42 protein-coding genes and 1 pseudogene (1 of these 43 running past the window's edge) are annotated in these 57,671 nt (G+C 57.9%); 18 read left to right on the top strand and 25 right to left on the bottom strand.

The features are described from left to right. The 3 genes and pseudogenes from AMM41_RS13065 to mnmG all read right to left on the bottom strand — a co-directional run. Window positions 1–393 (bottom strand): annotated as a pseudogene (locus tag AMM41_RS13065) (hypothetical protein); the annotation flags it as partial. Between the two features lie 877 nt (window positions 394–1,270). Beyond that, the gene (gene rsmG, locus AMM41_RS13070) at window positions 1,271–1,924 is read right to left on the bottom strand and encodes a 16S rRNA (guanine(527)-N(7))-methyltransferase RsmG (protein ID WP_089959180.1); all 654 of its coding nucleotides are present in this window, start codon (window positions 1,922–1,924) and stop codon (window positions 1,271–1,273) included. Further along, window positions 1,921–3,891: a tRNA uridine-5-carboxymethylaminomethyl(34) synthesis enzyme MnmG gene (gene mnmG, locus AMM41_RS13075; RefSeq protein ID WP_089959534.1), complete on the bottom strand. Its 1,971-nt coding sequence runs from the start codon at window positions 3,889–3,891 to the stop codon at window positions 1,921–1,923. The genes rsmG and mnmG overlap by 4 nt, the downstream gene beginning before the upstream one ends. A 291-nt stretch (window positions 3,892–4,182) precedes the next feature. Here mnmG and AMM41_RS13080 point away from each other — a divergent pair, with 291 nt between their 5' ends. After that, window positions 4,183–5,493: a Glu/Leu/Phe/Val family dehydrogenase gene (locus AMM41_RS13080; protein ID WP_089959183.1), complete on the top strand. Its 1,311-nt coding sequence runs from the start codon at window positions 4,183–4,185 to the stop codon at window positions 5,491–5,493. A gap of 59 nt (window positions 5,494–5,552) precedes the next feature. On the opposite strand, the gene AMM41_RS13085 is transcribed toward AMM41_RS13080, so the two are convergent. Then, window positions 5,553–6,020, bottom strand: a complete 468-nt coding sequence (locus AMM41_RS13085; protein ID WP_089959187.1) for an Lrp/AsnC family transcriptional regulator — start codon at window positions 6,018–6,020, stop codon at window positions 5,553–5,555. Window positions 6,021–6,139: 119 nt separating this feature from the next. On the opposite strand from AMM41_RS13085, the gene AMM41_RS13090 reads away from it, so the two are divergent. After that, the gene (locus AMM41_RS13090) at window positions 6,140–9,676 is read left to right on the top strand and encodes an indolepyruvate ferredoxin oxidoreductase family protein (protein WP_089959189.1); all 3,537 of its coding nucleotides are present in this window, start codon (window positions 6,140–6,142) and stop codon (window positions 9,674–9,676) included. A 35-nt stretch (window positions 9,677–9,711) separates the two neighbouring features. Here AMM41_RS13090 and minE read toward each other — a convergent pair whose 3' ends face one another. The 8 genes from minE to AMM41_RS13130 all read right to left on the bottom strand — a co-directional run bounded on the left by minE (window position 9,712) and on the right by AMM41_RS13130 (window position 14,042). Continuing rightward, window positions 9,712–9,972 (bottom strand): cell division topological specificity factor MinE, encoded by a 261-nt coding sequence (gene minE, locus AMM41_RS13095; RefSeq protein ID WP_089959192.1) that lies wholly within the window; start codon window positions 9,970–9,972, stop codon window positions 9,712–9,714. 3 nt (window positions 9,973–9,975) lie between these two features. Beyond that, window positions 9,976–10,791: a septum site-determining protein MinD gene (minD, locus tag AMM41_RS13100; RefSeq protein ID WP_089959197.1), complete on the bottom strand. Its 816-nt coding sequence runs from the start codon at window positions 10,789–10,791 to the stop codon at window positions 9,976–9,978. A gap of 29 nt (window positions 10,792–10,820) precedes the next feature. Further along, window positions 10,821–11,585, bottom strand: coding sequence for a septum site-determining protein MinC (gene minC / locus AMM41_RS13105; protein WP_089959202.1), 765 nt, complete (start codon window positions 11,583–11,585; stop codon window positions 10,821–10,823). A gap of 274 nt (window positions 11,586–11,859) precedes the next feature. Beyond that, window positions 11,860–12,069: a DUF2788 domain-containing protein gene (locus AMM41_RS13110; RefSeq protein WP_194944781.1), complete on the bottom strand. Its 210-nt coding sequence runs from the start codon at window positions 12,067–12,069 to the stop codon at window positions 11,860–11,862. After that, window positions 12,069–12,923: a DUF2189 domain-containing protein gene (locus AMM41_RS13115; protein ID WP_089959206.1), complete on the bottom strand. Its 855-nt coding sequence runs from the start codon at window positions 12,921–12,923 to the stop codon at window positions 12,069–12,071. Before AMM41_RS13115 ends, AMM41_RS13110 begins: the two co-directional genes overlap by 1 nt. A gap of 112 nt (window positions 12,924–13,035) precedes the next feature. Then, window positions 13,036–13,569, bottom strand: a complete 534-nt coding sequence (locus AMM41_RS13120; RefSeq protein ID WP_089959211.1) for a Spy/CpxP family protein refolding chaperone — start codon at window positions 13,567–13,569, stop codon at window positions 13,036–13,038. Between the two features lie 54 nt (window positions 13,570–13,623). Then, entirely contained in the window at window positions 13,624–13,818 is a 195-nt protein-coding gene (locus AMM41_RS13125; RefSeq protein ID WP_089959214.1) for a YgaP family membrane protein, read from the bottom strand. 26 nt (window positions 13,819–13,844) lie between these two features. Beyond that, window positions 13,845–14,042 (bottom strand): heavy-metal-associated domain-containing protein, encoded by a 198-nt coding sequence (locus AMM41_RS13130; protein WP_089959221.1) that lies wholly within the window; start codon window positions 14,040–14,042, stop codon window positions 13,845–13,847. A 63-nt stretch (window positions 14,043–14,105) separates the two neighbouring features. Here AMM41_RS13130 and AMM41_RS13135 point away from each other — a divergent pair, with 63 nt between their 5' ends. Further along, window positions 14,106–16,325 carry a heavy metal translocating P-type ATPase gene (locus tag AMM41_RS13135; protein WP_089959224.1) on the top strand — a complete coding sequence of 740 codons (2,220 nt, stop codon included), beginning with the start codon at window positions 14,106–14,108 and terminating at the stop codon, window positions 16,323–16,325. Here AMM41_RS13135 and AMM41_RS13140 read toward each other — a convergent pair. The 8 genes from AMM41_RS13140 to AMM41_RS13175 all read right to left on the bottom strand — a co-directional run bounded on the left by AMM41_RS13140 (window position 16,297) and on the right by AMM41_RS13175 (window position 27,771). Continuing rightward, window positions 16,297–17,208 carry a DUF535 family protein gene (locus tag AMM41_RS13140; RefSeq protein ID WP_089959227.1) on the bottom strand — a complete coding sequence of 304 codons (912 nt, stop codon included), beginning with the start codon at window positions 17,206–17,208 and terminating at the stop codon, window positions 16,297–16,299. The two genes, AMM41_RS13135 and AMM41_RS13140, sit on opposite strands and share 29 nt — an antisense overlap. Window positions 17,209–17,816: 608 nt before the next feature. Continuing rightward, the gene (locus AMM41_RS13145) at window positions 17,817–18,602 is read right to left on the bottom strand and encodes a class II aldolase/adducin family protein (RefSeq protein ID WP_089959231.1); all 786 of its coding nucleotides are present in this window, start codon (window positions 18,600–18,602) and stop codon (window positions 17,817–17,819) included. Between the two features lie 160 nt (window positions 18,603–18,762). After that, complete coding sequence (locus AMM41_RS13150) at window positions 18,763–19,026, bottom strand: YkgJ family cysteine cluster protein (protein WP_089959237.1); 264 nt, start codon at window positions 19,024–19,026, stop codon at window positions 18,763–18,765. Window positions 19,027–19,051: 25 nt separating this feature from the next. Beyond that, window positions 19,052–20,272, bottom strand: coding sequence for a murein transglycosylase A (locus AMM41_RS13155; RefSeq protein ID WP_089959241.1), 1,221 nt, complete (start codon window positions 20,270–20,272; stop codon window positions 19,052–19,054). A 92-nt stretch (window positions 20,273–20,364) separates the two neighbouring features. Further along, on the bottom strand, window positions 20,365–20,802 hold the full coding sequence (locus AMM41_RS13160; protein WP_228769269.1) for a C40 family peptidase: 438 nt from the start codon (window positions 20,800–20,802) through the stop codon (window positions 20,365–20,367). A gap of 95 nt (window positions 20,803–20,897) precedes the next feature. Next, window positions 20,898–21,560 (bottom strand): response regulator transcription factor, encoded by a 663-nt coding sequence (locus AMM41_RS13165; protein ID WP_089959251.1) that lies wholly within the window; start codon window positions 21,558–21,560, stop codon window positions 20,898–20,900. Then, on the bottom strand, window positions 21,557–23,596 hold the full coding sequence (locus AMM41_RS13170; RefSeq protein WP_228769278.1) for a sensor histidine kinase: 2,040 nt from the start codon (window positions 23,594–23,596) through the stop codon (window positions 21,557–21,559). The genes AMM41_RS13165 and AMM41_RS13170 overlap by 4 nt, the downstream gene beginning before the upstream one ends. Before the next feature lie 65 nt (window positions 23,597–23,661). Beyond that, window positions 23,662–27,771, bottom strand: a complete 4,110-nt coding sequence (locus tag AMM41_RS13175) for a YhdP family protein (protein ID WP_228769270.1) — start codon at window positions 27,769–27,771, stop codon at window positions 23,662–23,664. Between the two features lie 49 nt (window positions 27,772–27,820). On the opposite strand from AMM41_RS13175, the gene glnE reads away from it, so the two are divergent. The 8 genes from glnE to AMM41_RS13215 all read left to right on the top strand — a co-directional run bounded on the left by glnE (window position 27,821) and on the right by AMM41_RS13215 (window position 46,363). Beyond that, entirely contained in the window at window positions 27,821–30,559 is a 2,739-nt protein-coding gene (gene glnE / locus AMM41_RS13180) for a bifunctional [glutamate--ammonia ligase]-adenylyl-L-tyrosine phosphorylase/[glutamate--ammonia-ligase] adenylyltransferase (protein ID WP_089959259.1), read from the top strand. 153 nt (window positions 30,560–30,712) lie between these two features. Next, window positions 30,713–33,490 (top strand): TonB-dependent receptor domain-containing protein, encoded by a 2,778-nt coding sequence (locus AMM41_RS13185; protein ID WP_089959263.1) that lies wholly within the window; start codon window positions 30,713–30,715, stop codon window positions 33,488–33,490. Between the two features lie 245 nt (window positions 33,491–33,735). Then, window positions 33,736–36,405, top strand: a complete 2,670-nt coding sequence (locus AMM41_RS13190; RefSeq protein WP_194944783.1) for a TonB-dependent receptor domain-containing protein — start codon at window positions 33,736–33,738, stop codon at window positions 36,403–36,405. Between the two features lie 168 nt (window positions 36,406–36,573). After that, window positions 36,574–39,345: a TonB-dependent receptor domain-containing protein gene (locus AMM41_RS13195; protein ID WP_089959270.1), complete on the top strand. Its 2,772-nt coding sequence runs from the start codon at window positions 36,574–36,576 to the stop codon at window positions 39,343–39,345. Between the two features lie 154 nt (window positions 39,346–39,499). Further along, a complete protein-coding gene (locus AMM41_RS13200; protein ID WP_089959274.1) occupies window positions 39,500–40,621 on the top strand; it encodes an efflux RND transporter periplasmic adaptor subunit in 1,122 nt (373 codons plus the stop codon). A 9-nt stretch (window positions 40,622–40,630) separates the two neighbouring features. Beyond that, on the top strand, window positions 40,631–43,729 hold the full coding sequence (locus AMM41_RS13205; protein WP_089959277.1) for an efflux RND transporter permease subunit: 3,099 nt from the start codon (window positions 40,631–40,633) through the stop codon (window positions 43,727–43,729). A 29-nt stretch (window positions 43,730–43,758) separates the two neighbouring features. After that, complete coding sequence (locus AMM41_RS13210; RefSeq protein WP_089959281.1) at window positions 43,759–45,357, top strand: phosphoethanolamine transferase; 1,599 nt, start codon at window positions 43,759–43,761, stop codon at window positions 45,355–45,357. Between the two features lie 304 nt (window positions 45,358–45,661). Beyond that, on the top strand, window positions 45,662–46,363 hold the full coding sequence (locus tag AMM41_RS13215; protein WP_089959285.1) for an SDR family oxidoreductase: 702 nt from the start codon (window positions 45,662–45,664) through the stop codon (window positions 46,361–46,363). A gap of 31 nt (window positions 46,364–46,394) precedes the next feature. On the opposite strand, the gene AMM41_RS13220 is transcribed toward AMM41_RS13215, so the two are convergent. Beyond that, complete coding sequence (locus tag AMM41_RS13220) at window positions 46,395–47,177, bottom strand: DUF6671 family protein (protein WP_228769271.1); 783 nt, start codon at window positions 47,175–47,177, stop codon at window positions 46,395–46,397. A 71-nt stretch (window positions 47,178–47,248) separates the two neighbouring features. Next, window positions 47,249–48,256, bottom strand: a complete 1,008-nt coding sequence (locus AMM41_RS13225) for a sodium-dependent bicarbonate transport family permease (protein WP_089959289.1) — start codon at window positions 48,254–48,256, stop codon at window positions 47,249–47,251. Between the two features lie 84 nt (window positions 48,257–48,340). Between AMM41_RS13225 and AMM41_RS13230 the strand changes: the two genes are divergently transcribed. Continuing rightward, window positions 48,341–49,237, top strand: coding sequence for a LysR family transcriptional regulator (locus AMM41_RS13230; protein WP_089959292.1), 897 nt, complete (start codon window positions 48,341–48,343; stop codon window positions 49,235–49,237). Between the two features lie 207 nt (window positions 49,238–49,444). Here the strand turns inward: AMM41_RS13230 and AMM41_RS13235 are convergent, their stop codons facing one another. The 3 genes from AMM41_RS13235 to AMM41_RS13245 all read right to left on the bottom strand — a co-directional run bounded on the left by AMM41_RS13235 (window position 49,445) and on the right by AMM41_RS13245 (window position 52,420). Continuing rightward, window positions 49,445–50,548, bottom strand: coding sequence for a glycosyltransferase family protein (locus AMM41_RS13235; RefSeq protein ID WP_089959296.1), 1,104 nt, complete (start codon window positions 50,546–50,548; stop codon window positions 49,445–49,447). A gap of 121 nt (window positions 50,549–50,669) precedes the next feature. Then, window positions 50,670–52,208, bottom strand: coding sequence for a cryptochrome/photolyase family protein (locus AMM41_RS13240; RefSeq protein ID WP_089959300.1), 1,539 nt, complete (start codon window positions 52,206–52,208; stop codon window positions 50,670–50,672). A gap of 41 nt (window positions 52,209–52,249) precedes the next feature. Next, complete coding sequence (locus tag AMM41_RS13245; RefSeq protein ID WP_089959303.1) at window positions 52,250–52,420, bottom strand: DUF2256 domain-containing protein; 171 nt, start codon at window positions 52,418–52,420, stop codon at window positions 52,250–52,252. Between the two features lie 87 nt (window positions 52,421–52,507). On the opposite strand from AMM41_RS13245, the gene AMM41_RS13250 reads away from it, so the two are divergent. The 6 genes in view from AMM41_RS13250 to AMM41_RS13275 are tightly spaced (at most 41 nt apart) and all read left to right on the top strand, a layout consistent with a single transcriptional unit that may run on beyond the window. Next, window positions 52,508–53,113 (top strand): glutathione peroxidase, encoded by a 606-nt coding sequence (locus AMM41_RS13250; protein WP_146186253.1) that lies wholly within the window; start codon window positions 52,508–52,510, stop codon window positions 53,111–53,113. Window positions 53,114–53,133: 20 nt separating this feature from the next. Then, window positions 53,134–54,453, top strand: coding sequence for an NAD(P)/FAD-dependent oxidoreductase (locus tag AMM41_RS13255; RefSeq protein ID WP_089959549.1), 1,320 nt, complete (start codon window positions 53,134–53,136; stop codon window positions 54,451–54,453). Further along, a complete protein-coding gene (locus AMM41_RS13260; protein WP_089959310.1) occupies window positions 54,450–55,241 on the top strand; it encodes a DUF1365 domain-containing protein in 792 nt (263 codons plus the stop codon). The genes AMM41_RS13255 and AMM41_RS13260 overlap by 4 nt, the downstream gene beginning before the upstream one ends. Before the next feature lie 29 nt (window positions 55,242–55,270). Beyond that, the gene (locus AMM41_RS13265) at window positions 55,271–56,512 is read left to right on the top strand and encodes an SAM-dependent methyltransferase (RefSeq protein ID WP_228769272.1); all 1,242 of its coding nucleotides are present in this window, start codon (window positions 55,271–55,273) and stop codon (window positions 56,510–56,512) included. A 41-nt stretch (window positions 56,513–56,553) separates the two neighbouring features. Beyond that, a complete protein-coding gene (locus AMM41_RS13270) occupies window positions 56,554–57,132 on the top strand; it encodes a chalcone isomerase family protein (protein ID WP_228769273.1) in 579 nt (192 codons plus the stop codon). Continuing rightward, window positions 57,129–57,671 carry the beginning of an MFS transporter gene (locus AMM41_RS13275; RefSeq protein ID WP_089959320.1) on the top strand. Its footprint extends 777 nt past the window's final position, so the window shows 543 of its 1,320 coding nt (coding positions 1–543); it begins with the start codon at window positions 57,129–57,131; the stop codon falls past the right edge of the window. The genes AMM41_RS13270 and AMM41_RS13275 overlap by 4 nt, the downstream gene beginning before the upstream one ends.

The raw sequence follows: 57,671 nt of genomic DNA on the forward strand, positions 1-57,671 counted from the left end.
CGTCGGGATGCCCAAGGGCCGCGTTTTACCGCCCGCTTTGGGTATCTCTACCCGCCGCACCGCTTGGGGCCTGTACTCTCCTTGCTCCAGTTGTCGGCACAGCTCACTCAGGTACCGCGCTTCATGCGCCGCAAATCCTTCTATGCTTTGCCAATCTATCCCCGCTGACCCTTTGTTCCCTTGGACTTGTTGCCAAGCCGCTTGCAAGGTGCTCAGCCGGTAAACCTTGTCGATCAAACTGAACCACTTGTTTCCTTTGACGCCGTTGCCCAGCGCCGCCAACATACGATCCGTCCAGACTTCACGGTCCACCCATGCCCATTGGGCAGGGTCTGACTCGGCTTGTTTAGCCCTAAGAGGCACTGCCACCGTTTCGCTTTCGCTCTCGTTCATCTCTGTCCTTTTCGTATCCACTTTCCTGCCACCCTTGGCTCGTGCGGCTTTCCTACTCCGCATTTCTCAGGCTGCCGTCTGCTCGGTTTAGGCTCAAGGGGCGCACCCCGGTCATTGCAAACTCTCGTTTGCCCACACCGTTTCCGGTGCAGTTTGGCCCTGTCTGCTCTGGCAGCCCATCGCTACTACGATGGCTCTGACTGCTGCAGCCCGTCACCTCGGGCCACAGCTCTCCCCGCTTATCTCACGCACACTTCCTGACGTTGCGCCTCCAACCACATGGGTGGCCCGCATGTCGTTTTATCCACCAAAACAACGCATGCGATGTGTTTCAGGCTTCGCCTTCTCCCAGCCAGCTCGCCGCCACTCCCTGCCGAATCGAGTTCGCTTTACTGCGCACCGCCAGTTCGCCTCCGGTTGCTCTCCACCCCGCTTCGCAGCGACGCAGTTACCTTCGACTACGGGGCCTTGGCTTACCCCGACATGGACTCTCACCATGCTGTGTACGCGCCTTCACGGGCGCACTAGGAGCGACGCCCTCGTCGCGATAGAGCCTCGCAGACCACCACCTATCGCCCCGGGGGCGGGGCTCCCTCATTTTGTAGGAGCGACGCCCTCGTCGCGATGAAAGCCTCACAGACCATCACCCATCGCCCCGAGGGCGGGGCTCCCACAGGGAGCGCTGCGCCAAAAATAGCCGCGCAAATCAAACTCCACAGGGCCGGGTCAATCGCTGAACACCTTCTGAAGTGATCGCGGCACCATGACCGATGACCACACCTACAGACTTTTCAACCGTGATTGACGCAGGGCCCTGTCCCAGCCATCCCAAAATTCAGGGCTCAACGCACATCATGTTGAAAGACACCGCCAAGCCTCAATGGGCAGATGCTTCAGGCTTCATCCAGATCATGCAGCGCTCAACGTCCAAACCTGGCACCTTCAAGGGTTCCACGTGAAACACGCCCACATCACTGGGCAAAGCATCGATCTCATCTTGGGGATGCTTTCCCTTCATGGCCATCCACACACCACGCTCGTCCAAAGCAGAGCGAGACCAGGTGACGAAGTCAGGCAATGACGCAAAAGCACGCGAACAGATGACCTGATAGGGGTCCGTCAACGATTCCACCCGTGCATGCAATCCGCGCAAATTGGGCAGCTTCAGGTTCACGGCCACTTGCTGCACAAACGCGGCTTTTTTGGCTACCGTGTCCACACAGCTCACATTCAACTCGGGCATGCACACAGCCAGCACCACCCCGGGCAAACCACCCCCTGAACCCACATCGAGCACACGCAGGGCCTTGCCTTGGGTGTGCCGCGTCAAAGGCCCCACAGCTGTCAGACTGTCCAACAGATGGTGAGTGAGCATGTCGGCCGGGTCACGCAGTGCTGTCAAGTTATAGACTTTGTTCCACTTTTGGATCAGCGCCACATAGTCCAACAAAGACCGAATTTGCCCATCCAACAACTCCAAACCCAAGGCTTCGACACCCGAGCGCAAGCCTTGTTCCAAATTCACACTCATGCGATGACACTCTCTGGATCGGTTTTCATGAAGCCTTTGAATCCACCCTTCTTCAGGTGAATCAGCAACAGCGACACACTGGCCGGCGTGATGCCCGATATGCGCGAAGCCTGGCCCAGTGTTTCGGGCCGATGTTTGGCCAACTTCTGACGAGCTTCGATCGACAGTGCCGAGACCTTCATGTAGTCCAGACTCTCGGGCAGGCGCAGGTGTTCGTAAAACGCAGCCCGCTCCACCTCCCCTTTTTGGCGGTCAATGTAGCCAGAATACTTGGCGGCGATCTCGACCTGCTCGATCACCGAGGGGCTCAGGTCACCCAGCGTTTCACGTGAAACATCGGCGCTGGCCATGCGCCCACCGTCCAAAGACATCAACGCCGGATAGCTCACATTCGGTCTGCGCAGCAAGTCGAACAGGTTGTGCTCGTGCTCAATGGCTTTGCCCATCACCCGCTCAGACTCGGCCGCTGGCAAGTTGCGCGGGTTCACCCAGGTGGATTTCAGTCGCTCTGTTTCACGTGAAACAGCATCGCGTTTGCGGCTGAAGGCGTCCCAACGGGCGTCATCCACCAGACCCATTTGACGGCCCACTTCGGTCAGGCGAGCATCGGCATTGTCTTCGCGCAACTGCAGGCGGAACTCCGCCCGGCTGGTGAACATGCGGTAAGGCTCTGTCACGCCCTGGGTCACCAGGTCGTCCACCAGCACACCCAAATAGGCTTGGTCTCGTGCAGGCGTCCAGGCGGCTTCGCCACGGCATTGCAGCGCGGCATTGATGCCCGCAAACAAACCCTGGGCCGCAGCTTCTTCGTAACCGGTGGTGCCGTTGATCTGCCCCGCAAAGAACAGGCCGTTGATCTGGCGCGTCTCAAAGCTGTTCTTCAGGGCGCGTGGGTCAAAGTAGTCGTATTCGATGGCGTAGCCAGGGCGCAGGATGTGGCAGTTTTCCAAGCCCTTCATCGAGCGCACCAGGTCGTACTGGATGTCAAACGGCAGACTGGTCGAGATGCCATTGGGGTAATACTCGTGGGTGGTCAGGCCTTCGGGCTCCAGAAAAATCTGGTGGCTGTCCTTGTCGGCAAAGCGGTTGATCTTGTCTTCCACGCTGGGGCAGTAACGCGGGCCGACGCCCTCGATCTTGCCGGTGAACATGGGGCTGCGGTCAAAACCCGAGCGGATGATGTCGTGTGTGCGCTCGTTGGTGTGGGTGATCCAGCACGGCACTTGCTGCGGGTGCATGCCTGCATTGCCCATGAAACTGAATACCGGCACCCCACCCTCGGGGTTCATGCCGCCAGGCACGCCGTCACCGGGCTGCTCGGTGCATTGGCTGAAGTCGATGGTGCGGCCGTCCAAGCGGGGTGGTGTGCCCGTCTTCAGACGTCCTTGCGGCAGCTTCAACTCTTTCAGGCGTGCAGACAAGCTGACAGCGGGCGGATCACCGGCCCTGCCCGCCGAATAGTTCTGCAAACCCACATGGATCTTGCCGTCCAAAAACGTGCCCGCCGTCAGCACCACCGTGCGCGAACGGAAACGGATACCGACTTGCGTCACGGCACCCACCACCCGGTCACCCTCCACCATCAGGTCGTCCACGGCTTGCTGGAACAGCCACAGATTGGGCTGGTTTTCCAACATGCGGCGAATGGCGGCTTTGTACAAAATGCGGTCGGCCTGCGCGCGGGTGGCCCGCACGGCCGGGCCTTTGGAGCTGTTGAGGATGCGGAACTGGATACCGCCCTCGTCGGTGGCCAGCGCCATGGCCCCGCCCAAGGCGTCCACCTCTTTGACCAGGTGGCCCTTGCCAATGCCACCAATGGACGGGTTGCAGCTCATCTGCCCCAGCGTCTCGATGTTGTGGCTGAGCAAGAGTGTTTTGCTGCCCATGCGGGCGGCCGCAAGCGCGGCTTCGGTTCCGGCATGGCCACCGCCGACCACGATCACATCGAATTCTTGAGGGTAAAGCATGAAAAATCCGCCTTGAATGAAGGCCAAAAAAGGGCGCCGCCTGCGCCGTGGGCCGCCCTGCCACGGGGTCGGCTGAAGCTGCTTATTTTACAGGCAGGTGTCTTTGGCGGGGTGTTTGTTCGCACAGCCATAAACGGGGTTCAAGCACGGCCTCAAGCAGGAGACTGACGCCTCCAAGTTGATGCCTTCTGTGCATGAACCGACAGCCAAACAGCCTTGGACGGCGCAACATGGGCGGCTCCACAATGCGCAACACCGACAACCCGTCAGTTTCACGAAAGGCATCAAAACATGGCCAACACGCCCGCAAGCAACACAGCCACAAGCTCTCATGCATTGCCCTCTTATTTAAACCCTGAGCACCTGGGCGCTTGGGGCATTTACCTGCAGCAAGTCGACCGCGTCACGCCCTATTTGGGCAGCTTGTCACGCTGGGTCGAAACCCTCAAGCGACCCAAACGCGCCCTGATCGTGGACGTGCCGATTGAACTGGACAACGGCACCATGGCCCACTTTGAAGGTTACCGTGTGCAACACAACACCAGCCGCGGCCCGGGCAAAGGCGGTGTGCGTTTTCACCAAGACGTGACCTTGTCTGAAGTCATGGCCTTGTCGGCCTGGATGTCGGTCAAAAACGCCGCCGTCAACCTGCCGTTTGGCGGGGCCAAGGGCGGCATCCGGGTCGACCCCAAAACCCTGTCACGCGGCGAGCTGGAGCGACTGACCCGCCGCTACACCAGCGAGATCGGCATCCTCATCGGTCCCACCAAAGACATCCCCGCGCCTGATGTGAACACCAACGAGCAGATTATGGCCTGGATGATGGACACCTATTCCATGAACGAAGGCACCACCACCTCAGGCGTGGTGACCGGCAAACCCATTGCCTTGGGCGGTTCTTTGGGCCGGCGCGAAGCCACCGGGCGCGGCGTGTACACCGTGGGCCAAGAGGCTGCGCAACACATCGGGCTGGACATTACAAAAGCCCGCATCGCCGTGCAAGGCTTTGGCAATGTGGGCGGCATCGCGGCCAAACTGTTTGCCCAGACCGGGGCCACAGTGGTCGCGGTTCAGGACCACGGCGGCACCGTCTACAAGGCTGCAGGTCTGGACGTGCCCGCCCTGCTGCGCCATGTCAGCGAGCATGGCAGCGTCGAGGGTTTTGAAGATGCCGACAGCTTGCCCGATGCGCAGTTCTGGGGCGTGGCTTGTGACATCCTGATGCCCGCCGCGCTCGAGCAACAAATCACCGCCGCCAATGCCCACCTCATCCAGGCCCGCATGGTGATCGAAGGTGCCAACGGCCCCACCACACCCGAGGCCGACGACATCCTGCACGAACGGGGCATCTTGGTTGTGCCGGACGTGATCGCCAACGCCGGGGGCGTCACGGTCAGTTACTTTGAATGGGTGCAGGATTTTTCCAGCTTCTTCTGGAGCGAAGACGAAATCAACGCCCGCCTGGTGCGCATCCTGCGCGAAGCCTTTGCCGCCATCTGGCAAGTGGCCAACGAACACCGGGTGAGTCTGCGCACCGCCACCTTCATCGTGGCGTGCACACGCATCTTGCAAGCGCGTGAGCTGCGGGGTTTGTACCCCTGAGAAGCCGTGGCTGATCTCAGGCCCAGGCTCGCTTGGGCGCTGCTGACCACGCCACTGCCTCAGGTCTTCAAAGGCAAGGCCCCAGCGGCCTTGACCTCGCCCAGCGAAAAACTGGTGTGCAGGTCTTTCACATTGGGCAGGTTGATCAACACATCACGGGCAAACTGGCTGAAGCTGTTCAGGTCCTTGCTGACCACCTGCAGCTCAAAGGTGCCGGTGCCGCTGATGTAGTGACACGACACCACTTCGGGGATTTTGAGGATGGCTTCCTCCAGTTGGCGTGTGATGTCACCACGGTTGCGCTCGGCGTCCAGCCGCACAAAGGCCAACACGTCCAGGCCCACCTTCTGGCGGTCAATGTCAGCCCGGTAGCCTTTGATGACGCCAGACTCTTCGAGCGCCCGCACCCGCCGCCAGCAAGGCGCGGCCGATAAACCGACCCGCTGCGCCAACTCCGCATTGGTCAGGCGGCCATTGGTTTGCAGTTCATTCAATATCGCCCAGTCGAATTTGTCCAGTGTTTCCAAAATACGCCTCTTTGAGCAAGATTCTTTCAAATCATAGGGCAAATCCTGTCACCGAAAGCAAGCACATGTCTGCTGGAGCGTCCTACACTGTGCCATCTATTTCAGACGCAGGACAGACCATGAACGCCCCCTTGCCCGAATCGATTCGCCAGGCGCTGGAAACCGTGACGCTGGACGACAAATACAGCCTCGATGTGGGCCGTGCCTTCATGAGCGGCGTGCAAGCCCTGGTCAAGCTGCCCATGCTGCAGCGCCAACGCGACGCCTTGCAGGGCAAAAACACGGCCGGCTTCATCAGCGGTTACCGGGGCTCTCCCTTGGGCAGCTACGACCAATCGCTGTGGAAAGCCAAGGACCACCTCAAGGCCCAGCACATCGTGTTCCAGCCCGGCGTGAACGAAGAGCTGGCCGCCACCGCTTTGTGGGGCACCCAGCAACTGGGTTTTGCGCCACCCGGCACCAACAAATTCGATGGCGTGTTCGGCATCTGGTATGGCAAAGGCCCCGGCGTGGACCGCTGCTCGGACGTGTTCAAACACGCCAACATGGCGGGTACCACGCCCTGGGGTGGCGTGCTGGCCGTAGCGGGCGATGACCATGTGGCCAAAAGCTCCACCGCCGCTCACCAGAGTGACCACATCTTCAAAGCCTGCGGCCTGCCCGTGTTTTTCCCGGCCAGCGTGCAAGACATCCTGGACCAAGGCTTGCACGCCTTGGCCCTGAGCCGCTTTGCGGGCATCTGGTCGGGCATGAAGACGATTCAGGAAATTGTCGAGTCCAGTGCCACCGCGCACATCGACCCCGAGCGCGTGCAAATCGTGCTGCCCGAATTTGTGATGCCGCCCGGCGGCGTGCACATCCGCTGGCCAGACACCGCACTGGAGCAAGAAGCGCGTTTGTTCGACTACAAGTGGTATGCGGCGCTGGCCTACATCCGCGCCAACAAGCTCAACCACAACGTCATCCAAGGACCCAACGACCGATTCGGCCTGATTGCCAGCGGCAAGGCCTACAACGACACTCGCCAGGCCCTGCTCGATCTGGGTCTGGACGACGCCACCTGCCAACGCCTGGGTATCCGGGTGCACAAAGTGGGCGTGGTCTGGCCCCTTGAATCGCACACCACCCGTGAGTTCGCCACCGGCTTGCGCGAGATTTTGGTGGTCGAAGAAAAGCGCCAGGTCATCGAATACCAACTCAAAGAAGAGCTCTACAACTGGCGCGACGACATGCGCCCCACCATCGTGGGCAAATTCGACGAAGCCGAGGGCGACACCTCCGGCGGCGAATGGTCAACGGCCAATCCGACAGAGCGCACCTTGCTGCGGGCCAACGCCGACCTGACACCCGCCTTGATTGCACGGGCCATTGCCAAGCGTTTGAAAAAGCTGGGCCTCGATGCCGACACCACCGCACGCATCGACGCGCACTTGGCTGTGCTGGACGCCAAAGAAAAATCTCTGCAAACCCTGACCCTGGGCGCCGCTGCCGAGCGCACGCCCTGGTTTTGCTCCGGCTGCCCACACAACACCTCCACCAAGGTGCCCGAAGGCTCACGCGCCATGGCCGGCATCGGCTGCCACTTTATGAGCCTCTGGATGGACCGCAGCACGACGGGATTCACCCAGATGGGCGGCGAAGGCGTGCCATGGAGTGGCCAGCAGCCCTTTTGCACCGACCAGCACATTTTTGCCAACATCGGTGACGGCACTTACTTCCACAGCGGCATTTTGGCCGTGCGCCAGAGCGTGGCCTCGGGTGTGAACATCACCTACAAAATTTTGTACAACGATGCCGTCGCCATGACGGGCGGCCAGCAAGTGGGTGAACGCCCTGAAGGTCACAGCGTGGTGCAAATCGCCATGAGCATGAAGGCCGAAGCTGCGCAGCGCATCGTGGTGGTGACCGACGAGCCCGAAAAATACGAAGGCGTGGCTTTGGTCGATGGCGTGCGTGTGTTCCACCGCGATGAACTCGACCGCATCCAACGCGAAATGCGTGAAGTCAAAGGCACCACCGTCATCATTTACGACCAGACCTGCGCCACCGAAAAACGCCGCCGCCGCAAGCGCGGCACCATGGTCGACCCCGCCGTGCGCGTGATGATCAACGAAGAAGTGTGTGAAGGCTGTGGGGACTGCGGTGTGCAGTCCAACTGCTTGTCGGTTGAACCGCTCGAAACCCCTTTGGGCCGCAAGCGCACCATCAACCAAAGCACCTGCAACAAGGACACCAGCTGCCTCAAAGGCTTTTGCCCCAGCTTTGTCACCGTGGAAGGTGGCACCTTCAAAAAGAAAGCCACATCGACTGCCCCGGCCATCCAGCCAGCCAGCCTGGGCGCACTGCCCGAACCCACCTTGCCCACCATCCAAGAGCCTTGGGGCATGGTGGTGGCGGGTGTAGGCGGCACGGGCGTCATCACCATTGGCCAGCTGCTGGGCATGGCCGCGCACATGGAGGGCAAAGGCATCGTCACGCAAGACTCGGCAGGCTTGGCGCAAAAAGGCGGTGCCACCTGGAGCCACATCCTGGTGGCCAACAGCCAAGACGAGATCCGCACCACCCGCGTGAGCATGGCAGCGGCCGACCTCATCATCGGTTGCGACCCGATCGTGAGTGCCTCCAAAGAAACCACTTTGCGCATGCGCGCTGGCCGCACCCATGTGGCCCTGAACAGCAACAGCACACCCACCGCCGCCTTTGTGAAAAACGGCAACTGGCAAAACCCGGCCGAACAATGCGTGGCCGAAATCACCACACAGGTGGGCGTGGATGGCGTGGGCGCTTTTGACGCAGATGCCTTGGCCAAGCAACTCATGGGCGACACGATCTATGTGAACCCCATGATCCTGGGCTACGCCTGGCAAAAGGGTTGGGTGCCTTTGCGCCGCGAGTCTTTGGTGCGGGCCATTGAGCTCAACGACGTGCAGGTCAAAAACAACCTGGCCGCTTTTGAATGGGGTCGCCATGCCGCGCACCAGCCCGATGCGTTGATGAAAACCATTCAGCCTTCGCAAGTCATCCAGTTCAAAAAACGCGAGTCCCTGGAAGATTTGATCGCCGACCGCATGACGCGCCTGACCGATTACCAGGACAAAGCGTATGCCCTGCTCTACCAAGGCATCGTGGGGCGTGTGCAAGCGGCCGAAGCCCCGCTGGGCAAAACACTTTTGAGCGACACCGTGGCCCGGCAGCTGTACCGCTTGATGGCCTACAAGGACGAGTACGAAGTGGCCCGCCTGCACACCCAAACCGGCTTTGTGGAACGCATTCAAAACAGTTTTGAAGGCGACTTCAAAGTCCACTACCACCTGGCCCCACCGCTTTGGTCCAAGCGCAACAGCCAAGGCGAATTGGTCAAGAAAAAGTTCGGCCCCATCATGCTGACGGGCTTCAAGGTGCTGGCCAAACTCAAAGGTCTGCGCGGCACCAAGCTGGACTACTTTGGCAAAACCGAAGAGCGTCAGACTGAACGCGCCTTGATCCGTGAGTACATGCAGCACATTGAAGCTGTGCTGAACAATTTGAGCGCCGAATCACATGCGCATGCGGTCAGCGTGGCACGGGTGCCGGAAAACATCAAAGGGTTTGGTCACGTCAAAGAGCGCAACATTCGAGCAGCACGCAGCCTGTGGGCGTCGCTTGTCAAAGATTGATTGAACACCCCATTGCCTTGGGCAATGGGGGATCTTCAGCGCGATTCTGGCAATTCAATCTTGACTTCAAGGACTTCAAGGTTGTCTTGCCGCTCAAGATTGACCTTGATGTCTTCGATGTTGATTTTGATGTATTTGCTGATCACAGCCACCAACTCGCGCTGTAAGTCCGGCAGGTAATCGGGTTCAGAGGCATTGCGGCCGCTGCGTTCGTGGGCCAGAATGATTTGCAAACGCTCTCTGGCCACATTGGCGGTTTGCTTCTTTTCGCCCAAGAGGAAGGAAAGCAAAGACATGGTTTATTTGCCTCCAAACAAACGCTTGAAGAAGCCTGCTTTTTCTGCATCAACGAAGCGCATGGGTTTGTCTTCACCGAGAAAGCGTTCGATCACATCCTTGTAAGCTTCGGCCACATCGGTACTGGCCAAATGGATCACGGGCGTGCCCTGGTTGGAAGCCTGAAGCACGTTTTCGCTTTCTGGAATCACGCCAATCAAAGGAATGCGCAAAATGTCCTGGATGTCCTGCAAAGACAACATCTGACCTTCTTCCACGCGATGCGGGTTGTAGCGTGTGATAAGCAAATGTTCCTTGACGGGCTCAGCGCCTTCAATGGCCCGTTGCGTCTTGCTGCCCAACATGCCCAAAATGCGGTCCGAATCGCGCACCGAAGACACCTCAGGGTTGGTCACCACCAAAGCCTCATCGGCAAAATGCATGGCCATCAAAGCACCCGTTTCGATGCCCGCAGGCGAATCGCAAACAATGAAATCAAAACCCATGGCACTGAGGTCTTTCAAAACCTTCTCAACACCTTCTTGAGACAAGGCATCTTTGTCACGGGTTTGTGAGGCGGCAAGCACAAAAAGGTTTTCACATTGCTTGTCTTTGATCAAGGCTTGATTAAGGTTGGCTTCACCTTGAATCACATTGATCAGGTCATACACCACCCGACGCTCACACCCCATGATGAGGTCCAGATTGCGCAAACCGACATCGAAATCGATGACGGCTGTTTTAAAGCCCTTCATCGCCAAACCGGTTGAAAAACTTGCACTGGTCGTGGTTTTGCCCACGCCGCCTTTGCCAGATGTCACAACAACAATTTTTGTCATGGTTTAACTTTCTAAGACCAAATAAAGAATCAGGATTTGAGAGCTGAAATCAACAATTTGTCACCTTCCGGCCCCGTTTGAAGACAAACATGGGCGGCTTTGCCAAGCACATCGTTGGGCAGTGCATTTTCACTGGTGCGGTAAACACCGGCAATGGACAACAATTCGGGTTCCATGACCTGGGCAAAAATGCGGGCCTGCGTATCACCCCGAGCGCCTGCAATGGCTTTGCCTCTCAAAGTGGCATACACATGCACATGGCCATCGGCAATGACCTCGGCACCCGGGTTAACCATCGCCAACATCACCAAGTCACGTCCCTTGGCATAGACCTGCTGGCCAGAGCGCAAAGGTTTATCAATCACCAATGCGCCCAGTGGCAAGACAGGCGCTTGCAAAACAGGCGGTGCAAGGGGTTCAGGCTCAGCAAGGGGCATGGAGCGCTTCACACGGGCATCGGAAGCATTGACCAAGCCCAGACCCTTGGCCAAGTCCAAAAGGGCAGCATCTGCGCCTTTGATGCCCAATGGCATCAAACTGTGTTGACGCAAAACACCCATCAGCGCCGAAAGGTCCAAAGATTGCAGGGTGTTGTCTTGCGAAGCAGACAGGCCACTCAGGTCAATGATCACGGGTTCGTTGTCAAAAAACCCGGGGCTTTCCGCCAATTGACGCGCCAAAGCCTGAGAAACCTTGTGGATGTCGGTGGTTTTGAGCAGCAAAGCCACCAAAGGCAAATCAGCGCTTTTGATGTCGTAACAGTGCAGGAGGGGATCTTCTGAAACGAGCGCCATGGTCACATCAAGGTGCAAAAGACACAAATTTTAACAGTGCCTGCGTTTTTTGTTATCTTTCTATGGATTTATATCTTTAATTAGTCATAGTAGATAAGGATCGCCTTCATCTGTGGATAAAGATGCTTTATCCAATGATGACAGTCACTTAGCAAGGTTTGCCGCTTGTGGGTGAGTGCGATTTTTGACTGTCGTGGATTCATGAACAACTTTTCAGACAGAGACCAAGCTGTGGATAAGTCATGGTTTGTTCATTTTTTATCCACAGGTTTTTTCACTGATCAATCAGCCATTGAATGACACCTTTGGCCACAAAACCCAACATGCCAAAGGCCAGACCCAAAAAGATCACGAAAGTTCCGAATTTTCCTGCTTTGGATTCCCAAGCCAACTGTCCGATGATGAACAGCATGTAGAGCATGAAAGCGCCCACACCAATCGTCAAACCAAACCAGGCAAATTGTTCTTCTGAAAATGACCACATCACCAATCACCTTGCCCTGACATGCGTTCTTCAAGATCACTGACGTTGACCATCTGCCGATAAGCGTGCCAGCTGCCATGCCCCAGCATGGGAACGATCAGGATCAATCCCAAAAACAAGGACATGAATCCAAGCAAGGTAAAACCCATGATCAAAAACGCCCACAGCGCCATGGGCAATGGATGCGTGAGTACGGCTTTCCAACTTGTGAGAACAGCCTGCAACACACTCACTTTGCGGTCCAGAAGCAAGGGCATGGAAATGACACTGGATGCAAAAACAGGGGCGGCCATCACACCGCCTAAGCCCAGCCAAATTTCAAACAAAAAATTGTTTTCAGCCAACACCACATGCCTGATGAAATCCATGGGCGTGTGAATGGGCACCGGTGCAAACAAAGTGATCAGCGCCGATGAAGTGATGACCCAACCTGTCGCCGCCAATGCCAACAGCAAACCAAAACGAATCAAACACCAATAACTGTCGGGTTGTTTTCGAAAACGCAGTTGCCATTGGGTCCAAGTGCGGATCAGCAGTTGCAGATTCACCTTTTCACCACGTTCGATGGCACGACTCATTGCATAAAGGCTGGTCGCCAGCACTGGGGCTATCACCATAAAGCCTGACAAGCCGCCAGCGAGCAACCAAAAACGGTCATGGGCAACCCAGGCAATGAGTGAGCCTGCCAAGGCCAACACCAAGCCATGCAAAGTACTCAGCAATGGCGCTTTGGCAAAATCTTTGAAACCCAAGGCCAGCCAATGCAAAGGCTGGTCCATGGCAATGGGCAAGATGGGGGGTAAACCATGACCGTTTGAGCCATTGGAGGATGGAGGGGTTTTGGATAACTGCATCAAAACAGCTTACCCAAACTTCATCTTGCGCATTTGATGTAGGTCAAGACTGGAAAAACGGGCAAAAAAAACTGCCCCTCAGGGCAGTTTTGCAATGATCAAAAGGGCCAGATCAATGCCGATGACCATGCTCGTGTTTGGATGCATGCATGCTGCCCTGCATTCGAGACATGTGGCGCATGCTTTGTGCATCAAAAATGACTTTTTGCTCCGCAGTCAACTGCCCATAAAACACCCGTGTGGCTTCGGCATGCTTTTGCATGTGTGCATCACGTTGCTGCTTCATTGTCTGCATCTGGTCAAGGCGTTCGGGCGTTGTCATTTTTTCAAAAGCAGCACGATCAGGGTGCACCGGATGCCCGGGTTTTTGCATGGTTTGAACAAAACTTTGCCAAGCTGCATCTTGCGAAGCAGTCAGATTCAATTGGGCATGTAATGTTTCCAAATGCTTGGCATGACGATCCGCACCATGCTGGCGCTGGGTCTGTGAATGTGCAGCCGAAACAGCGCCTGTTGAAGCTGGCGCTTGGGCAAAACTCATGCCAGATACTGCAAGCAGCAAACTGGCAGAGATCAAAGACAAACGAATCGATTTCATGGAAAACACCCTTTCAGTGATGGAGTGACTGAAGTCTGATGGACCCATGTGTCTGCGATGCGCTGTGCCTTGTAAAGAAAAATAAAGCCCTTGAAGGCAAATTCAAATGTTTTTGTTTTTACAGGTATTGATGCCCAGCAAGCTGTACGGTGGACACCAGCCTGACAGGCCCGTTGCCAAAGGCACCAAACCGACCCAGCCCCAAGCACCGACTGTGCCCGTGGCAGCCAAAGCCACCAAAACCACACCCAGCACAATGCGCAAAATACGATCAATACCGCCTACGTTCGATGTCATGGGTTTTCCTTAAAAAAATGAATGAATCAATGGACGATGCGATAGCCTTCGTCCTCAATGGCCTGAATGAATTTTTCAGCCGGCAAGTCAGACAACACTTCAACAAAGTCAACAGTGCGGTCGATCACAATTTTGGCATGCGCGTCTATGGCCAACAAGGCCTTTGAGACAGCTTTCTCACAGTGGGCACAAGTCATGCCTTCAACGCTAAAAATATGCTTCATGATGCAAAGACACAAAGGTTCATGGGTTGAGATCAAAGCATATTCCCAAACGCAAAGGTTTTCATGACACAGATCAATTCAGAGCGCAGCACTTACACCATCGGCATTGGTGGCATGACCTGCGCATCATGTGTCAGCAGGGTTGAAAAAGCGTTGCTGAAGGTTCCAAGCGTTGAATCGGTGAGTGTCAATTTGGCCACTGAGATGGCCTGTATTGAAGTGACATCAGACGGGACGACAGAAGCACTTTTGCGCCGAGCCATTCGCGATGCAGGCTATGAACCACGCATTCAGCAACGTCATTCCGAACAGAAAAAGGAAACAACATGGTCCGGTTTTGCACCGGTGGCCATGGGTTTGCTTTTGTCGGCGCCATTGATGATGCCCATGCTGGGTGAATCGTTGGGTCAGCACTGGATGCTGCCTGCTTGGGTTCAATTTGCCTTGGCCACACCTGTGCAATTTGTCTTGGGGGCACATTTCTACAAATCGGCTTGGCATGCACTCAAGGCTTTGACCGGCAATATGGAGCTTTTGGTGGCATTGGGCACCACGGCTGGTTGGGCTTTATCGGTCTGGTTATGGATCCATGCGCAAGAAGGTCATGCGCCGCATTTGTATTTCGAGGGGTCAGCCGTGGTCATCACTTTGGTGATGTTAGGCAAGTGGCTCGAAGGCCGAGCCAAAAAACAAACCACCGAAGCCATCAGTGCGTTGCACGCTTTAAGGCCTGACGTGGTGCATTGGGTGGGTGAGGAAGGCCAAATCGATGTGCCTGTGGATGAAATACGGGTTGGAGATCACATTGTGGTGAAACCTGGAGAGCGTTATCCCGTCGATGGTGAGATCTTGGAGGGCCAAACACAGGCTGACGAATCCATGCTCACTGGTGAAGCTTTGCCTGTGGATAAAAAACAAGGTGACCCATTAACAGGTGGTGCCATCAATGGCGATGGCACCGTACTTGTGCAGGTGAAGGCAGTAGGCCAGGACACTGTTCTTTCCAACATCATTCGATGGGTCGAACAAGCTCAGGCCCACAAAGCGCCGATCCAACGCTTGGTAGACAAAGTTGCAGAAATATTTGTGCCGGTGGTCGTCTTTGTGGCCATGGTCACTTGGGCCATTTGGCTTTGGCAAGGGGCATCATTTGAAACCGCGTTGATCCATGCAGTGGCAGTGCTGGTCATTGCGTGCCCTTGTGCGCTGGGTCTGGCCACACCCGTGGCCATCATGGCGGGCACAGGTGTGGCCGCCAAACATGGCATCCTCATCCAGGATGTCGCCGCATTGGAAACAGCCCATCGTGTTCAAACCATCGTTTTTGACAAAACAGGCACCTTGACACAAGGACGGCCACAGCTGATCGGACAAGTGCCCGGACCGGATGAAAAAAACAATTCGGCACTGATGTGGGCAGCAAGCGTTCAAAGTGCCAGTGAACACCCATTGGCTCAGGCGGTGGTCAATGCCGCAAAAGCGCAGGGCATCAAACTGCAAACGCCACAAGCCATGGTGGCCCTGCCCGGAAAAGGTGTTCAAGCCCAACTCAATGAGCGACACCTTTTGTTGGGGAGCTTGCGTTGGTTGGAAGAAGAAGGTTTGAACACCCTGTGTTGGCAAACGGAAATGGGGCATTTTCAAGCGCAAGGTGCCACGCTTTCTGCATTGGCAGAACGAACGCCTGAAGGACTCAAACCATTGTTGCTCATGGCTTTTGGTGACGAACCCAAGCCCGAAGCACAAAAAGCCTTGGCCTCTTTGCGCCAAAGAGGCATCAAGTTGGTCATGATTTCCGGAGACAACACCATGGCAGCACAGGCCATGGGTCGCAAGCTCGGTTTGAAGCCAGAACAAGGTGAGGTTCAGGCCAATGTGTTGCCACAACAAAAAGCCGCCGAAATTGAAAAACTGAAAAAAGACCATGGCAGTCGAGTTGTTGCCATGGTGGGCGATGGTGTCAACGACGCCCCTGCATTGGCGGCTGCGGATCTGGGCATCGCCATGGGCAATGGCACCGATGTGGCCAGGCATGCCGCAGGCATGACACTCATGCGAGGCGATGTGACTTTGGTGGAAGCCGCTTTGGACATTTCAGCGCTCACCGTGCGCAAGATCAGACAAAACTTGTTCTGGGCATTTGCCTACAACGTGGCTGGCATTCCCTTGGCAGCAGCCGGTTATCTCAATCCCATGGTGGCAGGCGCAGCCATGGCCTTGAGTTCGGTCAGTGTGATGGCCAACGCCTTGTTGCTCAAGCGCTGGCGTCCAAAGAAAAAGTAGTCGCCTCATCACGGTACGCACCCACAGTGCTGTCCATGCTCAACAAAAGACAAGACAAAATGGTCGCTTTGCGTTTGGCCTCAGCTCTTTTGTGAGATGCAACATCACTGAAATCACTGGGCAAATGGACCCGGGGATGAAGATGGAAAAAACCGGACTGCTTTTTGACAGCACCCAGTTCTATCCACAAACCATCGAGATCTGTTTTGATTTTTTTTCGTCGCTTGGGATTGAGCGCAACCCTCTGGTGATTGCCCACCAAGAGGACATCCTCACAACCCAACAACATGGCCAAATGACGGGACAGTTGGGTGATCAAAACAGCGGGCCGCAAACCATGCAACGCTTTGGTGGCTTGACGAATGATTTCTTTGCCATCGTGATCACGGTTGCCATGAAGACGCGTGATGATCATGTTGAAGCCATGGTCGGATCTGGCCAACAAAAAAGAAACCGTGAAGATGACCCTGCCCTGCCATTGCAGCAAAAGACTCATTTCACCTTCACGATGTCCTTCACCCAAAGATAAAAGCGACAAAACCATCAAATCACCTGATTTGCTGGGTACCTCTGCCAGAACAATCGCTTGCGTGACGGATTCATTGAAGAGCTTTGACCAACCGGCCACATCAAGCGTTCGATAGTGGTTCAACAAAAGTTCAACGCGATCTTGGCACTTGAGTGGTTCAAAAGCATAGGGGCGATAGATGCGGGTCAACAATTTTGGAGCGGCTGGAAGTCTGTCCCAAAGAATTTTTTTTGAACGCACAAAACGCAACCACATCCACGTTGCGCGGGGGTATAGCAAAGTTCCCAGCAAGAACTTCAAGCGCTCACGGGGGTGCGGCTTCAAAACAGCAACGCTTTCTTTCCACAAAGACATGTCCGAACTTCAATGAATAAATTTTAATTAAAACTTAAATTTTTAATAAAATCAATAATTTGTTACTTTAAATGTAATAAATTGCTTTTCTAGAAGGTCAAAAAAAATTTTGACAGATAAAAACTGGCGATAGGGTCCAAAAAAATCAAAGCCGATGACAAAGTCTGTGGATAAAAAAAGGACAAAACCCCACTTATCCACAGACCTGAGGTCCACCACAAAGTTGTTCAAGAAACCGTGACAGCAAAAAAGCAAAGTCACACACATCCAAAAAAACAAGATAAGTCATTGTTTTTTATAGATAAATGATGGTTATCCACAGAAAAGCGCCTGCCTTACCTACTACGACTAATTAAAGATATAGAAATACAGATAAGAAGGAACAACTGTCTTGTGCCTCTGAAAACGGCCGTGACATGACAAAGCCTCAGCAAGGGTCATCGGAGCCGAGCAGGTAGGGAACCCTTCAAAAACGAATTCAAGAGCCTGTTAAGCGTCTCAAGAGGCGTGTGAACACCCCAAAGTCCCTGAGCTCAGACAGGGTCAAATTTTTCAAAAATCACCTGCTTGACCGGGCAGGCCAAAAAAAAAGCCCTGAAGGGCTTTTTTTAGAGATCAAAACCAGGGTTTTCACGTCCCAGTTTGCGCAGCAAAGATGGCCAAACGAAGGCACCACCCAAACCACCCGTTTGAACACGCATGGCTGTGGCCACACCGTTCAAGATCTGTGGATCAACCGAAGTCAAGTCTTGAGGTTTTGTTGACCCTGCCAAAGCATCGACCTGAATGCGGCATGTATTTTCAAAGGTGTACATGGACAAAAACGCATCGGCAATGGTTTTGCCAACGGTCAACAAGCCATGGTTACGCAGCATGAGGTAATTGGCTTGACCCAAATCGGCTTGAAGACGAGCTTTTTCGTCATCACGAATGGCAACCCCTTCGTACCCGTGATAAGCCAGAGAGGCCAACACAAAGGTGCTTTGCTGGCTGATGGGCAACACCCCATGCTGCTGGACACTCACCGCCACACCTGCCCGGGTGTGTGTGTGAAGTACACAGCCTGCATCGGGACGTACTTCATGAACAGCGCTGTGGATGACAAAACCTGCCGGATTCACCGGAAATGGACTGTCATGAAGTTTGTTGCAATGCATGTCCACTTTGACAAGGCTCGATGCGGTGATCTCATCGAACATCAAGCCATAAGGGTTGATCAAAAATTGTTCTTCACCCCCGGTCACCGATGAAGGCAATTTGGCTGTGATGTGCGTGAACACCAAATCGCTCCAGCCATACAAAGCCACCAGTCGGTAGCAAGCAGCCAGGTCCACACGCAACTGCCATTCATCAGGATGCACACTGTCTTGAAGGCAAGCCATCTGTAAAGCCATATCGTTCTCCATGTTTGAAAATAGGAAAACAGCTTAACCAAAAGGCTCAGGCTCTCATGACCTGTGAGTGACTGAAAAAGCTGGGTGTGGACATCCCCAAAACCAAGGTCAAGGGATGTCTTGATGATTTTTCACGATGCGAAAAGATAAATTCAAAAGATCAAGGCCTGGTCAAAATTTCCAGCCGCATCAAAAAATCACGGGCATAAAGCCCACCGTCATCGTGCGGGCCACACATCTCAGGAGATGCTTGCAACTGTCCACAAACAGCAGGCCGATCCGGATGGTTGAAAATTTTGCATCTCAAGCGCTCATCCAGCTGCACACAGGCCACCCCTGCAGGTTTGCCATTGGGCATGCCCGGTATCGGTGACGAAATAGAAGGTGCTGTGCAGCATGCAGCACACCCCGGTCGGCAGTTCATATGAAAGGGCACGCTTTATAAAAGTTCATCGGGGCCACAACACCCAAAGTTTGAGGGGTTGTTTGAGGCGTCCTGCCAACTCGCCAGCGGCAGGACCCGAACCCACGTAATAGTCGGCCCGGACTGCACCCACAATGGCTGAGCCAGTGTCTTGGGCCAGGACCAAGCGATCCAAAGAAGTTTGGGGACCCGTCGATTGCAACCAAACCGGGGTGCCATAAGGAATACTGGCCCGGTCTACCGCAATGGAGCGACCCGCCGTCAAAGGAACACCTTGTGCACCTTTGGGGCCTGGAGGCGTGACGCCCATGGGCAGTGCTTCTTCTTTGAAAAAAACAAAGCGCGGGTTTTGCCACAGCAACTCGTTCAATCGTGTGGGGTTGCGTTCAATCCAATCTTTGATACCTGGCCAGCTGGCGTCCCGAACCAGGCCTTGGTCCAACAGCCATCGGCCAATGCTTTTATAAGCTTGTTCATTGGTGCCTGCAAAAGCCAAGCGAAGCAATCGTTGGCGTCCATCGGGTTCATTCACGTTGACCAAACCAGAACCTTGGATGTGCAGCACCATCGCATCCACAGGATCAGCCAGGTACACCAGTTCTTTGCCACGCAAAGCGTTGCGGGCTGCAGGTGTCGTTTCAATTTCTTGACGTGAATACCACGGAGAGCGCTGATTCAGTTGTGCCGGTGGGGCATAAACGGGAACCGAAAATCCCGGACGCGGCAAGCGCGAAGCTGCCAGCACAGGTTCGTAATAGGCCGTCAACAAGCCTTCGGCCTGCTTTTGCGGTGATTCAACCCGATAGGCTTGCAGGTTTTGACGAATCCATTGCCGTTGTTGGGTCACCGAAGCATTCGCCAATTGACGCACTTCGGGGCAAAGCGCAAGCCAAGTTGGACCCGGGCGTTGGCAACTTTGTAACCAAGCGGGCCAGGCTTCATGAATCGCATCATGGTTGAAGCCTGGCAGTTCAGACCAGGGAACAGGCACCCAGATGCTTTTGGCCTGCGTGATCACAGGCCGAGACAGTGCGTCGTTTTTGGCTGTGGCTTCATGGCTTTGGGGCAAAGGGCTTGGAACACTGGGGGTGAACGAGCAAGCTGTCAGGCTGCCTACAATCGCGACGCATGCCAAAGCAGCCCAAAAGGGGCTAAAACGAAGTAAAGGAAATGAACTCATGGGCTTGATTTTGCTAGAGGCTTTGCTTGCAGGGCTTGTTTTTGTCTTGATTGTCTGGTGGACCATGTTTTCTGGAAGAAAAAATGGCGAATTGCCAAGGGCTTCACCCGACAAAGAGGATGAAAAAACAGAGAAAAAACCGGACTGAAAAAGTCAGTTCAGGGATTCAGCAACGAATGTGCGCCTTCAAAACGTTGCGCGTAATACGGTTGACGCAGACTGTCCATGCGCACACCCGTGCGTGGGTTGGTGGCGTGCACAAAACGACCCTCACCCACATAAACACCAACATGGGAGTGGCGTGCACCCAAAGTGTTGAAAAACAGCAAATCACCCGCCTGCAGTTTTTCGCGGTCAATGGGGCGTGACAAACGAGCCAAATCGGCTGCACTGCCACGAAGCGACAGGCCTGCGCCCTCCTTGAAGACATGGGCAACCAAACCAGAGCAATCAAAACCCGTGGCAGGGCCGCGTCCACCATAGGCGTAGCGGGTGTCGAGCAAGGACATGGCTGTCAAGGCCACATCGTTTCGCAGCGGGTTGTAGGGGCTGGCCGATGCCACAGGCGCTTGGATGGTGGCGGCACAACCACTCAACAGACCGACGCACAGGAGTGCCGCAAAAAAGCAAAAAAGGCGCAAAGCCAGTGTTTCACATCGCGTTTTCAAACAAAGTATGACTGTGGGCCCGTTCATGACAGCAAACGCATCAAATTGGCCAATTCGACGGCCGATTTCACGTCCATTTTTTCGAACACCCTGGCCCGATGGACTTCAACAGTGCGCACGCTGATGTCCAGTTGATCTGCAATCAATTTGTTGGGCAAGCCTTCAAGCACCAGATGCATCACATCGTGTTCGCGTTCGGTCAACTCCGACAAACGGGTGCGCAAACATTGCTGTTGGCGACGGGTCGTCAAACGCTCTTGAGACAAGCCCAGGGCCTGCTCAACGCGATCGACCAAGGTGTTGTCTGAAAAAGGTTTTTCACAAAAATCAAAAGCGCCGCGTTTGACAGTGTCGACAGCGGTGGGCACATCTGCGTGACCGGTCAAAAAAATCACAGGCCAAGCGTGTGCCACACCCGTGAGCAACAAATGTTCAAACAAGGCCAGGCCACTCATGCCCGGCATGCGCACGTCCAGCAAGATGCAAGCCGCAACCGATGGCAGTGGCGAAGGGGTGGCGGGGTCTTGGGCAGGGGGGATGTGCGCATTGAGCATGTCCAAAAAGCTCTCGGCACTTTTAAACGGGACACTCAACAAACGCCGGGTTCGCAGCAACCAGGCCATGCCATCGCGAACGCTGGCGTCGTCATCGACGATGAAAACGGTGGGCGTGTCGGTCAGATTCATGCTTTGATCTTATCCAAAAGCAAAGCATCAACACCCTTGGTCCCCTGTGTATCCCCAGGCAATGTGAAGCGAAAAACAGTGCCCTTGGGCTGCAGGGGTTCAAAATCCAGGTGTCCACCGTGTTGTTCGACCACCGTGCGGCACAAGCTCAGACCCAAACCCATGCCTTCGGGTTTGGTGGTGAAAAAAGGTGTAAACAGTTTTTGAGCCACTTCCTCGGCAATGCCGACGCCCACATCCGTGACCGAAAATTCCAACCAGCCGGTCTCGGAATGCGCTGCAAAACGTTTGACCTGTAAAACCAGCACACGTTCACGACATTCGGGCACATCCATGGCCTGCATGCCGTTTCGACACAGGTTCAAAAGCACTTGTTCCACCATGGTGCGGTCACACACCACCCAAGGCAATTTGGCCTCAACACGAAAGTGGACCTTGACGTTCAGTTTGCGTGCCTGCAAATTCACCAAAGGCGCAATGGCATCGATCAAAGCCTGTGGCAGCACGGACTCTCGCGCCTGGTCGCGTCGGCGCACAAAGTCGTGCACACTGCTGATGACCCGGCCAGCCCGTTGGGCTTGCTCGGCAATGCGGCGCAGCGCCATGTGGACGTCGTCCAACGTCTGGGGCACGGCTTGAGGGTCTTTGAGCAAATTCAGCGAACCATTGGCATAACTGGCAATGGCCGCCAAAGGTTGGTTGAGCTCGTGGCTGAGCAAAGAGGCCATTTCGCCCACGGTGGCCAAACGGGCAGTGGCTTGCAAGCGCTCTTGGCTGGCCCGAGACAGCTCTTCAATTCGGCGTTGCTCGCTGATGTCGATGACCGCTCCCATCCAGCCCGTTTGTTGGCCCTGAACACTGATCAGGGGGGCCTCGATGATCAGAACCGGAAAACGCGTGCCGTCCTGGCGCATGAACACCGACTCAAAGCCTTCGCGCGGCGGCACATTGCCAGCCAGGCGAATGGCCTGACGCTGCTTGTATTCGTCCACCATTTCCGGCGGCCAATAAGGCATGGGGGCATTGCGTCCAGTGAGCACCTCAGCATCAAGCCCCACCATTTGGCAAAAAGCAGGGTTCACATAGGTGATGCGGCCTTCCAGATCGCGGGCCCGCAGGCCTGTGACCAAGGAGTCTTCCATGGCTTTGCGAAAAGCGAGAGCTTCGGCCAATTCGCGTTCGGCTTTCAAACGGCGACGGGAATCTTTGGCCAGCAAAATCATGACCGTGACCAAAGCAATGGACATGCCGGTGACCAAGGCGGTCAACACATTGGGAAACAGGTCGGGCTCTCCCCTTCGCCCATCCATGCGCAGCACCAAGGTGTTGCCCGGCAAGTCCACCAGTTGCTGGGCGGTGAACACCCTCAAGCCGCGTCGTTGTGTGCCTGAAATGGCCAGACGTGTGCCATCGGGCTCGGTGAATGACAATTCGTTGCGTCGGCCAAAGCTTTTGCCCAAACGCTCTTGCAACAATTCTTGCAAACCATAAGTGACCACGGTGAAGCCCATCAGTTCTCCTGCATGGACATAAGGCAGGCACAACTCCATGACTTCAAAGCCCAAGCCATCAACCTGGGGTAAAAAATAGGTACTCGAATAAGCTGGGCCACTCAAACGTCGGGCCCGCAGACAGGACTGCAGGGTTTCGTTGAGCATGTCGCTGCGCGGGTTGCGTTCAAAGACAGGGCTGCGCAGGGGGGAATCGGCCTGGTTGCGCAAATTTTGTGCTTTGTCACGCCACTCCACACGCAACCAGTCACGGTGCTCCCTGAGCAAGGACAGCATCTCTTGTTGCCATTGGGCGGCATTGGGCTGGGCCGCTTGAACCCCTTGAATCGCCTGAACATGCCGCGACAGCTGCGTGCGCAATTCATTGACGGCATCGGCGGTGTCTCGCTCCAATTCGGCCTGGACCTGGCTGGCTTCATAACGCCCGGCCAGCCAAACCAAGGTGATCAACACGGCCAGCACCAAGGTCATCAAAGCGACCCACAAAGAGCGTCTGCCAGCCCCCCCGGGGAGCCAATCCATCATGCGCGTGCGCCAGCGCTTGATGCGCCATCGCCAATGTGGCCAAAACATGGGGCGCAGCAGCTTGTTCATGGGCTTTTGGCTGGGGTTGTGCGCAGATCGACCCGGGTTACACGAGGATCTGTCCAGCTGCCATCGATCAGGAATTCTTGAGTGGAGGCGCGTGACAAAGGGTTTTGCAAAAACAATTGGGCCAAAAAGGTGGTCAGGCCCACCACGGGGTTGACCGCAATGCCCGCCAGCAAAGAGGCCGTTCCTGCATCGACCTCGGGCAAGATGACCACCCTCAGTTGTTGTGTTTCGCGTGCAATGTCGGCTGTGCCATCCAGCTGAACGACGGCGTTGACGCCCCGAATTTGTAAATTTTGGGTTTGGGCCATGCCCTTGGCAATGTTGACCCGTCCTTGAACCGAGTCAAACGCAAAGCCTTCGGAAAAGACATCCCGAAAATCCAGCATCAAACGCCGTGGCAAGGCCTGCAGGCTCAGCACGCCCAGCAGTTTGGCGGCACCGGCATCGGCTTTGAGAAATTGACCACGACCCATGCGAACTTCAAATTGCCCATCCAGGCTGGGGTAGTGCAAAGCCAAAGGCGAGCCCTGCCAGCGCACAAGCCCTTCGAGCTGCCCTGCGCCTCCGCGCAGGGCATCGGGTGTGCCCAAGCGGGCCAAAAGATCGCCTGCATTTTGAACATCCAACACAAAGTTCATTTCTGTCTGGCGCTGTGTTTTGCCCGCATGGGCTGCCAACCAGCGGCCGGTGCTGCGCAAGCTGCCCTCGGGCAAGGTGATGTTGAATTTTTTCAATTGCCATTCCACACCGGGAATGCTGGAGCCGCGTGCAGCCGTGTTGTTGACCGCCTCAATGTCGACTTTGCCCAGTTTTTTGCCACGCAATTCCAGGGCATCCACCACGATGTCCAGTGCTGGCAACTGAATGGGCGGTGTTTCCAACAAGGATTCCACATCTTTGGCAGAAGAAGGCGGCAGGGTCAAACGGCTGAACCGGGCGAACAGCAAGCCTTGTTGCTCGCCTGCTGAAGGTCGGTAGCGCACATGTCCGCTGAGTTCTTGCGCATCCACATTCAATTGCCATTGCTGGGCATCTCGGGTGCCGCCCGCCGCCACTTGGTGCAAGGTTCGGCCTTCGGCCGTCAAGGTTTGGGCTTTCAGTCCAATGCGGGTGGGCATGTAGGCAAGCAAAGCGGCAGGCTCAACCAAAGGTTCACCAGGGGCTTGTGCGTTTGTTGAAACGAGAGAGCGCCATTCATCGATCAGCAAGTGGTCAACGGCCACAAGTGCTGTGACGCCGTGGTCAGGCAAGGCCGGTGCTTGATCTAAGGGCACACCCAAGGTCAAAGCGCCGCGCAAAACCTTTGGCTGCGGGCCCGAAAGGTCGCGCACGTAGTGGGCAGAAACATCATCCCCAAGCCGCAGTTGAATGTGGTCTTGCCATTGGGGGCCTTGGCCCTGGCTGCGGATGTTCAGGGACAAGGGTTTGAGGGTGTCGGCTGTTTTGCCCAAAGGGGTGGGCCATTGGATGGCCAAACCTTGAAGTGCGCTGTGGACCGACAGTTCTGGTTGGCCTTGGTGCCAAGCCAAGCGTGCTTTGTAGGTGCTGGAACCCGTGAGGTGCTGTGCCAGGACATTCAGGGGATAAAGGTCCTTGGACCCGCGCAAGCCTTCTGCACTGATCTGGCCTTCAACTTCAAAAGCCAGCGTGGGTGGCGCTCCCGGTGTGGACGACGGCTGCAGGCCTGCGTCCATGATCACCGCGCCACCCAAGAGCTGGGCTTTTGCCTTGGACACTTTGAAGCCTGTCTGGTTGAACTCCACAGCGCCATGCACTTTTTCAAGCCATGGTGTGGCCGGCGTCACGCGCACATCGTTGCCCGCCAACATGACTGTGCCTTGGACTTGACTGTCCTTGAGATGGCGCAAAGGCAAGCCCAGTTTCAAACGCAGTTGCATTGGCCCAGTGGCCGTGGTGTTGTGCAGTGCCTGCGACAGCATCTGATCGAGCGGTGATTGTTGCACCGCAGCCAGAAATTGTGCTGCTTCGCCAGTGCCATCGGCTGTCAATTGCAGCTGAGGGTCATGGCGCATGTCGGCGATTTCAACCGCAGCAGCTTTGAGTAAGACAGCGTTTTTGGACTCCCCAAAACGTGCACTCGCATCGCTGAGTTGGACCCCGGTCCGGTCAAAGCTCAGTTGCCCTTGTAATGAGTGCAAGTGCGGCCAGCGTGGTCCTGTTACAGGCAGAAAATGGGCGGGCACCATGTCAAACTGCACACCCGTCAAGCGCCCGGAGACCCGGAATTCGCCATCGCTTGGGCTTTCAAAAGGCCATTTGGCCAAGTCGCCTTTGAGCTTGGTTTTCACCCCCACATAACGCCCTTTGACCAAGGCATCTTGAACATAGTGGCGCACCGATTCAGGCAGTTGCACAGGCAAATACCGGTGCGCGGCAGCGGCGTCGGCTTGTGCGATCGTGCCTTGCAAGTCCAGCCACCCGGGCCCATCGCCTGTGGGGTCTTGTTGCCACTGCCCACGCCATTGACCCTGCACATCGGCGTTGGCCAAGCTCAATTGCCATTGCGGCACTTGCCACACCTGACCGTTGGCACCTGATTTTTTTTCCCAAACGGCCAAGGCCTGCAGTTGCCGAACAGGCACCTCAGAACGCTCCAAAATGCCGGGCAAATCCACCGAACCACCGTGTGGCATGCGCAGGTCCACGCGGCCACCCTCTTGGCCCATCTTGATGTTCACCTCGGCGTTTTGCACCCCCGGCCAAAGCCGTGTTCCTGGTTTGGCCTGGTCGTGGCGCATCCGCACTTGGCTCAGGCTCAATTGTGTGTTGTACCCACTTGGCGAGCGCCAATCGCCTTGCCAATCCCAGCGCAAGGCATTCAACTGTCCGGTCACGGTGAGCTCTTGCAAGCGTGCCAAAACAGGTGCGCCTTTGGCCATGTGCAGGGCCAATTCACGCAAGGCCAGCAGGTCCAGCTTTTCGGCCCGCAGATGGCCAGATGCGGGTTGAGCGCCTTGAGCGTAGGTGTAGTTCAGTGCCCACTGCCCACCCGTCCAGTTCACACCCGTGTCGTCCACCAAGGCCACATCGCGTGTCAAGACCTCAAAACCCTTGCCATGAACCTTGCCCCCCAAGCGCCCTGACACTTGGGCCAGCTTCAAAGGGGCGTTTTGCGTGTCAAGCACCACGTTCAAGCCGCTCAGCGCCATATCGACCAAGCCACCCGTCCATTGGCCTTTGTCCACATCACCCCACAAACGCAAGGCACCCTGCCCTCCGTTCATTTGCCAAGTTTGGGTCATGCGCTTGGGCAGATGGGACCACCATGGGGCCACACGAATTTGGGCAAAGTCGGCGTAGACCTGCCCAGACCAATCGGCCCACCGCGCAGGGTGGGTCGACAACCAACCACGGCTGAATCGGCCCATGATCACAAAACGCTCACCCCAAGCCTCAGGCGGGCTGGCATCCACGCGCCAGTGGTGGTGCCTTGCGGTGTTGCGCAGCACCACATCCACGTTGCGAAAACTCAAGTCTGTGGTGGGCAGCGTTGTGGGTTCCGTCCTTTCCCGTGCGCTGGGCGGGGCATGGGGTGCGCGGGTCCCGGTGTTTTCACCGCCAGCCGGTTCATGGTGCCAGTGCAAGATGGCCCCACGCACCACCACCTCTCGTTGTGCAAACAACCAATCGGCCACGGCCGAATCTGCGGGGCCATGGCCCCAAAGCAGACCTGCCACACGCCATTGCCCTTGTGCATTCAGGTGAATGTCAACTTCCGTGGCATCCAATACCAACTGGTCCAAGCGCAAGCGCAAGGCTGAGCGCAGGCTCACGGCCACCCAGACTTTGGGCAGCCGAAGCGTGGCATGGCCCTGTGGGTCCAGCAAAGCCAGGTCGCGCAGCTCAAAAGAAGGCACCCAACCGGTCGAATGGGCCGAAATCTCGCCGATGCGCACCGGAACGCCAAGGCCTTGGCGGGCCATGCTTTCGAGTGCAGGGCGAAATTCGGAGATTCGCGGCACAATCCAAAAATGCAATGTGGCCCACGCCATTCCCAGCAACAAACCGGCCACCAACAAACCCCAAACCACGAACCGAACGCCAGCGGCCAGCCAGCGATGGCAGCGGCAGATCAATGGTGACAAAGGGTTGGAAGACGGCACAAACGTTTGAATCAGAAAGCCAGCAGGAATTATGACCCGCAGTCAGCCACCCGAGGTGGCCACCGCCACAGGCCCGGACAACACGTTGGACGGTGCCCTGTATTCTCGTTTTGTTCAGCGCCTGCACCGCCGTTATGCCGATGTGTTGACGCTGCTGCCGCCCGGTGTCCCCACCCGTGACAACTTGAACACCGCCTTTGCGGCACTGCAGGCCAAGGGCTTGGACACCAGCGCCGCTTTGCGTGTGTTGCGCCAACTTTGCCTGGAGCGACTGGCCCAGCTCGACTGCAGCCAGCAGACAGGCCTGGCAGGGGTCACCCACAGCATGACGTGGCTGGCCGAAGTCACCCTCGACATCGCCTGGCAACACGTCATGACCGACCTGGACGCCCTGCACGGGGTGCCCACCAAAGCCAATGGCCAGCGTGCCGAGATGTGGATCATCGGCATGGGCAAGTTGGGTGCCCGAGAACTGAATGTGTCCAGCGACATCGACCTGATCTACGTCTACGACGAAGACGGCGAAACCACAGGCAACAGCGAAGGCCGCAACAAGGTCTCGTGCCAGGAATACTTCAGCCGCGCCGTCAAACGCATGTACGCCTTGATTGGCGAGACCACCGAGCACGGTTTTGTGTTCCGCGTCGACCTGGCCCTGCGCCCCAACGGCAACTCCGGCCCCAGCGTGGTTTCGCTGGATGCGCTGGAAAACTACCTGCTCATCCAGGGCCGCGAATGGGAACGCTTTGCCTGGATGAAAAGCCGCGTCATCGCCCCGCGCAGTGCGGTGGTCAACGGCTCGGCCCAGGCCCTGCGGGCCGTGGTGCTGCCCTTTGTGTTCCGCCGCTACCTCGACTACAACGTCTTTGAATCGCTGCGCACGCTGCACCAGCAAATCCGCGACCATGCCTCCAAACGCAGCGCGGGCCACCCCGAACGTGCCAACGACGTGAAGCTGTCGCGCGGCGGCATCCGCGAAATCGAATTCACCGTGCAGCTGCTGCAAGTTGTGCGCGGCGGGCAGTTTCCCGAATTGCGCACGCGCCCCACGCTGGACGCGCTGCAACGCGTGGCCAAAGCTGGCCTCATGCCCCAGGCCACGGCCGACGCCTTGAGCGCGGCGTATGTGTTTTTGCGCCAGGTCGAGCACCGCATCCAGTACCTGGACGACCAGCAAACCCACATCTTGCCCACTGCCGATGCCGACCTGGCTTGGATCGCCCAGACCCTGGGCCACGCCAACACCTGCGAGTTTTTGAGTGCCCTGGACGCCCACCGCGAAGTGGTGGCGCAAGAATTTGACATCCTGCTGGGCGGTGACCGCGAGTGCAAGGGCTGCAACGGCAAAAACGGCCAACGCGAACCCGCCGAGCTGGACGGCATTGCCGGGGTTTTCAAGGGCCGCATTGGTGAGCGCCTGGCCCAGTGGCCGGGCAACCCCCGTGTGCAAGCTTTGCGCGACGACGCCCGGGGCCGCCTGATGCGCCTGCTGCAACGCACCGCCCAGTGGCTGCAAGACGGCCGCGTGAGTGAAGAAGCCGTGCTGCGCATGGTCGACTGGATCGAACCCCTGCTGCGCCGCGAAAGCTACCTGGCCCTGATGCTCGAGCGCCCCTCGGTGCACGAACGCCTGCTGCGCCTGCTGGGCGCGGCCAAGTGGCCGGCCCGCTACCTGCTGCAACACCCCGGTGTGATCGACGAGCTGGCCGGGGGCAACCTGTTTGACAGCCGCTTTGACGCCGCCGAATTTGAAGGCGAATTGCAAGCCCGCTTGACGGCCCTGCAACGCACCGGCGAAGACGACGAAGAAAGCCTGCTCAATTTGCTGCGCCGCGCCCACCACGCCGAGCAGTTCCGAACGCTCGCGCGGGACGTGGAAGGCGTGCTCACGGTCGAACAAGTGGCCGACGACCTGAGCGCCCTGGCCGACGCCGTGCTGCGCGTGACCGCCCGCTGGTGCTGGAGCCGCCTGAAAAACCGTCACCGCGAAGAACCCGCCATTGCCATCATCGGCTACGGCAAGCTGGGCGGCAAAGAGCTGGGCTACGGCAGCGACCTGGACATCGTGTTTGTGTATGACGACGAAGATGAACGCGCCCAGGAAATCTATGCCGCTTACGTGCGCAAAATGATCAACTGGATGACGGTGAAAACCGCCGAAGGTGATGTCTACGAAATCGACACCGCCTTGCGCCCCAACGGCAACTCAGGCCTGCTGGTCACCCGCTTTGAAGCCTACGCCGACTACCAGCAGCAGCGCGGCAGCAACACCGCCTGGACCTGGGAACACCAGGCCATGACCCGCGCCCGCTTTGTCATGGGTCTGCCCAGCTTGGCCCCCCGCTTTGACGCCGTGCGCCACGCCGTCATCAGCGCCCCACGCGACGCCGCCAGCCTGAAGTCCGAAATCGTCGCCATGCGCGAACGCGTGCGCCAGGGCCACCCCGTCAAAGCCGACTTTTTCGACGTCAAACACAGCCCCGGCGGCATGGTGGACGCCGAATTCGCCGTGCAATACCTGGTGCTGCTGCACACCGCCGCCCACCCCGAGTTGGCCGACAACGTGGGCAACATTGCTCTGCTGATTCGCGCCGAAGCCGTGGGCTTGCTGCCCCAGGGCATGGGCCAGGCCGCTGCCAACGCCTACCGAGAAATGCGCCGCCTGCAACACCGCGCCCGCCTGAACGAAGAGCCCACCCAGGTCGAGCCCGCCACCCTCCATTCAGAGTGCGGGGCCATCTTGGCGGTGTGGCAAGCGGTCATGGACTGACCCTATCCTGTGCCCATCGCCGGGTGCTCAGGCCTCACAAAAGCGGATCAAAACCACATATTCAGGACGGATTGACCAGTTTTTGATCTTTTTGACACCATCTAATGTGAAAATCGGACGTATAGCGTTCAATTTTGACTGAGGACAGGTGCTGTGAAAAAACAAAGCAGAGATCAACTCCAGACCGCCCTGTGGGCCGTGGGCGTCTCACTGGTCTTGGCTTTTGGGGCCCAGGCGCAAAAGACCACAGACGATGAGCGGGTGGCCTTGTTTGGCAGCACAGATGGCTTGCCGCTGAAAGCCCGGCAGGTCGAAAAGCGTGAAACCACCGGTTCTTTTTTGGCGCGTCAGCAAGATTCGGCCATCGCTCCCTTGCAAATCATCACGCGGCAGGAATTGAAAATGCGCGGTCACACCCGTGTGACCGAGGCGGTGCAAAGTTTGTCCAGCGTCTTTAATGGCCTGGACCTCACGCAATCGGGCATGAACCGGGGGGGCGTGACCAGTGCCGCTGTGCACGGCATGCCTGCAGGCACCTTGGTGCTGCTCAATGGTCAGCGTTTGGCCTCCCATGGCTTGAACACCCTGACTGGCACGACCCCCAGTGGTGTAGACCTGAGCCTTTTGCCTCTGTCGGCGGTAGAGCGTATCGAGGTGCTGGGCGAAGGTGCTTCGTCGGTCTATGGGGCGCAGGCCAGTGCGGGTGTCATCAACATCATCACCCGGGCGCAAGGCAAAGGCCTTGAATTGTCGGTGGACCAGATTCGCCCCCAAGGCGGTGCCGGTCAAGGCTGGACCAGCAGTTTGAACTGGGCCCGAGGCCAACTTCGCCAAGACGGCTACAGCCTTCGGCTGACAGCCGAAGCCGACACCTACGAGGCCATGGGCGTGCGCGAGCGCACAACGGCCAGCCAAGGGCGGCAAATGTTCAGCCATGAAGGCGTGGCATACCAAGCAGACAGCCCCCGCTTGTCGGCCTTCGGCTCGCCTCTTTTGATGTATTCGCCCACAGGCCAACAAAAAATGTATTCGCCACTGTATGTGAATGGCACATGCACGGCAGGCTCATTCAAATACGAGGGCTTTGAAGGCGGGTGCAAGAACAACCGATTGCTCACTTATGACATTTATCCAGAAACAGACAGTCAAAAGCTGCATGTTCTGGGTGAAGTGCTGTTGCCCCACGCAGCCACGCTGTATGCCGAAGTGTTGGCGAGCCAGCAAAACTTGCAAATCGCGGCCAACGATTGGTCGGGCGTGAGCGGCAAAATCGCCGACACCATTGGCGCACCAGGCTACCTGGAAGCCGTCCTCAATGGGCTCAATGCCGAAGAAACCTACACGTTTTGGCAACCCGATCTGCCCGCCTTGCGTCAAAAATACAAGAAAACTCTGCTGCGAGCGTCACTGGGACTCAAAGGCGATTTCAAAGGCTGGCATTACCAGGCCAGTTTGCTGCAATCCCAATCCAAGGCCACACAGTCCGTCGAAAAGGACAATCTGGCCAGCTTGGGGCTTGTTGATGGTTTGTCGAGTTTGCCCAATGCACTCATGCTCAAACCCCTGGATGCGCAAAACCCCTTGACCGCCCAACTGCTGAACTCCCGTGAATGGGGGCAAGCAGCCTTGGCCAGCACGGCCTTGACCAGTGCCCAGTTGCGCGCCTCGCGAGCCTTGTTTGAGCACCAAGGCCAATCAACTTTATGGGCTTGGGGCCTTGAAGCTCAGCAAGAAAAAGCCGACACCCAGTACAGCCAGGCCATGGCGCAGCCCAGCTTCAAGGGTCAACGCCACATCATGTCGGCGTTCAGTGAATTGCAGGTGCCTGTGCGCAAAGATCTGGACCTTCTGGCCTCGCTGCGGGCCGACCAATACAGCGACGTGGGCGCTGCCATCAGCAGCAAACTGGCTGCGCGATGGGCCATCAACCGGCGTTGGGCCATGCGGGGTTCGGCAGGAACGGGTTTTCAGGCCCCCACTTTGGCGCAGGTGCATCAGCTGAGCAGCCCTTTCTTGCAAGCCACGGTCCAGCTCGGGGATTGCACCGAGGCGCTCAAAGCCGCTGCAAGTGCCCTCAAGCCGGCCGACGGTCAAGCGGTGGCCTGCACAAGCAACAGCGCTTTGAATGTGTTCACCAACGGCAACCCGGACTTGCAGCTGCAAAAAACAAAGCAAGTCACATGGGGCATGGCCTTCACGCCAAGCCGCAATGTCCATGTGTCGGCCGACTACTGGCGCGTGCAAATGCAAGACACTTTGCAATTGGACAGTGTGCAAGCCGTGTTGGCCGATCCGTTGCGCAACACCTCTGCCCTCATGGCGAACCCCGATCTGGTCAGTCTGGATGGGGGCGGCAAAGCTCACAACTTGGCGCTGCTGCTCAAAATGAAAAACAAAGGCCAAGCGGTCAAAGAAGGCATCGACATCCAGGCCCGCTACAGAGAGCCCATGCGCGATGGTCGGTGGGTCATGGGCATGCAGGCCACATTCATGCTCAAGTCCAAAGACCGCACGAGTGCCGAAACCGCTTGGGTGTCTGACCTGGGGGCCTATTCAGCGCTCAGCGAGGTGGTGACCCCGCGTTGGCGCAGCCAATGGATGGTGGGTTATGAGCAAGCCCAAATGCAGTGGCAATTCAACATCAACCACACCAGCGCCTACGTGGACAAAGAGGTGGTCGCACTCAACACGGTCACGGGCCTGAGTGAAACCGTCAGTGGCCACAAGGTGCGGGGTTTCCTGACGGCCGACTTGCTCGCTGTTTATCAGGCCTCGCGCAGAACCCAAATTCGCTTTGGCATGACCAATCTCGCCAACACCAAGCCTCCCCTGTCGTTCTATTCGCTGAGCAATGCGGTTTGGGGTGTCAACAGCCATAACGGCAACTTGCAGGGCCGCACCCTGAGGGTGGGTGCCACGATGCGGTTTTGAGCTGGGGTGTTGCGCAAAAACCAAGCAAGGAGGGTGTTTATCCAAAGAAAAACTTTTTCAGCCTAAACAAGTGAGAAAATTAAAACTATTGAACTCACTTGAGAGGCTTGATCACCATGCGCAAATCACCCAAAGGGCTTTGGCCTTCGTCCCCCCTCGCCCTTGGGGTGATGGGTTGTTTGGCTTGTTTGGGCACAACACAAGCGCAAACCACGCCAGAGCCTGCCATCGGCAAAGAGTATCCCATGGTAACGGTGCAAGACAAGCCATTGGAGTACCGACAGTTTGAAAAGGTGGAGATCACCGGCTCGTCCATCATTCGCAAAGAGCAAACCCTGGCCCTGCCCGTGCAGGTGATCACGCGCCAGGAAATTCAAAGAAAAGGCCTCCAGTCGGTGACCCAGGTGGTGCAGAGCCTGACCCAGGTGTTCAATGGTCTGGACAGAACGCAGGGCGGCAAGTTGCACGGCGGATTCACCAATGGGGCTTTGCATGGCATGCCGACCGGAACCTTGGTCTTGCTCAATGGCCGGAGGTTGGCCCCGTTTGGCATCCAGAACATCTCCGGCACTGAAGTGGCCAATGTCGACTTGGACAGTCTGCCTTTGGCGGCTGTTGACCGCATTGAAGTCTTGAGCGATGGGGCATCGTCCTTGTATGGCACAGATGCCATTGCAGGGGTGATCAATGTCATCACCCGCACGGACAGGCAAGGGGTAGAAATCACCGTGGATCACAACCGCCCCGATGGTGGTGTGGGCCAAGCTTGGCGCAGCAGCTTGAGTTGGGGGCAAGGGCAGTTGCAACGCGACGGTTTCAGCGTGCGCGTGACGGCAGAAATCGATGAGGAAAAAGCCATTGGCATGGCCGATCGACCTGCGGGTAGCCAAGGCCGTGTGGATTTTGTACACGCTGGAAATTCATACCAGGTCGATGGCCCCAACGTCTCCTCCTTCACTTCCCCGGCCTTGCTGTATTCGGCATCCGCCAAAAATAACAAAATGTGGTCATCGCTTTACCAGGATGGCCAATGTACCCGTGGCAGTCTGAGTTATAGGGGGTTTTTGGGGGGCTGCAAAGTCAACTTGCTGCCGACCTTTGACCTGTATCCTGAAAGTCAAAACGCCAAGCTCCATGCCAGTGGCGAGTACCGACTCCACGAAGGGGCCACCTTGTTTGCCGAGGGGCTCTACACACAGCAAAAAACCGCCATGGCAACGAAGAGTTGGGAGCCCATCAGTGGGCGGCTTGTCAACCAAGCGGGGACGGTCGGGTATTCAGAGGCATTGGCGCAAGGGCTGAATCCGGCAAACACTTTTTATTACTTTCAACCCAACTTGCCCGCCTTGCAAAGGACCTATGACAAAACACAGTGGCGGGCCACATTGGGTGTCAAAGGTGAAATAGACCAGTGGAATTACCAAGCCAGTCTTTACCGTTCACAGGCGCAGGCCGTGGCAGGCTTTGAATACGCCAACATCGAAAGTTTGGGTTTTAAACCATCGACGCCTTTGCCCACGGCTTTGGCCTTGTTGCCCTTGGATGAGCAAAATCCATTGACTCAGCAATTACTGGACCTCCGGCAGTGGCAGAAAGATCGTCAAGGTCAAACACAGCTGACCGCATTGGATGTTCGTGCATCCACAACCGTGGGAGAACGCCATGGCAAAGATGTGTTGTTGGGGCTGGGTTTTGAAGGGCGACAAGAAAAAGCCGAGACCCGCTATGAGGAGTCGACGGCAGCCGTTAAAGACTTTACCGGACAGCGACATGTCATGGCCGTCCATGGTGAACTTCAGGTCCCCGTGACAAGCAGCTGGGACGTGATCGCCTCCCTGCGCCACGATGCGTACAGCGATGTGGGGGGAACCACCAACGGGAAACTGGCCAGTCGTCTGGTGGTCAACCCACTGTGGGCTGTGCGTGGCTCTTGGGGTTCGGGATTCAGAGCGCCAACTGTGTCGCAAACGAAGATGTTGGCAACGCCTTACTATCAGGGTTATTTGAGTGGATTGAAATGCACCCCGGATCTCAACGCGGTCAGTAAGACACTCACGCCGACGGCTCGCAGTTCAGCTGTTTATTGCCGAGATGGCAATTTTTTACCGGTTTTTACCAACGGCAATCCGGACTTGAAACCAGAGACCTCTGAGCAGATGACGTTGGGGCTTGCGTTGACACCGTCGCGCAATTTCAGCATCAGTGCAGATTACTGGCGAGTCAAGATGAAAAACACCTTGCAGTTTGAAACTTCGGATCAAGCGTTGGCCAATCCGCTTCAATATGCAGATCAATTCATGACATCGCCCAACTTGGTACGAAATCCATCCAACAACACCCTGTACAACGATGTGGCCTTGCTTTTGAAGATGCGCAATTTGGGCGCATCGGTCAAAGAGGGGGTGGATCTGGATGTGCGTTTTCGCCAGCCTGGTGATTGGGGGCGATGGTTGTTGGGTGTGCAAGCCACGTACATGCTCAAATCCAAAGATCGCATGAGCGACACTGTGGAGTGGAAGACGGATCTGGCAACCTATTCCACTTCCAGCAAAGTGGTCACACCTCGTTTCAGAAGCCAATGGATTCTTGGCTTGGAGCAGCCCAATGCGTACTGGCAAATGATGATCAACTACACCAGCGGCTACCAAGACAAAGACATCACAGCCTTTAGGCTTGATACCGGCAAAAGTGAAGTCGTCACCGGCCGTAAGGTGCCTGGTTTTGTGACGGCCGATTTGATGGCTTTGTTCAAGCTGGGCACACACACACAAATTCGGACCGGTGTGACCAATGTGACCAATCGCACGCCGCCTTTGTCGTTTTATTCTGCCAATGAGCTGTCTTGGGGGGTCAACAGCGACCAGGGGAGTCTGATGGGCAGGACCTTGCAATTGGGCTTGACGCACAAGTTCTGATGTGAGTGGCGCGATCGAAGCGCCACCCAACAGTCGATATGGGCACATCTGCCCAGAGAGGTGCCTCTAAAAATAAACACTTTTGTGATAATTATTTTACTAAAAATAGTTATCAAATGATAATCTTCGACAGTTTGATCCTTGCTGAACTGTCGAAGGGAGATCGTCATGAGTCCACATCCCCAACAAGAACCTTGTCCTGCACGATGGCTCATCGTCCTGTGTGGTTTTTTCACTTGGGCACATGCATCGGCCCAGAACAGCGAACAGCCAGGCAGGGTATACCCTCCTGTGCAGGTCGTGGACTCACCGCTTGAATACCGCCAGTTCGAGAAGGTGGAGATCACCGGCTCGTCCATCATTCGCAAAGAGCAAACCCTGGCCCTTCCCGTGCAGGTGATCACGCGTGACGACATCCGGCGATCTGGCAGCAACCATATTGCAGACGTCTTGCACAGCGTGCCCGGCATGTCGATGGTGGTGAACAGTGCGGCCATGGGCAGCTCCATCGGTGGTTACACCACGGCATCGTTGCGCAGTTTGCCTGCAGGAACCTTGTTGCTGCTCAATGGCAAACGGTTGTCCACTTATGGACGGCAGACCATGGTCGATGTGGAACGACCCAGTGTCGACATCAACACCATCCCTTTGTCAGCCATCGAGAAAATCGAAATTTTGTCAGATGGGGCCTCTTCCTTGTATGGATCGGACGCGATTGCTGGGGTCATCAACATCATCACGCGCAGTGAGCTCAAAGGCATGGAGATCATGGCTGAAAAGAGTGCAAGCGCTCAAGGGGGCGGGTCTGGTGAGCAAGTGACTTTGAACGCCGGGACAGGAAATTTGAGGAGGGATGGTTTCAGCTTGCGCCTGACGGCAGAGCTGCAACACCACGCAGCCTTGGATGCGGCGGATCGCCCGCAATATGCCCAAGGCCGCTACATCGTGGAAAGAGAGCGTGAAAAGTACGCCATAGATGGCGCTCGCCTGACTTCTTTCAATTCCCCCGGCGTCTTTTCCATTGCGGCCAATGCAGCCACCGGACAGGTCAGAAAAGTTTACAGTGTGCTCAACCAAAACGGGGCTTGTCCAGATCGCTACGTTCCCTTGATGGGACAACCTTCTTGTCTGTATAACGAGTATTCAGGCTTGACCATTTACCCACAGCAAGACAGCAGAAAAATCTTGCTGGCGGGCGAAAAATGGCTTCCGAATGGCGCAACCGCCTATGCCGAAATCTTGCATTCAAACTTGAAAGACAGTGATTTTTCGAACCTACGCTGGCCTCAGTTGATCTATTCTCTGGGCAAAAGTCCAACGTCGGTGGGATATCAAGAGGCGGTCAATGCCGGGCTGGACCCCGCAAAAACACGGTTCAATTGGTCTCCGAGTTTGGAGGGTCTAAGGAGCGCGAACGAACAGAACAATTGGCGCGTAACTTCAGGCGTCAAAGGCGAATGGGGCAGTTGGGATTACGACGCCCAGGTTTACAAAGCCCAGGCAAAGGTCAAACGCTATCTGGAAATGGCGGATTTTGCGAGCTTGGGTTGGGTCACTGGCAAGGTGCTGACAGATCCCAACATGCTCAAACAACTCACGGCAGACAACCCCTTGACGGCCACCCTCAGTGGCTTGCGCAATGATTGGGACCTTTGGGACGTCGGCATCAACCAAACGACCGCGGGCAATGTCAGGGCATCGCGACCGTTGATGGAAATAGATGGCAAAGATGCGATGTTGGGGGTAGGCCTGGAATGGCGACGAGAGTCGACCGATTACCAATATGTTTCAAATTCGAAGTTGCAACCGAGTTTCCAGGCCAGCCGGGACATTCAGGCTGGGTTCCTGGAACTCCAAGTGCCCGTGACCCGGCAGTGGGACGTGACCGCATCGACCCGAAGAGATCGTTACAGCGATTTCGGAAGCACTCAAAACAGCAAACTTGCGTCACGTTTTGATTTTGAGAATGGCTGGTCCGCAAGGGGCTCGTGGGGAACAGGTTTCAGAGCACCTTTATTAGCGCAAACATACAATTTAGAAAACTTGTATTTGCAGGCTCTATCAAGCTACCTCAACGAATGCAGTGCCGACTTGAAGGCGGTTGCAGCGACGGTGGTCGGCTCCAACGGGAGTCCAGCCATATGTGATGAAAGAACCTACATCAACATTTATGGCAGTGGCAACCCCAAACTGAAACCCGAACTGTCAGTGCAAAAGTCTTTGGGGTTGGCATACCGCCCTACACGCAACTTCACCATCACGGCAGACTGGTGGGCCATCAACATGAACGAAGTGATTTCGACCTTGTCAGACAAGGTGATTTATAACAATCCACTTCAATATGCCGCGTTTTTCACAACCAAACCGGATGGGACATTGGCGATCAAGCGGTCAAATTACAACATTGGCAAACGCGAAAAATCAGGGATTGATTTTGATGTTCGTTGGCGTGCTCCAACAGACTTCGGGCAGTGGAATTTCTCGGTCCAAGGCGCCTACAACCTCAAGTCAAAAGACCAGTCTGAGCCTGGTCAAAATTTTGTGTCGGATCTGGCACGGTACAACAGTACGACCGATACGATGACCCCGCGTCTGCGCATGCGATGGATTGCGGGGCTGACGACGGCGACCTGGAGCTTGCATGGGGTGCTGAACTACACGTCCGGCTATGCCGATCAGGATCGAAACGGAGTCAATGTGGCCACGCTGCAAAGTACGCCGCTCACGGGCTTTGATGTTCCCTCATTCACAACAGTGGACGTCAGTGCAAGCTACCAGATCAGCACGGCCATGAGTTTGAGAGCCACGATCGGCAATGTCTTGAATCGCCAAGCCCCACAAGCATTCACCAGCACTGCTGCGCAGGTCTTTGGATTCAACACGCGCGAGCACTCTTTGTGGGGCAGGACACTCAGCCTGGCCCTGACCGCCAAATTCTGAATTCAGGCATGGCCCGCCCCTGATGGGGCGAGGCAAGGATAGGCAGCTCTGGGGTTGGCCAATGGCCGCTTTCCCATAAGACTAAAACGACAGAACCCAGGCGACAACAGGCACTGGTCGTAAACTCACCGAACGACTTTTTGGGTGAGTAACAATGACCAAGCCATATCGGACCATCGGCCTGCTTTGCGGGCTGACTTTTTTGACAAGCATCCAGGCGCAGGGCCAGGCACCAGTTGCCCCCAGCGCCGCCAAACCCTCCCTCACGGTCACCGTGACCTCCCCCCAAACAGCCAGCCTGACCCAAAAAATCAGCGCCAACGGCAACCTGGCCGCCTGGCAAGAAGCCATCGTTGGGGCCGAGGCCAATGGCCTGAAGATCACCGAGGTGCGTGTGAACGTGGGCGACCGCGTGCAGCGAGGTGACGTGCTGGCGGTTTTGCAGGCCGATGGGTTGCGGGCCGAGCTGGCGCAGGCCGAAGGCCTGCTCGCCGAAGCCACGGCCAGCGCCCAAGAGGCCAAAGCCCAGGCCGAACGCGCTCGCAGCCTGCAGCAGCAAGGCTTTTTCAGTGCAGCGCAGCTGAGCCAGGCGGTGGCGGCGGAGGCCTCTTCTGTGGCCCGCGTGCAGTCCGCCCGCGCCATGGTGCAGCTGCAAAACGTGCGCCTGTCGCAAACCCAGGTGCGTGCGCCCGATGCGGGTGTGATCTCGGCGCGACAAGCGACGGTGGGCAGCGTGGTGGGCGCAGGCACCGAGTTGTTCAGGTTAATTCGCCAAGGCCGCATCGAGTGGCGGGCTGAGGTGACCGCTGCAGAGATCGGCCGCATCCAAGTGGGTGCACCCGTGGAAGTCAAAGCCGCCAGTGGCCAGCTGCTGCAAGGCAAAGTGCGCATGGTGGCTCCGTCGGTCGATGCGCAAACCCGAAACGCACTGGTGTATGTCGATTTGCCCGCGCAAACCGGCAGCGCCCGCGCAGGCATGTACGCCCAAGGCGAGATCGCGCTGGGCCAAAGCCAGGCGCTCACCGTGCCGCAAGCGGCGGTGGTGGTGCGCGACGGTTTCAGTTATGTCTACACCGTGGGGGCCGACCAAAAGGTCAGCCAGCTCAAGGTGCAAACCGGACGCCAAAGCGCAGGCCGCGTCGAGGTGACCAGCGGCCTCAAAGCCGATGCCCGCGTGGTGGCCAGTGGCGGGGCATTCTTGAACCACGGCGACACGGTGCGTGTGGTGGATGCGCCAGCCGCTCAAGCCGCGCCAGCCGCGCCCGCCACCAAATAAAGGGACGTCATGCTCAACGTCTCTTCCTGGTCGATCCGCAACCCGATCCCGGCCGTCATGCTGTTTGTGCTGCTGACGCTGGCTGGTTTCATCGCCTTTGGGTCCATGAAAGTGCAGAACTTTCCGGATCTGGATGTGCCCACCATCTCGGTCACCGCCAGCCTGCCCGGTGTTGCGCCCTCGCAGCTCGAAACCGATGTGGCCCGCAAGCTCGAAAACGCGCTGGCCCCGCTGCAGGGCCTGAAGCACATCACCACCAAGGTGCAAGACGGTGTGGTGTCCATCACCGCCGAGTTCCGCATGGAAAAACCCAGCCAGGAGGCGGTGGATGATGTGCGCTCGGCCATCCAGGGCGTGCGGGCCGATTTGCCCGGCGACCTGCGCGACCCGGTGGTGCAAAAGCTCAACCTGGCCGGCTCGCCCGTGTTGGCTTACACCGTTCGCTCGTCGCGCATGGACGACGAAGCCTTGTCGTGGTTGGTGGACAAAGACATCACCCGCAAGCTTTTGTCGCTGCGCGGCGTGGGTGCCGTCAACCGCGTGGGCGGCGTAACGCGCGAGGTGCGTGTGGCGCTCGATGTGAACCGCTTGCAATCGTTGGGCATCACGGCGGCCGAAGTCTCGCGCCAACTCAAGCAGGTGCAGCAAGAAGGCTCGGGTGGGCGCATGGATTTGGGTGCGGGCGAACAACCCGTGCGCACCTTGGCCACCGTCAAGACGGCGCAAGAGGTGGGGCAAATTGAGCTGGCCACATCGCGTGGTGGCAGCGTTCGCCTGGACCAAGTGGCCACCGTGAGCGACACCCTGGCCGATGCCCGTTCAGCAGCCAGCCTCAACGGTGTGCCCGTGGTCGGCTTTGAGGTGGTGCGCAGCAAAGGCGAGAGCGAGGTGGCCGTGGGCCGCTTGGTGCGCCAGGCGCTGGCCGAATACCGATTGCAAAACCCGGACATCGAAATCACCGAATCCTTCGACTTTGTGACGCCGGTGGAAGAGGAATACAACGGCTCACTCGTGCTGCTGTACGAAGGCGCGATTTTGGCGGTGCTGGTGGTGTGGCTGTTTTTGCGCGACTGGCGGGCGACCTTTGTGTCGGCGGTGGCGCTGCCGTTGTCGGTCATCCCGGCCTTCATCGGCATGGCGTATTTGGGGTTTTCCATCAACGTGGTGACTTTGCTGGCGCTGTCCTTGGTGATCGGCGTGCTGGTGGACGACGCGATTGTCGAGGTGGAAAACATCGTGCGCCATTTGCGCATGGGCAAGTCGCCGTACCAGGCGGCCATGGAAGCGGCCGACGAAATCGGTCTGGCGGTGATCGCCACCACCTTCACCCTGATCGCGGTGTTTTTGCCCACGGCTTTCATGAGCGGCATTCCGGGCAAGTTCTTTAAACAGTTTGGCTGGACGGCGTCGCTGGCGGTGTTCGCCTCGCTGGTGGTGGCGCGGGTGCTCACGCCCATGATGGCGGCGTACATCTTGAAGCCCATCGTCACGGCCGCGCACGAGCCGGGTTGGCTCAAGCGCTACATGGTCTGGGCCACTTGGTGCATGAAACACCGCTTGGTCACCATGGTGCTGGCCACGCTGTTTTTCATCGGCTCCATCATGCTGGTGCCGCTGCTGCCCAAGGGCTTCATTCCGCCGGACGACAACTCGCAAACCCAGGTCTATGTGGAACTACCACCGGGATCGACCTTGGCGCAAACCCAGGCCAGCGCTGAGCACGCCCGCACGCTGCTCATGACGGTGAACGATGTGAAAAGCGTTTACACCACCATTGGTGGCGGCAGCGCAGGCTCTGACCCGTTTGCTGGCGGTGGCGCGGCCGAGGTGCGCAAGGCCACGCTCACCATCCAGCTGAGCGAACGCGGCACACGCCCGCGCAAGCAGGTGATTGAAAACGACATCCGTACCGCGCTGCAGCAACTGCCCGGCGTGCGCAGCAAAGTGGGCCTGGGCGGCTCGGGCGAGAAATACGTGCTGGTGCTCACGGGCGAAGACCCGCAGGCCCTGCAAACCGCCGCCATGGCCGTGGAGCGTGACCTGCGCACCATCCAGGGCTTGGGCTCGATTGCGTCCACCGCCAGCTTGGTGCGCCCCGAGATCGCGGTACGCCCCGACTTTGCCAAAGCCGCCGACCTGGGCGTGACCAGCGCGGCCATCAGCGACACCTTGCGTGTGGCCACGCTGGGCGACTACGACCAGGCATTGCCCAAGCTCAATTTGTCGGAGCGGCAGGTGCCCATCGTCGTGAAACTGGGTGACGAGTCACGGCATGACCTGAGCACACTCGAGCGCCTGATGGTGCCCGGCAGCCGTGGCCCCGTCATGCTCGGCCAGGTGGCCAGCATCGAGGTGGCGGGCGGCCCGGCGGTGATTGACCGTTATGACCGTCAGCGCAACATCAACTTCGAGATCGAGCTGTCGGGCATGCCCTTGGGCGACGTGACAGCGGCGGTGCAAAAGCTGCCTGCCCTGCAAAGCCTGCCACCCGGCGTGAAGATCGTGGAGGTGGGCGACGCCGAAGTCATGGGCGAACTGTTCGCCAGCTTTGGCCTGGCCATGCTGATCGGTGTGCTGTGCATCTACATCGTGCTGGTGCTGCTGTTCAAAGGCTTCTTGCACCCGATCACGATTTTGGCGGCGCTGCCGTTGTCGCTGGGCGGCGCGTTTGTGGGCTTGCTGATCGCACAAAAGAGCTTCTCCATGCCCTCGCTCATTGGCCTGATCATGCTCATGGGCATCGCCACCAAAAACTCCATCTTGTTGGTGGAATACGCGATTGAAGCGCGGCGCGGCAAACCCGCCGAGGGCGATCACCCCGCCGTGCCGCCCATGAGCCGCTGGGACGCGATTTTGGACGCCTGCCACAAGCGGGCACGGCCGATTGTCATGACGACGATTGCCATGGGCGCGGGCATGCTGCCCATTGCCGTGGGCTGGGGCGCGGCGGATGCGAGCTTTCGCTCACCCATGGCGATTGCCGTGATCGGCGGCTTGCTCACCAGCACGGTGCTGAGCTTGCTGGTGGTGCCCGTGGTGTTCACGTATCTGGATGATTTGGGGCAGTGGTCAGGACGGATGTTCAAGAAGGTGACGCGGGGGGCATGAGCGCCGCCTGAGCCGCTTTGACGAACACCATGTCACCCCAACTGCTTCGCCTGTTGTCGGCCGGCTTGGCCCTGAGCACCTTGATCTTGGCGCTGGTGCTGGCTTACGAGGGCAAACGGATTGTTCAGATGATGGTGCTGGCTTTGCCTGCTGTGCTGTGCTTGTGTTGGCCCAGCCGGCGCAGGGGGTGGCGAGTGCTGCAGATGGTTTTTGCCGGCATTTTGGGGTTTGCCTTCATCCTGGATGCCGCTGTGCGCGGCTTTTTGCTCGACGTTTATGGGGCCAGCCCGGCCAGTGCCATGGTCATCGCGGCGGTGGCCAACACCACCGCCCAAGAAGCCACGGAGTTCATGGCGATGCACGCCGGCCGTGTGTGGCTTTGGGCATTTTTTGTGCTCATGTCGCTGGCCATCTTCATGGCCACGCTTGTGGGGTGGTGGCGCATGCCTTCACCAACTTGGAAGCTCGCAGGCTGGCGCTTGGGGGGCCTCTTGTTGCTGCTGACTTGGGTGGTCCTGTCTTTGGCCATCAAACCTTGGCGGCAACACCATCCGATGCTTTTTTGGACGGACTGGGTGGCTGACGTGTCTTCTTTGCGTGAGCAATGGGCCAACCTGGGCGAGCAGCGCCAACGTTTGATGGCAAATGCGCAGAAGCAAAAACCGCTCACCACGGCAGATGCCCCCGATACCGTGGTGTTGGTCATCAGCGAAAGCATCAACCGGGGGCACTTGTCTTTGTATGGCTATCCGCGTCAAACCACACCCCAGCTCATGCTGCGTCAACAAACGCAAGCCAATCGCTTGGGTGTTTTCAGGCATGCGTGGTCTACCGATGCCAGCACGATTGCGGCCCTGCGCAATTTCTTTTACTTGGGTCAACCCGAGCGTGCACAACAGCACTTGCTGGCGCTGGCTGCAACAGCAGGCTATCAGACTTGGTGGATCAGCAACCATGACGATCTTGCCATTGACCAAGAACATGCGCAGTTGGCGGATTCGGTTCACATGCTGAATAAAACGCCTGGACGCTCTGGCTTGTCACTCGATGAAAGTACTTTGCCCGTGCTGGACGCAGCCTTGCAAGACTCAGCACCACGCAAATTGATTGTTTTGCATTTGCTGGGCTCGCATCCGCATTACCAGTTAAGGCACCCCCAAGAGCGGGTCCCTTTTCACAACGCCAAGGATGGCATCTACCAAGGCATGAAAGATCAGGGCCGTTCAACGCGGGTCAGAAGTTTGCGCAACGACTATGACTCGGCCATCCATTACCACGACAGTGTGGTGGCAGCTACTTTGGATTTGACACGCAAGTATGGGAAGAAGGCCGCATGGGTTTATTTTTCGGACCATGGGCAAGAGGTGGGCCACGCGGGCGAACATGTGGGTCACAGCGCCTTGACGGCCGATGGCTACCGTGTTCCTTTGCTGTTGTGGGCTGATGCCATGGCCTCTTTGCCCAGCTCAACTTTTTTGCAACCGGTTCGCACCGATTGGCTGGGTTACAGCGTGGTGCGCTTGCTCGGCATCGATTGGTTGGGGCATGTCCCGCAGCAGGATGTACTCGACCCGATGTACCAGTGGAAACCACCGGCTTTGGACATGGTGGCCGACTTTCGATCTTGAGGATTTCTGGTTTCCATTCGCTTGGCTCATTGATCCGGCCCGGTGAAGTTTGCATGAACGCTTTTTTTGTGGGAGCGACGCCCTCGTCGCGATAAAGCCCCGCAGACCACCCAGAATCGCCCCGAGGGCGGGGCTCCCACAATGCCCCCATCGCTGATGACTGTACCCAAGGCAAGCCTTGCACTTCAAACTTCACAGGGCCGGATCAATACATGGGCGAAGGCACAGACACAACCATTTCGTGACCGTGTTGCAAAATCTCCATCGGACATTCGATAAACAACACAAGACAAAGGACCTGCAAATGAGCAACAAAGTGGCGATGGTGTTAGGCGGCGGCAGTGGCATGGGTGCGGCTGCGGCGCGTAAGCTGGCCCAGGATGGCTTTCAGGTGGCAGTGTTGTCTTCGTCTGGCAAGGGCGAGGCACTGGGGCGTGAGTTGGGGGGCATTGGTTTGACAGGCTCCAACCAATCGAGCGAAGACCTGCAAAAGTTGGTTGACCAAACCATGGCGCGCTGGGGCCGCATCGACGTGCTGGTCAACAGCGCAGGCCACGGCCCCAAAGGCCCGTTGCTGGAGTTGACCGATGCGCAGTGGCACTTGGGGCTCGACATGTATTTCTTGAACGTGGTGCGGGCCGTGCGTCTGGTGGCACCCATCATGGTCCAGCAAAAATCGGGGTCCATCGTCAACATCTCCACCGCTTGGGTGGTCGAGCCCAGCGCGATGTTCCCGACATCGGCTGTGGCACGCGCGGGCTTGGCCGCTTTCACCAAGCTCTTTGCCGACGAGAACGCGGTGCATCAGGTGCGCATGAACAATGTTTTGCCCGGCTGGATCGACAGCCTGCCCGCCCAAGAGCAGCGCCGCCAAAGTGTGCCCATGCAACGCTACGGCACCAGCGAAGAAGTGGCCGCGACCATCGCCTTTTTGGCCTCGGATGCAGCGGCTTACATCACGGGCCAGAGCTTGCGCATTGATGGGGGGTTGATGCGTTCGGTGTGAATGCCTGCGATCAGGCGCATCGCTTGCAGCTTCAAGGGTTGCAGAAATCACACCGCGCAGGATCAGCCCAAGGCTGGGTGGGGACTGCGCGATGTTCTTCGTGGCCGCATTTTTTGCAGCCCCATATTTCGGCTTTGGGCAAACGGGTCAAGCTGCCACACGCACGGCAGGGCAGACCCGGAATCTGCTGGCTCAGCCAGTAGCCCGGCGAGTCACAGCTTGGGCATACCGACAGCAATTTTTGAATGAGCTCTTCGGTGGCTTTGAGGATTATTTTTTGGCGAGTCGGGTTGCAAAAAGCCCGCAGATCGTTTTCGACAAACACCGCCCCATTGGCGGACTTGGCTTGGGCCAGATGGAAGGCTTTCAGCAGAGTCTGGTGATCTCGGATGCCTTTGTCCATGTCAGGGTGCTCGGGGTGTTCGGGCCGCAGCACAAGATGGTGTTCAGGAAACCCGGCCTCGTTGGCAAAGCGCTCGAGCTCTTGAGGGGTTTTGACCATGCTGTGCAAGCTTTGGGCAGGGCCGTGTGCAAAGCCCGTCACTTCAATTTCGTACAAGCGATCGACCCACAACACAACTTCTGTGTTCCAAGGCATGAAAGCGCCAAAAGGGTCGGGGCCAAACGAACCTTCACTGGCCATGCCGACAGATGCACCCGTCAGCGCCATGCCGATGCTGGCTTTTTTGCGGGCTGCGTCGAGTTGGGAACCCGCTCGGGTCAGTTCACGCGTGAACGTGCCCAATTGGTCGGTGTCGTAGCCATCGGTGTGCACCAATTGGCAGCCCAGCGCGGCTTCGAGTGGTTCGCGCACGAGATCCTGCTTGCCATGTTGCGTCAAAAACGCGACGGGGCGACCATCATAAAAACGACCTTTTGCCATGCTCATGTCAGAACGGCCTGCGCTACCGCCAAATAAACCGGAATGCCCAGCACAATGTTGAGCGGAAAGGTCAGCCCCAGGCTCAGCCCAAAATACAGCGCGGGTTTGGCCTCGGGCAAGGCGGTGCGCAGCACGGCGGGCACGGCGATGTAGGACGCGCTGGCCGCCAGCACCATGAGCAAGGCCCCGTTACCGGCTCCCAGATTCAGGCCCCACGCCAGACCCAAGGCCAGGCCCGCGTGCACCAGGGGGCCAACCACCGCATAAGCGATCAGCACGGGCGACTGGCCCTTGACTTGTGGCAAGTTACGCGCCGCCATCAAGCCCATATCGAGAAGAAAGAAGGCCAGCATGCCTTTGAAAAGGTCTACCGAAAACGGTGCCATCGCCTCTTTGCCTGCTTCGCCCGTGACCAAGCCAATCACCATCGCCCCCAAGAGCAACAACTGCGCGCCATCGGTGAAGGACTCATGCAAGATTTTGCCCACCGAGCTGCCAGCCGGAGCAGCAGGACCCCCCAAAGCGGCCACGCCGCCCGCTTGCAGCACAACGCCCGAGGCCTGCTTTTGCCGCAATGAATTGGCCAATACCACCGCCAAGATGATGGCGGGCGACTCCATCAGGGCCATGGCCGCAGCCATGTGCCCGCCGTAGGGCACGCCCTGGTTTTCCAGCGTCTGCACCGCCGTGACAAAGGTCACCGCGCTCACCGAGCCGTACGTGGCGGCCACGGCCGCTGCGTCAAAACCCGAGACAAAGCGCCGCAGCACGGCGTAACCGATGAGCGGGACGACGATGGCCAGCAACACCGCAGCGGCCAAGCTGATGCCCACGTCGGCCGTCAGGCCCGATTGCGACAGCGCAAAGCCACCCTTCAGGCCCAGGGCCATCAAGAGGTAGAGCGACAAAAAGCGGGAGATGGCGGGCGGGATTTCGAGGTTGGATTTGACGGTGCCGGCCAGCACGCCGAAGATGAAAAAGAGGATGGCCGGGTCGATCAGATTTTGCATGGGTGTAGTCCTTGCGCCGATCATAGGAACGGACGGGACACTTGTAAAATCGATTCTTCAACCCTTGAATATAGATAAAAATCTATGAACGTCAGCTTCCGTCAATTGCGATTGTTTCTGGCCTTGGCCGAAACCGGCAGCGTGAGCGCTGCAGCCAAGGTGATGCACGTCACCCAGCCCACGGCCTCGATGCAACTCAAGGACATCAGCGAATCCGTGGGCTTACCGCTGTACGAGTTGGTGGGCAAAAAACTCTACCTGACCGAGGTGGGCCAAGAGCTGGCGCAGACCGCCCGCGCCGTGGCGCACACCTGGGACGCGTTTGAGCAAAACGTGGACGCCGCCAAGGGCTTGTCGCGCGGCAAGCTGCGGGTGGCGGTGGTGAGCACGGCCAAGTACTTCATGCCACACCTGATCGGCAGTTTTTGCAAGCGGCACCCGGCCATTGACGTGTCGCTCGAAATCCTGAACCGCGACGGTGTGGTGCAGCGCCTGCAGGGCAACCTTGATGACCTGTACATCATGTCCATGCCGCCCAAAGACATGGACTTGGGCGACGAGGCCTTCATGCCTAACCCGATCGTGGTGATCGCGCCGACATCCGACCCGCTGGCCAAACGCAGCGCCGTGCCTTTGCACGAGTTGGCTGAGCGCCGCTTCATCTTGCGCGAAAAAGGCTCGGGCACACGCATGGCCGCTGACCAGTTTTTCCGGTCCATGAAGTTCCGCCCCGATGTGCGGCTGGAGCTGGGCAGCAACGAGGCGATCAAGGAGTCGGTGGCCGGGGGCCTGGGAGTGGGCGTGGTCTCGCGCCACGCCCTGCATGGCCACCAAAAAGAAAACGGCGTGAGCGTGATCGATGTGCAGGGCTTTCCCCTGCCCTCGGCCTGGCACATCGTCTACCCTGCCGGCAAAAAACTCTCACCGCTGGCGCTGGCCTTCAAGCAGCATGTGCTCAAGCAGATCAGTCGGCGCAAATGAGTTGGCCCCCGCACCTGCGGCCACGGCTGATGGATTTGGCCCTGTGAAGTTTGTTGCGAACGGTTTGTCTTGCGCACGGCGATCAGCGATGCGATCAGTGTGGGAGCCCCGCCCTCGGGGCGATGGGGTGGTGTTCTGCGAGGCTTGATCGCGGCGAGGGCACCGCTCTCACAAAAAATACGTGGGGTGTTGGTCTATGCCCATCGATCAGACAGACCGCACATTCAAGACGTCCAGTGCAGCACGCAAGGCTGGGCCCATTCTCATCGGCCGCTCGGCCAGATTGGGGAAGGGCACGGGGGCTTGCTGCAGGTGGTGTTGGATGGCTTGCACCATGGCCTGGACATCGTTGATCGGGGTGAACAGCACCAGATCTTCCCAGTCGGCGTGCTGGCCCTGATCGGTGGCGGCTTCAGAAATGACACGCGCACCCAAAGACAGGCATTCACAAATGCGCGTACTTTCCAGCAAGGCGTTTTCGTAATAGTGAATATTGACCACCACCCGGGCTTGGCGCATGGCCTGCCACAGGTCTTGGCCATACAAACTGCGCTCGGCCCGCACCACAAAATGTTCGCCCAGCACTTTGAGAAAGGCTTGTCTTCTTTTGTTTTTCAGATCGCCGTAAAACAGCACATCGCATGTGCCTGAGGCTTCAGAGCCGGTCCACGTGCTTGCATCTGCGGCTCCTGGGTAATGGGCGACTGGCGACAAGGGCACATGAAAAAGCAGGTCGGCTGGCAGACCTTGTTGGATCAAAAACTCGATGTTGCGTGTTGAATAGTCAAAAACGGCCAGCGAGTTGTAAAGCACATTCAGATAGTCGGGGGTGAACCAGCGGGGATGAACGGATTGCTCCATCTGAAAAACGATGCGCTTTTCGCCCGGCGGCAAACGGGCAAACATTTGGGGGCAAATCACCAGATACAGGTCTTCGTCAAAGTCCTCGGGCATGTCGAATTGAATGCGCACCTCCAAGCCCAAAGCCGCTGCATGGGTTTGCAAGGCATGGGCCACAAATGTGGTTGGGCGTGTGCAGACGATGATCAGGGTGCGCACATCACCCAAGGCCTTGTGTTCAATGAGCTGTCGGCGGCGCACTGGCCAATCGTTTTGAGCGGATGGCGCAGGGTTTTGCCAAGCCAAGCGCAGCCAGGCCCGAAAGACCGGGTGAATGTCACCCGTCGGTGGGCAGACCCAGCTTTTGAACAAGGGACGCGGGGCCAATTGGGCATCAAAGACCAGCGATTTCAACCAAGCACGGGGTTTGCCATTGGCATGAAAACCAATTTTTTTGAACAGATGGGCCATGTAGGGATGTCAGCTGACGCACACAAAGAGCCTTGCATTGTCACCAGAAACGCGAGGGACACATTCTTGTGCGCTCCGGTTTCGTGCAGACCATGCGTTGAAGGACTGTGGCAAGGGGCAGTTACACCCCATCCAACCCCGTTCGCACAGCCTCAGCCTGCTGCCCGATCTGCGCCTTGTCCTCAGCGCTCATCTTGCCCACATGCTTGACCATGAGTGCGGTGCGTGGGTTGCCGGCAAAGTCTTGTTCGTGGCGAATCAGAAAATCCCAGTACAGCGTGGTCATGGGGCAGGCGCTGGGGCCGGTGCGCACTTCGGGCTGGTACCGGCAGCCTTTGCAGTAGTTGCTCATGCGGCTGACGTACTGGCCGCTGGCCACATAGGGCTTGCTGGTGAAGCGTCCGCCGTTGGCGTGCAGGGCCATCCCTAAGGTGTTGGGCGTCTCCACCCATTCGACCGCGTCGACATACATGGCTCGGTACCAGGCGCTGACCTGCTGGGGTGACAAGCCTGCAAGCACCGCAAACTGCCCAGTCACCATGAGGCGCTGGATGTGGTGGGCATAACCGTGTTGCAGGCTTTGGCCAATGGTCGCTTGCATGCAGGCCATGTGGGTCTCACCCGTCCAGTACCACTGGGGCAGGTCGCGGGTGTGGCCGTAGTGGTTGGCCTCGGCCATGTGCGGCATGTCCAGCCAGTACACACCGCGAATGAACTCGCGCCAGCCCAGCACCTGGCGGATGAAGCCCTCGACGCTGGCCAGTGGCAAGCCGCGTGCGTGGTAGGCCTGCTCGGCCGCCACAATCACCTCACGCGGGTTGAGCAGGTGCAGGTTCAGGCTGCTGCCCACCAGAGCGTGCCAACCAAAGGGCAGCGTGGTCCACATCGCGTCTTGCCAGGCGCCAAAGTTTTCCAGGCGTTGGTCGATGAAATGCTGCAAAGCCACCAGCGCGTCTTCTCGGGTGACGGGCCAAGCAAAGTGGTCCAGCGTGCCCGGGTGCTGGGCAAAGCGTGTTTGCACCAGCGCGATCACGTCTTGCGTCACGCGGTCGGGTGCAAAGCGGGCGGGCGGGGGTACGGGGCCCGGGCCTTTGGCGCCAAAGCCCTTGCGGTTCTCGGCGTCATAGTTCCATTGCCCGCCAATCGGCTCTTTGCCTTCCATCAGGATGCCGTGGCGTTTGCGCATCTCGCGGTAAAAGAACTCCATGCGCAGCTCTTTTTTGTCCCCTGCCCACTTGGCAAACTCGGCACGGCTGCATAAAAAGTGTGTGTCGCCCACCCAGCGCAACAGAGTTTGGGCTTGCGCCGCGGCGTCTTCGATCAGCCGCTCCATGCGCCAGGCCCCGGTTTCCATCACCACCAGGGCTTGGGGCGGGTCGGTGCGCAAGGCATGGGCCAAGCGGCTGGCAAAGTCCGGGGGCAGCTCGGTGTCGTCCACCTTCATATAGGTGCAGGGCCAGCGGCGGCGGTGCGCTTCGTTGGCAAAATGCCGCATGCCCGACAAGAAAATCGCGATCCGGGCTTGGTGGTTCCAGACTTCACCCGCTTCGCTGTCGGCCTCGATCATCAACAACCGGTCTTGGGCGGGGTCAAAGTCTGCCAAGGCCGGGTTGTCCCAGCCCAGCTGGTCGCCCAAAACCAAAATCAGGTGACGTGTCATGCCTTGTCTTTCGTGGGAGGGGGACATTCAGGATGGGGAGCTCAGGTACTGGCTGCCTTAGACTTGTCGGCTCTGCAACGGTCACTGCAGTACAACACGCTGTCCCAGTTCTTGGCCCAGCTTTTGCGCCAGCTCATGGCCCGGCCACAAACGGCGCAAGGTTTTTGCGGCAAATCCTGTTTGTTCCCCTTAAAACCCGAGGGTTTGGGCATGTTCGTCTCCAATCAAAAAGGGCAGGCGTGACAATGAGAGCAAACAAGTTTAAACTGATCAGTCACAAAATGAATTTTGAAGTGCAAATGAACCACTCATGGGTAAAACAATGGGGTCCCAGCCTGCTTTTGGCCTTGGTGGCTGCCGTGCTGGGCTTGGGACTCGAGTCTGCGCAAGCCAACCCGCAAAAGGCTGGAAACGCTGTGGCCTGCCCCACCCTCCTCAATCACACATTTGACCGCCTGCAAGACGAAAAGCCCCAATCGCTGTGCCAATACGCAGGCAAAGTGGTGCTGGTGGTCAACACCGCCAGTTTTTGCGGTTTTACCTCCCAGTACAAAGGCCTGGAAGCCCTGAACACCCAGTACAAAGACCAAGGTTTGGTGGTGCTCGGCTTTCCATCGAATGACTTTTCGCAGGAAAAAGGCAGCAACAAAGACATTGCCGCCTTTTGCGAAAGCACTTTTGGCGTGAAGTTTCCGATGTTCACCAAAACCCAGGTCACGGGCGATGGCGCGGCCCCCTTGTTCAAACAGCTGACCGCACAAACCGGCCAAAAGCCGCGCTGGAACTTTCACAAATACCTGATCGGCCGCGACGGCAAGGTCATTGACCAGTACAGCAGCATGACCGGACCCGAAAGCAAGACCCTCTTGTCGGCCATCGACAAAGCCCTGAAAGCCCAGCCATGAGCGTGACAAGCAAGCCGCGCATGAAACTGGCCATCGTGGGTTCGGGCATTTCCGGCTTGGCCGTGGCCCACACCCTGAAAGACCATGCCGACATCACCGTGTTCGAGGCGGGTGACTACTTTGGCGGCCACACCCACACGGTCGACATCACACTGCCCACACCCCAGGGCCCGGTCACGCACGGCGTGGACACCGGCTTTTTGGTGTTCAACGAACGCACCTACCCCAACCTGATCAACCTGTTTGCCGAGCTGGGCGTTGAGACTGCCCCGTCCGACATGTCGTTTTCGGTCAAGGTGCCGGGCGCCCTGAACGGCAAAACACTGGAGTGGAGCGGCACCGATCTGAACAGCGTGTTCGCGCAGCGCGGCAACCTGGTCAACCCGCGTTTTTGGCGCATGTTGGCCGACGTGATGCGTTTCAACGCCTTGTGCACGCGCATCGCCAAAGAGCAGCGCGAAAAAGAGCTGCAGCAGCCCCTGTCAGACTTTTTGCGCACGCACCAATTCAGCGAGCCGTTTCGCGACTGGTACTTCTTGCCCATGCTGGGCTGCATCTGGAGTTGCCCAACCGACCAGATGTTGCAGTTCCCGGTGGCGACCATGATCCGGTTTTGCCACAACCATGGCTTGATTCAGGTGACGAATCGCCCGCAGTGGTTCAGTGTGGTGGGTGGTGCCCGAAACTACGTCGAGAAGATCCTGGCGGGTGTGCACGACAAACGCCTGAACACCCCTGTGCGCTTGATCGAGCGCGATGCACAAGGCGTGCGCATCATCACCGACGGCCATGCCGAGCGCTTTGACCAAGTCGTCATCGCCACCCACACTGACCAGGCGCTGGGCATGCTGCGCGAGCCCAACACGTATGAGCGCAGCTTGCTGGGGGCCATTCGCTACCAGGACAACCGCGCCGTGCTGCACACCGACGCCAGCGTGCTGCCCGCCAACCCCAAGACCTGGGCCGCGTGGAACTACGAACGCGCCGCCAGCAGCGAGCGCGAGTCCTCGCGGGTGTGCTTGCACTACTTGCTCAACCGTTTGCAACGCATCCCGTTTACGCAGCCTGTGGTCGTGTCGCTCAACCCCTTGCACGACATCGACCCGGCCACCATCGTGGGCGAATACGACTACGCCCACCCGGTGTTTGACCTGGCCGCCATCGAGGCGCAAAAGCGCCTGCCCTTGCTGCAAGGCCAACAGCACACTTGGTATGCCGGAGCCTGGACAGGTTATGGCTTCCACGAAGACGGCCTGAAATCGGGCCTGCAAGTGGGCCGCGCCCTGCTCAAACTCATCCACGAACAGGCCAGCCCTGTTCAGGATCGACTGGCCGCATGACACCCACCCCGGTCACTGCCCACACCGCGCTCATCGGCTGGGGCCAGGTGCGACACACGCGCCACCGCCCGGCGCACCACGCCTTCGCCTACCCCACCGCGTTTTTGATGCTGCCCATGCGCAGCGTGCAAGCCGGTGTGTGCCGTACCGATCTGGCCATCAACCGCAGCGCCTGGTTTGCCTTTCACGATGCCGACCACGGCGATGGTCGCCCGGCCGAGACGGGCGGGGCCCTGGCTTGGCTCGATACTTTGCTGCAGCGTGAAGGCATCGAAGACGCCACGGGCGAGGTTTGGCTGCAGGCTTTTCCGCGCGTGCTGGGCCATGCTTTCAAACCCGTCAGCTTTTGGTACGCGCACCGCGCCGATGGCAGCTTGGCCGCCATCGTGGCCGAGGTGAACAACACCTTTGGCGAGCGCCACTGCTACCTGCTGCCCGAGCCGCAATACGGCCAAACCCTGCTGGCCCACAAAGTGTTTCACGTTTCGCCTTTTTGTGATGTGCAAGGTGAGTACCGCTTTCGATTTATGCGCACGCAACACAAGGGCCAAGACCGCATCGTGGCGCGTGTGGACCATGGCGACGCCGATGGCCCTTTGATCGACACCAGCTGGAGCGGCGTGCTCGAGCCCGCCACGGCAGCCGCTTTGCGCCGCGTGATGTGGCGCTTTCCGCTGCTGACGTTTGGTGTGGTGGCCCGCATCCACTGGCACGCGCTCTTGCTGTGGCTGAAAAAAGTACCGTTTTGGCGCAAGCCCGAACCGCCCCGCGATTTTGTGACCCGATGAACACTGGACCCCACCGGATGCCGACCTCCATGAAGACTGCTGACCACGCCCAAGCCTTGGGCAGCCGCGCCACCACCATTGCGCACGCCAGCTTGCCCAAAGCCGCAGCGCGTTTGCTGAGCCTCTTGACCCGCCTGAAAATCGGCACGCTCACGGTGCATGCACCCGACGGCAACCTTCAGGTCTTTGGCACACACGAGGCCCCTTTTGCGGCCCTGCACATCCATCGCTGGGACATGTGTGCCGAGGTGCTCAAGTCGGGCGACATTGGTTTTGCCGAAGGCTATATGGCGGGCGACTGGACCACGCCCGATCTGGCCGCCCTGCTGCGCTTGACCATTGCCAACCGCGACCACATCGAAAGCGCGATTTATGGCCACTGGCTGGGGCGTTTGTTTTACCGCATCAAGCACCTGCTCAACCGCAACAACCGCAGCAACAGCCGCAAAAACATCCACGCCCATTACGACTTGGGCAATGCTTTTTATGAGTTGTGGCTGGACGGCACGATGAACTACTCGTCGGCCTGGTTTGAAGGCGACCACACAAAGGACATGGCCGAGGCCCAAAAAGCCAAGGTGCGCCGCGCCCTGCGCATGGTCAACGCCAAGCCGGGCGATCGTGTGCTGGAGATCGGCTGCGGCTGGGGCGCATTGGCCGAGGCGGCCACGACCGAGTTTGGCTCGCACATCACCGGCGTGACCTTGTCCACCGAGCAGCTGGCTTTTGCCAACGCCCGCATGCAATCGCATGGCGTGCAGGCACGCGCTGATTTGCGCCTGCAAGACTACCGCGACATCAACGACGGCCCTTACGACGCGGTGTGCTCGATCGAGATGATCGAGGCCGTGGGCCAGGAATACTGGCCCACCTACTTTCAGACCATCAGCCGCATGCTCAAGCCTGGTGGCCGTGCCTGCGTTCAAAGCATCACGATCGACGACCGCTTTTTTGAGCGCTACTTGCAATCGACCGATTTCATCCAGCAGTACATTTTTCCGGGTGGCTGTTTGCCCAGCCCGAGCGAATTTCGCAAACAAGCACAAGCGGCCGGCCTGCAGGTGGTCGACGAGCTGAACTTCGGCCCCGACTACGCCGAGACCTTGCGCCGTTGGCGCGAAAGCTTCATGGCGCAGCTTGACGTTGTCCGGACGCTGAAATTTGACGACCGATTCATTCGCCTGTGGTCCTTTTATCTGGCCTATTGCGAGGCCGCGTTCGATGAGGCCAACATCGACGTCGTGCAATTCACTTTGGCCAAACCCGGCTGAAACCCATGCTCAACCCACCCCAAACAACACAAGGCCTCCGCTTGCGCCGTCGCACTTTGCAGGGCTGTTTGTGTCTGTTGCTGCCCGGTGTGTGGGTGGGCACTGCGCAATCGCAGGTCAGCAGCGTGGCCAGTCCCAACGCCGCTTACAGCCGCCCCGAAGTGGCCGCCCTCAAAGGGGTGGTGCCCACAGCACCGGTGCGTTTGCGGGTGTGGGGGTTCGAGGTGTACGACGCGCGATTGTGGACACCAGCCGGATTCCGACACGGACAAGCTTTGCAGTTTCCGTTTGCGCTGGAGTTGCAATACCTGCGCAAGCTCGAAGGCGCAGCCATTGCCAGCCGTTCGATTGACGAGATGCGCCGCGTCGGGAGCTTCAGCGATGCACAAGCGCAAACCTGGCTCGCGGCCATGCGCGAACTGTTTCCCAACGTTTCAGCGGGTGAACGCATCACGGGTGTGAATTTGCCGGGTGAAGGGGCCGAGTTTTGGGTCAATGGCCAACGCGTGGGCCTGGTGAAAGACCCGGCTTTTGCGCGTTTGTTTTTTGGCATATGGCTCGATGAACGCACGTCCGAGCCCAAGATGCGCAACCAGTTGCTGCAAGGTTTGTCGCCATGAGCGCTCCCTTGACTTTGGCACCGTCGGCCGCTTATGGTTTGCTGGGCTTGCCCTTGGCCTTTGTGGCCTTGCCGGTGTATGTGCATTTGCCCAATGTGTACGCCCAGCAATACGGCGTGACACTGGCGGCTTTGGGCGCGGTGCTCTTGCTCAGCCGCAGCGTGGATGCGGTGGTGGACCCGTGGCTTGGGCGTTGGGGCGACAGGCTGTACCGCCACTCTTGGCGGGCCGTGTGGCTGGCGGCGGTGGTTTTGGCCTTGGCCGTGGCGCTGGGCTTTGCAGCCTTGTTTTTCCCGCCCGCTGCGGCTTTGTCGCCCACGGGCTTGTTGGTGTGGGTGGGGGCTGCACTCACGCTCAGCCACCTGGCCTACAGCGGGCTGGGCATCTTGCACCAGGCCTGGGCCGCGCGGCAAGGCGGTGGCGGCATGGCGCAAAGCCGCTGGGTCGCTTGGCGCGAGGGCTTTGCGCTGGTGGGCGTGTTGCTGGCGTCGGCCCTGCCTGCGCTGTGGGGCTGGGGGCCGACCACGGCCTTGCTGGTG

This window comes from Limnohabitans sp. 2KL-3 (genome assembly GCF_001269405.1).
Lineage (GTDB): Bacteria > Pseudomonadota > Gammaproteobacteria > Burkholderiales > Burkholderiaceae_C > Limnohabitans_A.

Bases quoted from the DNA above. Each gene is read 5' to 3' on its own strand.
- rsmG (WP_089959180.1), bottom strand. From the start codon at position 1,924: ATGAGTGTGAATTTGGAACAAGGCTTGCGCTCGGGTGTCGAAGCCTTG.
- mnmG (WP_089959534.1), bottom strand. From the start codon at position 3,891: ATGCTTTACCCTCAAGAATTCGATGTGATCGTGGTCGGCGGTGGCCAT.
- AMM41_RS13080 (WP_089959183.1), top strand. From the start codon at position 4,183: ATGGCCAACACGCCCGCAAGCAACACAGCCACAAGCTCTCATGCATTG.
- AMM41_RS13090 (WP_089959189.1), top strand. From the start codon at position 6,140: ATGAACGCCCCCTTGCCCGAATCGATTCGCCAGGCGCTGGAAACCGTG.
- minE (WP_089959192.1), bottom strand. From the start codon at position 9,972: ATGTCTTTGCTTTCCTTCCTCTTGGGCGAAAAGAAGCAAACCGCCAAT.
- minD (WP_089959197.1), bottom strand. From the start codon at position 10,791: ATGACAAAAATTGTTGTTGTGACATCTGGCAAAGGCGGCGTGGGCAAA.
- minC (WP_089959202.1), bottom strand. From the start codon at position 11,585: ATGGCGCTCGTTTCAGAAGATCCCCTCCTGCACTGTTACGACATCAAA.
- AMM41_RS13110 (WP_194944781.1), bottom strand. From the start codon at position 12,069: ATGTGGTCATTTTCAGAAGAACAATTTGCCTGGTTTGGTTTGACGATT.
- AMM41_RS13115 (WP_089959206.1), bottom strand. From the start codon at position 12,923: ATGCAGTTATCCAAAACCCCTCCATCCTCCAATGGCTCAAACGGTCAT.
- AMM41_RS13120 (WP_089959211.1), bottom strand. From the start codon at position 13,569: ATGGGTCCATCAGACTTCAGTCACTCCATCACTGAAAGGGTGTTTTCC.
- AMM41_RS13125 (WP_089959214.1), bottom strand. From the start codon at position 13,818: ATGACATCGAACGTAGGCGGTATTGATCGTATTTTGCGCATTGTGCTG.
- AMM41_RS13130 (WP_089959221.1), bottom strand. From the start codon at position 14,042: ATGAAGCATATTTTTAGCGTTGAAGGCATGACTTGTGCCCACTGTGAG.
- AMM41_RS13135 (WP_089959224.1), top strand. From the start codon at position 14,106: ATGACACAGATCAATTCAGAGCGCAGCACTTACACCATCGGCATTGGT.
- AMM41_RS13140 (WP_089959227.1), bottom strand. From the start codon at position 17,208: ATGTCTTTGTGGAAAGAAAGCGTTGCTGTTTTGAAGCCGCACCCCCGT.
- AMM41_RS13145 (WP_089959231.1), bottom strand. From the start codon at position 18,602: ATGGCTTTACAGATGGCTTGCCTTCAAGACAGTGTGCATCCTGATGAA.
- AMM41_RS13150 (WP_089959237.1), bottom strand. From the start codon at position 19,026: ATGAACTGCCGACCGGGGTGTGCTGCATGCTGCACAGCACCTTCTATT.
- AMM41_RS13155 (WP_089959241.1), bottom strand. From the start codon at position 20,272: ATGGTCCACCAGACAATCAAGACAAAAACAAGCCCTGCAAGCAAAGCC.
- AMM41_RS13165 (WP_089959251.1), bottom strand. From the start codon at position 21,560: ATGAATCTGACCGACACGCCCACCGTTTTCATCGTCGATGACGACGCC.
- AMM41_RS13170 (WP_228769278.1), bottom strand. From the start codon at position 23,596: ATGATGGATTGGCTCCCCGGGGGGGCTGGCAGACGCTCTTTGTGGGTC.
- glnE (WP_089959259.1), top strand. From the start codon at position 27,821: ATGACCCGCAGTCAGCCACCCGAGGTGGCCACCGCCACAGGCCCGGAC.
- AMM41_RS13190 (WP_194944783.1), top strand. From the start codon at position 33,736: ATGGTAACGGTGCAAGACAAGCCATTGGAGTACCGACAGTTTGAAAAG.
- AMM41_RS13195 (WP_089959270.1), top strand. From the start codon at position 36,574: ATGAGTCCACATCCCCAACAAGAACCTTGTCCTGCACGATGGCTCATC.
- AMM41_RS13200 (WP_089959274.1), top strand. From the start codon at position 39,500: ATGACCAAGCCATATCGGACCATCGGCCTGCTTTGCGGGCTGACTTTT.
- AMM41_RS13205 (WP_089959277.1), top strand. From the start codon at position 40,631: ATGCTCAACGTCTCTTCCTGGTCGATCCGCAACCCGATCCCGGCCGTC.
- AMM41_RS13210 (WP_089959281.1), top strand. From the start codon at position 43,759: ATGTCACCCCAACTGCTTCGCCTGTTGTCGGCCGGCTTGGCCCTGAGC.
- AMM41_RS13215 (WP_089959285.1), top strand. From the start codon at position 45,662: ATGAGCAACAAAGTGGCGATGGTGTTAGGCGGCGGCAGTGGCATGGGT.
- AMM41_RS13225 (WP_089959289.1), bottom strand. From the start codon at position 48,256: ATGCAAAATCTGATCGACCCGGCCATCCTCTTTTTCATCTTCGGCGTG.
- AMM41_RS13230 (WP_089959292.1), top strand. From the start codon at position 48,341: ATGAACGTCAGCTTCCGTCAATTGCGATTGTTTCTGGCCTTGGCCGAA.
- AMM41_RS13235 (WP_089959296.1), bottom strand. From the start codon at position 50,548: ATGGCCCATCTGTTCAAAAAAATTGGTTTTCATGCCAATGGCAAACCC.
- AMM41_RS13240 (WP_089959300.1), bottom strand. From the start codon at position 52,208: ATGACACGTCACCTGATTTTGGTTTTGGGCGACCAGCTGGGCTGGGAC.
- AMM41_RS13245 (WP_089959303.1), bottom strand. From the start codon at position 52,420: ATGCCCAAACCCTCGGGTTTTAAGGGGAACAAACAGGATTTGCCGCAA.
- AMM41_RS13250 (WP_146186253.1), top strand. From the start codon at position 52,508: ATGAACCACTCATGGGTAAAACAATGGGGTCCCAGCCTGCTTTTGGCC.
- AMM41_RS13255 (WP_089959549.1), top strand. From the start codon at position 53,134: ATGAAACTGGCCATCGTGGGTTCGGGCATTTCCGGCTTGGCCGTGGCC.
- AMM41_RS13260 (WP_089959310.1), top strand. From the start codon at position 54,450: ATGACACCCACCCCGGTCACTGCCCACACCGCGCTCATCGGCTGGGGC.
- AMM41_RS13265 (WP_228769272.1), top strand. From the start codon at position 55,271: ATGAAGACTGCTGACCACGCCCAAGCCTTGGGCAGCCGCGCCACCACC.